Genomic DNA, 40,916 nt, shown 5'->3' with positions numbered 1-40,916 from the left:
ATCATAACTTATATCACATATTGCTTAAACGACTCAGAGACGATCCGCTTTGACTCGTTTGCTTCATAAGACCCTTAAAAAAAAAACGAACTGCAAGAATTTTGTTAAGAAGTAAATATAAAAAAAAGCCCTGTCCAAAATGAACAGAGCTTTAAAATTACTAAAAAGTAAATGTTATCAAGCTTCTTCTACAGACTCAGCAAGCAATGTAAGCTTATTATTATTCACTTCAACAAAACCACCTGAGATGTTATAGGAAGTCTCACCATCTGATTTTCGGACCAATACGTTCCCTTTCTCTAAAGTAGATACAATCGGGGCGTGATTTGCTTTTACTTCAAAGCTACCCTGTGTTCCGGGTAATTTCACGCCACTTACTTCCCCTTCGAAAAGAGAGCCGTTTGGTGTTAATATCTGCGCATTAAATGTACTCATGATAAATCAGGTTTTATGCAGCTTCTTCTTTTTCGGCTTCGGCAAGGAGTTTCTCTCCTTTTTCGATCGCTTCATCAATACTTCCAACCATGTAGAATGCATTTTCCGGAAGGTGATCAAGCTCACCGTCAAGAATCATCTTGAAGCCTTTAATAGTATCTTCCACTTTTACATACACACCCGGCTGACCGGTAAACTGCTCTGCCACGTGGAAATTCTGTGATAAGAATCGCTGTACACGTCGTGCACGACTTACAACCAACTTATCTTCATCAGAAAGCTCATCCATACCAAGAATAGCAATAATATCCTGAAGATCTTTATAGTTCTGCAGCAAGCGTGTTACACGGTTTGCAACATCATAGTGCTCTTGTCCTACTACTTTAGGGTCAAGGATAGTTGATGAAGAATCCAGAGGATCTACCGCAGGATAAATACCGATCTGTGTCAATGCACGAGAAAGTACGGTTGTAGCATCCAAGTGAGTAAAGGTTGTAGCAGGAGCAGGGTCAGTCAAGTCATCGGCAGGCACATAAACCGCCTGTACCGATGTAATAGATCCGTCTTTGGTAGAAGTAATACGTTCCTGAAGGTCACCCATTTCGGAGGCCAATGTTGGCTGATAACCTACCGCAGAAGGCATACGTCCAAGTAGTGCTGATACCTCAGAACCGGCCTGTGTAAATCGGAAAATATTGTCAATGAAAAGCAGGATATCACGTGAAACCTGATCGCGGAAATACTCGGCAACCGTTAATCCTGATAAAGCTACTCGGGCACGGGCTCCGGGAGGCTCATTCATCTGACCAAACACCAGGGTAGCCTGTGATTCTTTTAATTTCTCTTTGTCTACTTTGGAAAGGTCCCACTGACCGGCTTCCATAGATTCTTTAAATTCATCTCCATAATTGATAATACCGGATTCCAGAAATTCACGAAGCAAGTCATTTCCTTCACGAGTACGCTCACCAACACCGGCAAATACGGAAAGTCCACCGTGCTCTTTAGCAATATTATTAATCAGCTCCTGAATCAAAACCGTTTTACCAACACCGGCACCACCGAATAACCCAATTTTACCACCTTTGGCATACGGGCAAAGCAGATCAACTACCTTAATTCCTGTTTCAAGCATTTCAGTAGATGTAGCTAACTGATCAAAAGCAGGTGCGTCTCGGTGAATAGGATACGAATCTTTTCCTTCGGGAGCATCAATACCATCGATGGATTCACCTACAACGTTAAACAATCGGCCACGAATATCTTCTCCGATTGGCATTGATATAGCCTTTCCGGTATTAACAACCTCCATACCGCGAACAAGTCCATCGGTAGAGTCCATCGCGATAGTACGCACACGATCTTCTCCGAGGTGTTGAGCTACCTCAAGGGTTAGCGTTGAACCGTCTGTCATCTCAATTTCAAGAGCGTTGAGAACAGCCGGAGTTTTACTGTCTGAAAAATCAACATCAACTACAGGACCAATTACCTGTGCTATTTTTCCTTTATTCATGTGCTAAATCGCGATTTTGTTAGTTATTGCTTTGAAAATTAGCAGCCTTAATAATGCACTACTGCAAAGGCTGTCAAAGATAGGGAGATACTTAAAGAGAGGCAACGAAAAATGTAGGTAAATATTTACACCCTCGTTTTTATTGTGACCACTATCTATCATTAAGCTGGGGACTTATTCCAACCTCTCGGTCTGACGGCACATTGCAAAATTTAGGCGTAAGATACATCTTCAGCCGTCAAATCGGTTTTCGTTTTTTCTTCCTTCAGTACAAATAAATACTGCGCCAAATCCGCTTTAAATTCCAACAATAAGAATCCTTTCAAAAACCCATACTTACATTAGCAACTCCCGCCTTAAACTTTTATCTTAGTTAGCTATCAAAGCCATATAAAAAAGTGGCTTTTTATAGTTAGAACCAGTGGGTTAAGGTGATATGTGTCACCTTTTTTTATAGCCGTTAATCACAATTTTAAAACTCGACTCCTTTGGAAACTGAATTATCAGAACGCTCGGTAAGTGTTGATATCCTTATTGAATTTGATGAAAAGCAGGTACTTGATTACGATAAAGCAAATGAACTTGATACCCGTGGACGAGCACAAGTTCGTGAATATGTACAAAATATCTTGCGTAAAAGAAGTTACCTCGATTTTTTAATCGATGAATTTTCAAGTGTATCGGTAGCAGAAATGAAGCCGGGGCTTAAAAATATTTTACGGCTTGCCATCTATGACATGCTATTTATGGATAGCACTCCCGATTATGCTGCCATCAATGAGGCTGTTAATATTGCCAAGATGAAACTTGGTTCAAAAACCGGTGACTTGGTAAACGCAATTATGCGTAACATGCAAAGGGATGGGGACAATCTGCCGAAACCTGCTTTCAAGGATCGTAATAAACTGGTTGCTACAACTTTTTCGCATCCGGAATGGATGGTTGCACGATGGAGAAAACGATTTGGTGAACGGGAAGCTTTCCAGCTTATGCAGGCTAATAATTCACGCCCGCATTACTATGTCCGAGTTAATAGTCTTCGTACTAAGCCCGAAAATTTTGAACTCCGCATGGAGAAAATGGATGTTGTATTCGAACCCAGCAACTGGCTGCCCTATTATTATAAGGTAGAATCAGTTCAACCTTTTATTGAAAAAGGATTGTTAGCTAAAGGTATTTGTTTGGTGCAAGATGTAGCTGCAGGATTTGCTCCAACTATATTAGATCCACAGCCCGGTGAGAAAGTGTTTGACCTGTGCGCAGCTCCCGGAACCAAGTCTATCATGATGGCCGACCTGATGCAGGCCGAGGGTGAAATTACATCTGTTGATATTTCTTCTCAACGTTTGCAAAAACTTGCTGAGAGCGCCCTCAATTATGGAGCTGAGAACATTAAAATCAGAGGCGGAGATGTCCGGGAAGTGACGCTCGGATTGGCTGATGCCGTACTCTTAGATGCACCGTGCACAGGAACCGGAGTGCTTAGCAAAAGAGCTGACCTCCGCTGGAGACGAGATGAAGAAGGCTTAAAAAATGCTGCAGCTTTACAGGAAGAACTTTTAGAAGAAGCTGCTAATATGGTCAAACGTGGCGGTCGCTTGGTTTACAGTACCTGTTCATTAGAACCTGAGGAGAATATGGAACAGATAGAAAAGTTCCTTGCAAAAATGGACAATTTTGAACTGGAACCACTTGATATTTATCTTCCTGAGGAAGTATTGGCAGAAGACTTACTCTCCTACCAAACATACCCTCACAAACATGGCTGCGATGGCCACTTTGGTGTACTCCTAAAAAGAGTGAAGTAAGTATAAGAACTCTGAAATCAGAATACAGGACTCAAAACCCTTCATTCTGAATTCTGGGTTCTGAGTCCTAATATTCTTTCAACAGTAGTTTATTAAATTTTGTTATCCGATTACGATCTATGAGTACAGAAAAGAATCCACAAGAAATTCCTGCACAATACGACGCCTCTAAAGTTGAGGATAAATGGTATCAGCACTGGATGGAGAATAATTATTTCCATTCGGTGCCGGATAACCGAGAATCTTTCACTGTGGTTATCCCCCCTCCTAATGTTACGGGTGTGCTGCACATGGGACACATGCTCAACAACACCATTCAGGATGTCTTGGTGAGACGTGCCCGCATGCAAGGCTATAATGCCTGTTGGGTTCCCGGAACAGATCACGCCTCCATTGCTACAGAAGCAAAAGTCGTAAAACGTCTGCGTGAAAAAGGCATAAAAAAAGGAGACCTGGGTCGGGATGAATTTTTGGAACATGCCTGGGAATGGACCCACGAACATGGTGGGATTATCCTGGAGCAACTCAAAAAATTAGGTGCCAGCTGCGATTGGGATCGGACCAATTTCACGATGAATCCCGAGTATTCGGAGAGCGTGATCGATGTGTTTATTGATCTGTATGAAAAAGGAAAGATCTATCGTAGAGCTCGAATGATCAACTGGGACCCGGAAGCCAAAACGGCGCTGAGTGATGAGGAAGTTATTCATAAAGAAGTCAATTCCAAGCTCTATCACATTAAGTATAAGATCGTAGGCGAAGATGATTTTGTAACTATAGCCACTACTCGACCCGAAACGTTGCTCGGTGATACCGCGGTCTGTATAAACCCGGATGATGAGCGCTACACACACCTGCATGGCAAGAAAGTAATTGTACCATTAGTAGATCGCGAAGTTCCTATCATTCTGGATGATTATGTAGATATGGAATTTGGAACCGGTTGCCTGAAAGTGACACCGGCTCACGACGAGAATGACTATAATCTCGGCCAAAAGCACGACCTGGAAACCATCAACATGATGAATGAAGATGGTACTATAAGTGAAGAAGGTGAGCTTTACATTGGCATGGATCGTTTTGATGTTCGTAAGCAGATCGAAAAAGATTTGGATGAAGCGGATCTGCTGATTAAAGTTGAAGACTATCAAAATAAGGTGGGCTATTCGGAGCGAACCGATGCCGTGATCGAGCCGAGATTATCATTGCAGTGGTGGGTTTCCATGAAGGAATTGGCGCAACCTGCCCTCGAAAATGTGATGGACGATACGGTCGAGTTTCATCCCAAAAAATTCAAAAATACGTACCGACACTGGATGGAGAATGTGCGCGACTGGTGTATTTCCCGTCAGCTTTGGTGGGGACATCGAATTCCTGCTTGGTATAATGAAGATGACGAATTTGTAGTAGCTAAAACCGAGGATGAAGCCAAAGAAAAATTCAAAAATCAAAATTCAAAATTTGAGAATTTAAAGCAGGATGAAGACGTTTTGGATACCTGGTTTTCCTCCTGGCTGTGGCCTATTTCAGTATTTGATCCAAAATATATTGGTGAATATCAGGAACGTGAACCGAATGAAGAATTAAGCTACTACTACCCAACCAAAGATTTAGTGACTGCTCCCGACATCATGTTTTTCTGGGTAGCAAGAATGATTATTTCCGGGTATGAATACATTGGTGACCGACCGTTCGACAGCGTTTATTATACCGGTACAGTTCGGGATGAAAAAGGCCGCAGAATGAGCAAAAGTCTTGGAAACTCTCCTGATCCTGTGGAACTTATCAGTAAGTACGGTGCCGACGGAATTCGAATGGGAATGCTTTTTGCAACTCCTGCCGGAAACGACCTCCCCTTCGATGAGAAGTTATGCGAACAAGGACGAAATTTCTGTAACAAAATCTGGAACGCCTTCCGCTTCCTCACCATGAATATGGAAGACGGTGTGGATTATGAGCCAACTACTTCCATCAACAAAGATGATATTTCGGACCGATGGATGGCCGCTCGTATTCAGGAAACCATTGCAGGGGTGAATAAAGATTTCGATAATTATAAACTGAATGACGCGCTCAAAAAAGTGTATTCGCTGATCTGGGATGATTTCTGCGACTGGTACATTGAGCTGGCCAAGCCAATGGAATACGGGCAAAACATCCCGAAAGAGAAATTGAACACCGCGCTTGGTTTCTTTGAACAGCTGATGAAGCTGCTCCATCCTTTCATGCCATTTATCAGTGAAGAGATCTGGCAGCATATTCAGGAGCGCTCAACCGAAAATGCTCTTTTGGTTTCGCAATGGCCTGCGGTTGATGACACCAAACTGGATGAGGACGATCTCAAACTGTTTAACACCCTTCAGCAAATGGTTTCTTCGCTACGAAATATTCGTTCTGAAGTCCAGGTTTCTCCCAAAGAAGAACTTGATGTATTCATTCATACCAATTCCCGGGAAATAGCAGATGCTATTCTTGCTAATCGCATTGTACTGGAGAAACTGGAAAGTATTAAATCCCTGGAGATTGGCCCTGAGATAGAAAAACCTGAAGTGTATTCCTCTTCTATTGTTGATGGAAATGAAATCTACGTACCGCTGAAAGGTTTGGTTGATTTTGAGAAAGAACGTGAGCGTATTCAAAAAGAAATTGATCGGTTGGAAGGGTTTCTGAAGGGTATAAAAGGTAAACTCTCAAATAAGGGTTTTGTAAATAATGCCCCGGAAGATGTTGTCCAAAAAGAGAAGAAAAAGAAAGCCGATACCGAAGAGAGTCTCGCTAAACTGCGTGAGCAGATCAAAGATTTTGAATAATAACCACAGAGTTCACTGAGGTACACAGAGTATTATCGATTTAGATAGTTTCGCGAGACTCTGTGCCTCCGTGGTTTACAAATAATATGAAAACATTTTCACTTCCATCTGAAGAACCCAAAGGTCGGCCGGATTTCTTGGCTCAACTGAACAAACAGCAAAAGCAGGCTGTAACCCATACTGATGGTCCGCTGCTAATTGTAGCCGGTGCCGGTTCAGGAAAAACCCGTGTACTTACTTATCGTATCGCTTACCTCCTTCAGCAATATAAAGCGGCCCCGGAGCAAATTCTTGCCCTTACCTTTACGAATAAGGCCGCTCGTGAGATGAAAGAACGGATTCAGCATCTTATTGGTGATAAAGCCAAGAAACTCTGGATGGGTACTTTTCACTCCATTTTCTCTAAGATCTTAAGGTTTGAAGCAGATAAAATCGGTTATGGTTCTGACTTCACGATATATGACAACAATGATTCACAAACCGTCATAAAACAGATTCTGCAGGAACTAAATTTTGATCCCAAAGAGATCAAACCAAAAACCATCTATAACAAAATCAGTGATAACAAAAATCAGCTGATTACTGCAGATACCTACCAGGAAAAATTTATTGGCAGTACCCTCGATGATATTACCGCCCGGGTTTATAAAGTGTACAATAAGCGGCTAAAACAGAGTAATGCCATGGATTTTGATGATCTACTGGTAAAACCAATCGAACTTTTTCAACAGCACCCGGAAGTACTTGAGAAGTACCAAGACCGTTTTAAATATATTCTCATTGATGAGTATCAGGATACCAATCACGCCCAGTATAAAGTCACTAAAATGTTGGCTGCAAAGTACGAAAATATCTGTGTGGTCGGTGATGATGCTCAGAGTATATACTCTTTTCGGGGAGCTGATATTTCCAACATTCTGAACTTTAAGGAAGATTACGAAGACGCTACCCAGGTGCCACTTGAACAAAATTATCGCTCCACAAAAGCGATCCTGCAATGTGCCGATTCCATCATCAAGCAAAACACCAAACAGCTTGAAAAAACTCTTTGGACTGAACAAGATTACGGTGAACGTATCACCCTGCTGGAGAATTTTGATGAGCGGGATGAAGCCAATCGAATAGCCAGTCACATTCAGGATCTAAAGATGCGTCAGGGGTATAAGAACAATGACTTTGCCATCTTATATCGCACAAATTATCAATCACGTGTTTTTGAAGACGCATTACGGCGCAAGGACTTAACCTATCAGCTTGTTGGAGGGTTATCCTTCTATCAGCGTAAAGAAATAAAAGATGTTCTTGCCTATCTAACCCTGCTTGTTAATCCTCATGATGAGACTAATTTACTTCGGATTATTAATGAACCCAGTCGCGGTATTGGTAATAAATCCATTCAGGATATCTTGAAGCAGGCACGTGAAGAAGGTCGCTCTATGTGGAGTATTATCCAGAAAGTGGAAGAGTTGGATGTCTACAAACCGGCTAAAAAACGTGTTCGTGAATTTGTTGATATGATTGATCGTCTCCAAGACAATCTGGCGAATGGAGAAAGTTTTACCAATACTGTTAAAGGTATTTTGGAACAATCAGGATATATGAAAGCTTTGGTTGAGGAGAATTCCCATGAATCTATGATGCGACGAGATAACATCATAGAACTTCAAAATGCCATTTCTTATTTCGAAAAAGGGAAATCGAATCCATCTTTAAGTGCTTTTTTGCAAGAAATAAGCCTCATTACCGATCAAGATAAGTTTGATGAAGACAAACCGGCCATTACGTTGATGACCGTTCATGCCTCCAAAGGACTCGAATTCCCGGTCGTGTTTATTGTAGGATTGGAAGAAAACCTCTTCCCTATGGGCGCTCGCAATAATTTTGACGTCGATATAGAAGAAGAACGGCGATTATTTTACGTGGCTATAACCCGAGCAGAAGAGCGATTGTATTTTAGTCACTGCCGCAGCCGTTTTAAATTTGGGGAAGAAACCCGGCAAGCCCGTTCCCGTTTCTTAGATGAAGTTGATGCAGGAGTGGTTCAAACCGAAACAGGTGCAACTATTACCCAGAAAAAAGACCGCTTTAGTACCGAAAAATCCGGTAAATCAAGCTTTGAAGTAGAATATGACTGGAAAGAATCTCACGCAAAGAAAACTTATAAATCACCATCTGCTACCATTCAGTACGACTATGAAGACGGTGAAGATCCTTTTCAGGTCGGTACAAAAGTGATCCATAAAAAATTTGGACCCGGTAAAATCATTTCACGCTCCGGAGTAGGTACAGATGCTAAAGTTGTTGTATTTTTCAAAAACAGAGGACAAAAAAAATTAATGCTAAGGGCAGCTCCTCTCCAGTTAGTCGATTAGTCAGCTAAACATAAAAACAATGTCAATGAAGCAGGTTCTTACCATACTGCTATTTACAAGTTTGTATTCACTGAATATTATAGCCCAGCCGGTCATGTCTCCCAGAAACATGGCCCTTGGTGGCGGTGGCAGTACCTATATCACTGATTATCACGCCAATTTTTATAATCCTGCCAACCTCATGATACAGGATCGCGAGACCAGGTTTTCAATTGGCATTGGTATTCCGGCTATATTCTTTAACGGAATGCAAAATTCCGAAAACCCTAAAAAACAGCTCGATCATTTTAGGAATCATTTGGATCCCTATGATTCGGCTCCGGCTCCCTTTTCAAACAAGGAACGACTATCAATTTTGGAAGATAACTATCCCGGCAACAGAACACTCTCGATGAATAAAGGCAGGTATGATATAACACTGTTTGGGCTGAATTGGTTAAGAGATGACAAAGTCTTTTCTTTTGCTTTGAGAACCCGAACTTCCTCTTCATTTAATGTAGGGAAAGGCTGGTACACCAGTGTATTTGAGGAAAACTCAGATAACAAAAATGTGGTTGACCGTTCACTGATACATCGCTATCAAAGCCTTCATGAAATTTCGTTTGGCTATGCAGAATCTTTTCGGTTTCTGACTAATCTCACTTCCAGAATTGATAATTTTATAATTGGAATTGCGCCAAAGCTTGTTTTAGGATCTGACTATCAAAATGGAAAATGGGAAAATATTTATGAACAGAATGTTGAAAATGGCAGCATAAATAGAATTCAGAATTTCGATTACAACGCTTCGGGACAATTTGGAGAAGCTGCGACTTCTTATCTTTCCGGAACGCCTATTACCCAAGCAAATGAAGCCTTTTCAACTACTTCTTTTGATATCAACGGCATTGGTGCCGGACTTGATATCGGGATAACGTACCTAATCACCCTTGGAGATGATCTTTCAGCCGTTCAAAAAAATGAACAAACACAGCGTTCTCTTCGGTTATCTTTTTCAATGACTGATATTGGAATTATTTCATACAACAAGTCTAATATTGAACTCAAATCTCCAACCGATACTACCTTTTCTTCTTCCGTTCCAAATGAATTATCCGATCAATTATTTTCAGGCTCAAAGGGCCAGTATATTGATTTTATAGAACGCTTTGGGAAAGACAATCCTTTTTTAGTCACTCCTGCAAATGAAAGTACATTTGCCGTACTTTTACCTATGGCAATGCATGCAGGTGCTTTACTTGAAATAAATCGGATTAAACTAATGGGTGATCTCAGTATTGGACTTACTAATAATGCATTCAATACAACGAGATTAACTACTTCATTGGGAATTGAGTTAAGACCATTTTCAGTATTACCGATTCGTGGAGGTCTTCGCTTAGAAGGCCAAAGACCTGAATATGTAAGTATTGGAACTGCCATAGAAACAAAAAACTGGAACCTTTCTTTAGCAGGGCTATTTTTACCCAATTCATTTACCGAAACCCCAAAACCGGTTGGTGCCGCAGCAGCAACGCTCCAATTTCATTTTTAAAGCCTGACACTTTGCCCTACTTTACTGTCAGGCAGCGGGTGTTTCTGACGCTTTGTATACCATGATTAATGTGGCTTTGTATTTGCCTCTTTTACACAAAAAAGAAAAAATTTGCAGACTATTATATATGAAACAACGCTTTGAATTATTTCAAAATTTAGATCAGTCGGACGATAACTTTGATGACTTTGAGCAAGCCATCCCATTAATGTCGGAAGAGGAAGAAAAAAAGCTTACCGAAGCTGAAATTCCTGATTCTCTTACCATTTTACCCCTCAAAAACACCGTTTTATTTCCGGGCGTGGTTGTGCCCATCACCGTTGGACGAGACCGTTCGCTCGCTATGGTTAAAGAAGCCTATGAAGGTGATAAAATCATTGGAGTGGTTACCCAAAAGAATGAAGATATTGAAGAGCCACAATACAAAGATCTTCATAAGGTCGGAACTGTTGCTCAAATCCTGAAACTCATTAAAATGCCCGACGGCAGTAAAAGTATTGTTATTCAGGGTAAATCCAACTTTAGAGTAACCGAGTTTACCCAAAATCAGCCCTACTTTAAGGCCAATGTAGAACCTTATCCAAAGGAAATGGATATCGAAGGACTGGAACTTGACGCTTCAGTGCGAAACATTAAGGAGACCGCTTCCAAGATTATTAATATGTCTCCGAATATTCCTTCTGAGGCATCCATTGCTGTTAATAACATCAACAGCCCTACGTTCCTTCTGAACTTCATTTCTTCTAACCTGAATGTTTCTGTTTCCGATAAACAGGAATTGCTTGAGATTAAGAAATTCTCAGATAACCTTGATAAGGTTATGGAATTTCTTGAAAAGGAAATTCAGGTACTTGATATGAGTGAAAAAATCCGTACCAAGGTTAAATCGGATATCGATGATCAGCAGCGAGAGTTCTATCTCCGCCAGCAGATGAAAGCTATACAGGAAGAACTGGGGGAAGACGCCGAACAGCAGGATATTGAAAAACTGCGTGAACGTTTAGCCAAAAAGAAGCTTCCTGATGAAGCAAAAGAGACGGCTGAAAAAGAATTACAACGCCTGGAAATGACCCCAAATGCTTCTCCTAACTATGGAATTATCTATAGTTATGTGGAGTGGATTTTAGATCTTCCCTGGGAGGATTTTTCTGAAGATAAGCTGGATCTCCAATTTGCCCGAAAAGTTCTTGATGAAGATCATTATGGATTAGAGAAGGTCAAGAAAAGAATTGTTGAATACCTTGCCGTCCTTAAACTTAAACAGGATATGAAAGCGCCTATCCTCTGTTTCTACGGGCCTCCCGGCGTTGGTAAGACCAGTTTAGGGAAGTCTATTGCAAGAGCTTTAAATCGTGAATTTGAGCGGTTCAGTTTAGGTGGTATCAGAGATGAAGCCGAAGTTCGCGGTCACCGAAGAACCTATATTGGTGCACTTCCCGGCCGTATTATTCGGTCTATGAAAAAAGCCGGGAAAGGAAATCCGGTTATTATGCTGGATGAAATTGATAAAGTGGGAGCTGACTATCGCGGAGACCCTACCTCTGCCTTGCTTGAGGTATTAGATCCTGAGCAAAACGACAGCTTCACCGACAATTACCTTGAACTTGAATATGATTTATCCAAGGTGATGTTTATTGCTACAGCAAATTCACTTGATACGATTCCGGCTCCGCTCAAAGACCGAATGGAGATCATTAACATCAGCGGATATACGCTGGAAGAGAAAACACAGATCGCCAAGAAGTATTTGATTCCAAAGCAGGTCAAAGAAAATGGTTTGAAGGAAGATCAGATTTCTTTCACCGATGAGTCAATTGAGCGACTTATTGATCAATATACTCGTGAATCCGGGGTTCGAAATCTTGAGCGACAAATAGCCGGTGTTTGTCGCGGTGTTGCTGCCAAGATCGCTTCCAAAGAGATTGAAGAATTTGACGTTAAAGTGGATGACATTGAAGAATTTCTCGGTAAACGTAAATTCTTCAGTGATGCAGCCGAGAGAACAACGGTACCCGGTGTTGCAACAGGCATGGCCTGGACGCCCTACGGTGGCGATATCCTCTTTATTGAGGCGAGCGTCTCCAAAGGCTCCGGTAAGATCAATATCACCGGACAATTGGGTGATGTGATGAAGGAATCGGCGATGTTGGCCGTCTCCTATCTTAAAGCCCATTCTGATGAGATTGGGATTCCTGAAGAAGCCTTCAAATATTGGGATCTTCACGTACACGTTCCTGCAGGGGCGGTTCCGAAAGATGGTCCATCTGCCGGTGTTTCATTGATGTCGGCTATTGCGTCTATCTTCACACAGCGAAAAGTAAAAGGGACTATAGCCATGACAGGTGAAATTACCCTGCGTGGATTGGTACTGCCTGTTGGTGGAATTAAAGAGAAAGTATTGGCTGCCAAACGAGCCGGAATCAAAAAAGTATTGCTGCCTAACAAGAACGAAAAAGATGTAGCCGAAATTGAAGAAGAAGTACTCGGTGATCTCGAAGTGCAGTACTTAGAACGCATGGATCCTCTGCTGGATATTGTTCTTGATGAAAAACCTGAGATTGATCCTCAAGAGTTCTTTAAGGTCAGCGCAGCTCACAAAGCAGCAGTTTCCGGCAAAAACGGACAATCTGAAAGTGTGGAAGTGGTAAGCCGTGATACAGATGATTAGATAATCCACTTAGTAATATTAAATTTTTGAATGTAAGGCGGACAGTAAGTGTCCGCCTTTTTTATTGGAAGAGCACTGAATAATTCATACAAATTCAGGTTTATATTTCTTCTAATTCCTTAAAATTTGCACCCTTTTGATAGGAAGAGAAAGAGCAGGTTGTGGCATTGAAAGTTTTAAACTAAAAAATACTTCAACTGATACTTGTTGATCTGCAATTTGGGCTTTAAAATAAATTCTTAAACTTTCCTTGTCTATCCCCTCTTATTGCTTATTTTTGGCGCATGCAAAAAGGACGAGTTATACAATCTACCGGCAGCTGGTATCATGTGGATACCGGCGATGAAATCATTGAAAGCCGGCTCCCGGGACGTTTTCGCTTGGACGAGAAGGAAGTTACCAATCCGATAGCGGTTGGAGATTACGTTGAGGTATCAATGAATGATGATAGTACCGGTTCTATTGAGACTATTGGAGATCGTGAAAACTACATTACCCGTCAGGCTACCCATGGCAAAAGAGGAGAACAAATCCTGGTTTCCAATTTGGACCAAGCCTGTGTAGTGCAATCCATCAAAAAGCCAAAGCTCAAAGAAGGGTTTATTGATCGTTTTTTAGTGACTTGTGAGGCTTATGAAGTGAGAGCAACTATCGTGCTCAATAAAATGGACTTGGCTAAGAGCGGTGGACTTAAGAAAGCAGAAGAACTAAAACAGCTTTATGAAGATATTGGCTATACCTTCATCACCACCAGTATTGAGAATGAAGAATCTTTGGAGGGGTTAAAGCAATTACTGAAAGAGAAAACTTCCGCGTTCATTGGTCCCTCCGGAGTTGGCAAAACAAGCTTGGTCAATGCAATTGATCCGGAGTATAATTTAAAAGTTGGGGATATTTCAGATTTTTCTAACAAAGGCAAGCATACCACCACTTTTGCCCAACTCATACCTCTCTCTTTTGGTGGGTATATTGCCGATACGCCCGGTATTCGGGAATTTGGGTTGGTCAATATTGAACCCTGGGAACTATCACTCTTTTTCCCGGAAATGCTGGAGCCAAGAAAAAACTGTAAGTTTAATAATTGCACCCATAATCATGAGCCTAAATGTGGTGTAGCAGAAGCATTTGAAAATGGAGAGATAGCAGCCAGCCGGTATCAGTCTTATCTTAATATGCTTGATTCCTTGTAGGTCGATACCATAAAAAAAGGCGCCAAAATAATTGGCGCCTTAGGTCTGATTACAACAAACTATCGCTACTCAATCAAGCAGTTTCTACAAATTCCTGACCAGCTAAAACAGGATTTTCAACTTTTTTATCTGATTCTATTATTCCGTCACGAAGTCGAATTATACGTCGGGCATGATCTGCAATTTCCTGCTCGTGCGTTACTACTATTATGGTATTTCCCTGTCGGTATAGTTCTTCAAAAAGATTCATGATCTCTTCCCCGGTTTTCGTATCCAGGTTACCGGTAGGCTCATCTGCAAGTAATATTGAAGGATTATTTACCAAGGCTCTTGCAATAGCAACCCGTTGTCGCTGACCTCCTGAAAGTTCATTCGGTTTATGATCAACACGATCACCCAACCCAACTTTGGTAAGCACATCGCGTGCTCGTTCTTTGCGTTCAGCTGACTTCATACCTGAGTAGATTAAAGGTAGTTCAGCGTTAGCCAGACATGAGGTTCTGGGTAGTAAATTAAACGTTTGAAAAACAAAGCCAATTTCACGGTTCCGAACCTCAGCCAGTTCCGCATCTTCCATTTGACTTACATTGTTGTTATTCAAAATATATTCACCCGAAGTGGGAGTATCCAAACAGCCTATCATGTTCATTAAGGTAGACTTCCCGGAACCGGATGGCCCCATGATGGCGATATATTCGTTCTCTTTGATATCAAAGGTTACACCGGCAAGAGCATGAACTTCGGTTTGCCCCATCTGATATACTTTGGTAAGATCTGTTATTTGTATTACAGGCTTTTTGGACATGATGCTTAATTTAGAGTACTGAAAGTTTATTATTCACGGTTACATTATCACCGTCATTTAAGAGATTGGTAAGTGTACGATAACTGCCTATAACCACTTCGTCACCGGCAGATATTCCGGATAAAATTTGAATATGTGAATTATCACTGATTCCGGTTTCGACTTCTTTTCGGACTGCTTTTCCATTTTCAACTACAAATACCACTTTTCTAATATCTTCTTCTTGGATTGTAAGGTTATCATCCTGACTGCTGGCTAACATCACTTCAGCTGAATCATCGTCACTTTTTGTAGTATCCTGATCTTTAGCAAAATCTCGGACGGTTACTGCCTGGATTGGTACGGAAACTACATTAGAGGCCGTTTGTGTTTCTACATCTACGGTAGCTGACATTCCGGGTCTGAAATTAGGTACAAACATATCCTCTGGATCTTCAGTTACTTCATTGCGAACCATTTTCTCCGGGCTGCTATCTAAGTTATGCGGAGTTATAATTCGAACTTTAACCTGGTAATTCGTGACCTGTTCGTTTGTACCACTCCCAGTGACACGCGCAGAATTTGCAATTTCAGTAACGATACCCTCAAATCTTCGCTCGGGATAGGCATCTACTTCAATTCTGGCTGTGTCAGCTACATCAACATTTACAATATCATTCTCATTAACCTCAACTAATACTTCCATCCTGTCGAGCAGAGAAACACGCATCATCTCGGTACCGGCTGTTTGAGCATTCCCCAACACCCGCTCTCCAACTTCTACATTAAGCCCGGTAATAGTTCCGTCTTGAGGCGCCCTAATCACCGTTTGCTCTAACTCTTCTTTCGCCTGACGAAGTTGAGCTTCTGCACTTTCAACCTGGTATTCGGTTGCTTTATAACTGGCTTTTTGTGAATCATATTCCGATTTGGACTGAATATAATCCATCTCTGAGATGAGGTCTTTCTCATACAATTCTTTATCCCTTAAATATGTTGCTTCGGCCCGAATTAAGGTTGCTTTAGTTTGCTCTAACCTTGCCTTTTGGGTCAACAGAGCAGCATTTAAATTATCAATCTGGGCTTGATAGATATCGGGTTTAATACGAAGTAACAGATCGTCTTCGCGAACGAAGTCTCCTTCTTGCACAGCCAGCTCTATGATCTCTCCTGATACATCGGGACGAATAATCACCTCAACTTCCGGCTGTACCTTTCCTGAAGCTGATACAAGCTGTGTAATTGTTTTTAGCTTGGCAGTAGCTGTTTCTACTTCCTTACCAGAATCAGTATTTCCAATGACCCCGGTGAAACGAAGGGTTAACCCTACAATAATAATTAGGCCGAAAGTTCCACCTAACCAATACAGAGTGGATTTAGATGATGATTTATTTTTTCCCATTTTGCTACTACCTATTCTTAAAAATTATCTTAAAATTCTACGCTTTCACCGCTGAGCTTACCCAGGTAATAATCCAATAATTTCTCTTGGAAAATCAGGTTAAACTGTGCTTGTGTGTAGTTTGATTGTGCCTCAACATAACTTGCTTGTGCCTGGCTAAGCTCTATTAGTGTACTTGAACCGGCATTATAGCGTGCTTGTTGAGTTTCATACGCTCTTTCACTGGCAATTAGTGATTTCTCAGAAGTTTCTAGCTGCTTGATGTAAGATGTATAATCATTATAAGCTTGAGTCACTTCCTGGATAACCTGTAACTTTGAGTTATCGAGATTCAATTCTGCATTCTTCAGTTGTACTTTAGAGGATTGAATTGAAGTCATACGGTTCCAATTTTGGAAAATTGGTACGCTTACTGAAAATCCTAATGATTTGTTTACTTGTATATCAAAAAACTGATCATTGAATGGAGCAGTACCTGTTTCACCCGGTAAGGAATATCGGTCACTGTAGCTTGAAGAAATTGAGGCACTGGCTGATACTGAAGGATATAAATTCGCTTTTGTAATCATAAGCTGATATTCCAAGCTTCTAATATTTGCCATTGCACTTTTTAAATCAGCTCTGTTCAATAATGCCTGATCAATTAGTTCACTTAATGAATAGTTTTGGGCAAACTCCTGATCAACATTTGATTCAATATCAGGCACTACAAATTCATATTCTCCCATAGGATCTATTTGAAGCTGTCGAATGAGCAGTAATTTACTGAACTTCAATGCATTTTCTTGTTGGGTAAGCAGTAACTCATTGTTAGCAACTGTTGCTTCCTGGTTATATTGATCTACTGTGGGTCGTGAACCTACTTCAACCTGGGCTCGCACCTGTTCAAGTTGTTGGCGTGAACTCTCCAAATTTTCTCTCCTGATTTCCAATAATTCCATATCTACAAGCATCTGCAAATAATTGGAGGCGGTATTAAAAATAACCTGTTCTTTGGCCCGTCTTAAATTTTCCTCTTCAGAAATTTTTGATTGTTCACTTGAACGTAATGATCGTATGTTTTCAAAACCATTAAAAATTGGAATATTTGCACTTAAACTTCCTCCCACAGATTGAGATACAACGTTACTGAAGGAAACTTCTTCCTGCACAAACTGCTGACCTGATCTTCGTGACCCACTTAGGCTACTATTCACAGATGGTAAAAAGTCTGCATATTCACTGTTAATTCTGTATTCGGCCAAAGCAAGATTATTTTGTGCTTGTTTAAGCTGATAATTGTTTTCTAAAGCAATTTCGACTGCTTCCTGAAGACTAATAGTTCGAGTCTCCTGAGCCATTAAATTCCCGGCTGAAAAAACCAGTGCAATAAGAAGTGTAGATGAGGTAAATCTTTTCATAATTGAGATTCAATATTTTGTATTAACGGATTGGTACACGATAGTGGACGAAAATAGTTACAATAAAGTTGCTCTATTTTCGATTTTTATATTCTTTAACAGGAATGAGCTAAATATTTGTAAAATCAATCAGTAGAGGGCTTATCCTTTTCTCTCATAGAAGAAATTTGCTGATCAAGATAATCCATCAACAAACTCAATCCTTTTTTTGCGAGCATACGTTTAAGCTCCCTCGATATTCCGAAATTGGAACCACTGTTATTAGATGATACTCGGGAAGAATCCTTTCGGTCTCTGCCTAATAAAAACCCAATTATTACTGAGGCCCCCACAGCAGGCAAAGGATGCTTCCTGATTATATTTTTTGGATCCATATTGGTTGATACCCCTTCTTTGACCTCATCAATAGATTTATCAATTCCACCCTGAATTTTTACAAGCTCTTCTTCAAGCTCCTTCTTCTTTTTTTCCAAATTTGATAGTTTTGCTTCAGACATGATTAATTCACTTCTTTTTTTGAATTTTCTGTAGATGGGAGTTCTTTTAGCTCATCGCCATTTTCTTCGAAGGAGTTCAATAAGTCAGCAAGTATTTGATCCTGAATGCGCCTTACCATCGATTTTGGCTTTATTACGATCAAAATTAAACCGACAAGAATGAAAGGTGAGGAAACAATAGCATAACCGGCCCATTCGTCTCCTATGACTTCACCGATATATATTGCAAGAGCTGTTAAACCGAAGACCAAACCAAGCCCGAAAATAGCATATCCAAAAAGCTGTTGTACCGATTTACCGATCCAATAGGTTATCCGGTCGCTTACATTTAAAACCGTAAGTTCTATTTTAGTTTCTATATAGTCCTGAAGTTCACGACTTACCTGCTTGATGCATTTACCTAAATCGTCCATTGGGTTTAGTCTTCTGAGGTGAAAATTTTTGCGGCAATGAACCCTACTGCCAGCCCAATTGCTACTGACTTTATGGGATTACGACGAATGGTATTTTCAGATCGCTGTTTAAGTTCTTCTACACGCTTCTGAAGTTCTTCATCTTCAAGCATTACCCGGCCACGTTCTATAGCTACATCAAGTCGTTCGTTTAAATTTTGGATAACTTCTTCGTTCATAATGCCCTGTTTTTTTCTTTAATATAAGAAATTGCAATGGATGCATAAATCATTCCATTGCAAAAAGTTATTCATAGCGTAAACTTTCTATCGGATCGAGTTTAGAAGCTTTATATGCCGGGTATACTCCAAACAACAACCCTATAATAAACATCCCAAAAAATCCTCCAAGAACAGACCAAAGCGGAATGACTGCTTCCGTTTCTATCCATAATGCCATCAAGTTTCCAACACCTATGCCGATAATCATTCCAATAATACCTCCAATCTGACAAATAAAGACAGCTTCCATCAAAAATTGGCTCACAATAGCTTTCCTGGTAGCTCCTACCGCTTTTCGTATCCCAATTTCCCTGGTTCGTTCTGATACTGAAACCAGCATGATATTCATGACTCCAATACCGGCACCCAATAAAGTGATGAAGCCAATAGCAAAACCGCCTATATATAAAGCAACTGTAAAAGTATCAAAGGTGCTGCTCAATGTTTCATTGGTTGAAATTTCAAAGTCATTTGAGTCCCCGGGATTTACTTTTCTGATGACTCGCATTATTCCGGTGATTTCTTCTACTGTTTGCGTAATAAAATCGATTTCAGGGGCTCTTACCTGAATATTTATATTCCGGTTTCCTCCATAAACGTTTAAAGCAGTTGTGTAAGGTATGATTACAATATTATCGAAAGACTGCCCAAATATTTGTCCTTTAGCTTCCAATGTTCCAATAACGGTATAGGGTTTCCCATCAAACCTGATTTCTTTACCAATCGGAAATTGATTTTTAAAAAGTACATTTTGCACGTCCTTACCGAGAATTACGACATTTCTACCATACTGAACATCATCACCGGTAAAGTTGCGCCCGTCTTCTAACTCAAACGCATTATTATTTAGGTAATTCTCATTACTTCCAACGATTCGTACATTTGGCTCAGTCTCGAAATCATTAAATGAAATTTCAGCTATTCCAAATGATTCATCTGGACTCATTCCCCGCCCAATTCTCATTTGCTCTTCGAGTCTCTCTGCCGTTTCGAAATTGATATATTTTCGATTGCGGATGTCATCACTAAACGCCCCCATTTGCACAGACGGTGTTCTTGAGACATTGATAACATCACTTCCCATAATGCTCATGGTATTTTTAAAATAATTATCCAGTACCGCTACCGCCGTTGTTGAGACAATGACTGAAAAAACACCTATTACTAAAGCCAGCAAGGTTAAAAACGAACGTAGTTTATTGGCTTTAAGGGCGTCGTAAGCCTGACTTGTAGTTTCTTTTATATGCATATTATTCGAACCTCAATGATTCAATAGGATCTGATTTAGCTGCCCGGTATGCAGGAATAAATCCGAAAAGTACACCTACGATAGTGCAGATACTGAAACCCACTATCACAACACTTACATTCATGACGGCCACAAAAGCCTGATTGATCAGGATTGTAAGTCCTCCTGCCAAAGCTACTCCTATAACCCCACCCAGCAAGCAGATGGCTATTGATTCTAACAAAAATTGAGTTAAAATTTCCCAGGATTTTGCCCCGACTGCCTTTCTAATTCCAATTTCCTTCGTTCGCTCCCTCACCGAAACAAACATAATATTCATCACACCAATACCACCTATTAACAAAGAAAGCCCGCTCAGAATAAATCCCACGGAATAGATACCGGCTTTCATCCCTTCCAGTTGCTGCTTAAAAGCTTGTGGTTTATTCAGGGCAAAGTCATTGTCTTCTGTGGCATCCAGCTGCCTTATCCTCCTCATAATTCCTTCCAGCTCGTACTCTCCTTCACGCAAGGCTGCCTGATCAGCAAATTGCACTCCAATCTGAAGTCCCGATCGTAACCCGTAAATCTGTTCATAGGCTGAAATGGGTATCAATATGCGGTTGTCAGTATCCTCTAATCCCATAAACTTACCCTGTTTCTCTAACACGCCTACCACTGTAAATCTCTGCCCCCCAAGTCTAACTTGTTTACCAAGAGGATTTTCAATTTCAAATAAAGATTCATAAAGCGTATTTCCGATCACTGCTACTTTTGAGCCGGATTGAATTTCTTGTTGAATAAACATCCTGCCTTGGGCAATATTCAATCCCTGTATAGAAAGGTAATTTGAGGTTGCTCCGGTCAGTCCTACACTTTCCGCTGTCTTTTCTTTGTATCGTACGTTGGTATTTCTATTAGCAGAGGCGGCAACAGTGCTGGCATAACGGCTATAATCGTTGATTCTTTCCACATAGCCCATTTCCATTTCCTTGCGATTCCGATACTCCCACCATTTATATTCTCCCCCCATTCCCCAAGGCCATTTTTCAACATACACAACATTCTGTCCCATCATGGCCATGCTTTTTTCAAAGGTGATGTCCATGCCGGTAGTTACAGAGTCTACAATAGTTACCATAGTTATTCCTATGATTATACAGAGAGCCGTAAGTATAGATCTGACTTTGTTTGTTTTAAGAGCACTGAGGGCAATTTTGAATCCCTCTACAAAACTATTAATTATTCTCATGATATCTTTTGGGTGTGATCGTCTCAAAGGATACGGGATTAATTTTTTTTTCGTTACAACAATTCTGTAAAATTTTTTGAAATGATGTTTTTATTGGAAAGACTAAATATTCCTTACTTTTATCTAAAAATAAATTCTTATGAAATTAGACGTTCTTGTTTTTGCTTCTCACCCGGATGATGCCGAATTAGGTTGTGGTGGAACTATCGCTGCATTAACTGATCAAGGGAAAAAAGTTGGTATTATTGATCTAACAAAAGGAGAAATGGGAACTCGCGGCAATGCTGAAACCCGAGCTAAAGAGGTAGATAAAGCCTCTAAAATATTAAACCTTTCCTATCGGAAAATGCTGGATTTGGGAGATTCCATCCTTGAAAATTCAAGGGAAAACCAACTTAAAATAATTGAGCAGGTTCGGCTTACTCGTCCCCATATATGCTTAGTCGGTGCCCCCTTCGACAGGCACCCCGATCACCCAAAAGGAACAAACCTTACGCTGGATGCCCTGTTCTATTCCGGACTAAAAAAAATTGAAACAATTGAGGAAAACGGCGAAAAACAAGAACCACACCGCCCCGCCCATATCTTACACTACATGCAAGACCGTCCCATAGATTTCGACTTTGTATTTGATATATCAGACCACTGGAAAACTAAAAAAGAAGCCATTTTAGCTTTCAATACTCAGTTTAATGTGAGTAGTAATGAAAGGGAATCGGAGACTTACATCTCCTCTAAAAATTACTTTAAGCAACTTGAATCAAGGGCTCGCTATTTAGGACATCTTTCAGGATTCACATATGGAGAGGCTTTTAAATACTACCTACCCCCTGCACCTCTCAAAAATTTCAACATATTTTTTGAGACTTCTCCCAAAAGATAGTTTGGTTTTATATTATTTCAGACCTATCTCCATACTCCATTTTGATGTTACTTTAAGTTTCTTCATTTTGGCGGACTTAAAATTTTTGACTCACAATTTTCTATATACCCTCATTGAATAAAACTTATAGCTATGGACTTTTCTAAAACTAAAAAAGGCACTGCTTCAGTTTGGGCAGGAGAAACGGATTCATTTTATAAAGGAAGCTCAACCGTTCCTATCGTCAATACTGTAACCTTTGAATACGATGATCTCGATGAATGGTATGAAGTGGCGAAAGGTAATCGGGAAGGTCATATCTACAGCCGTAATACCAACCCAACCGTGCGTGTTTTAGAACATAAAATAGCGGCATTAGAAGGTGCTGAGGATGCTATTTCTTTTTCAACCGGAATGGCTGCTATCAGTAACACCCTGCTTAGTCTGTTAAAACCAGGTGATCGAGTAGTTTCCGTTAAAGATTCATACGGAGGAACCAGTAAAATTTTCTTGGAGTATTTGCCGAAATTCGACATTGATGTAACCTTATGCGAAACCGATAACCATGAAGAGCTCGAAGCAGAAATCAATAAGGGTTGTGATCTTGTATATCTTGAAAGTCCTACGAACCCAACGCTTAAAGTCATTGACCTCCAACGAATTACAAAATCTGCAAAAGCAGTTGGTGCAATAGTCGTATCAGATAATACCTTTGCTTCTCCCATCAATCAAAACCCCATTGCTCTTGGAATTGATTTAGTTATTCACAGTGCAACTAAATTTTTGGCAGGTCATTCTGATGTAATGTGTGGTTTGCTTTGTGGAAAGAAAGAACTAATTAAGCAGGTTTTTGCATACAGAGAAATTAACGGGGCCAGTTTACACCCAGATGCCGCATATAACGTTATTCGTGGAATGAAAACCCTGGAGCTTAGAATTAATCGACAGAATGAAAGTGCCTTAGAAATTGCCCGTTTTTTAGACAACCATCCTAAAGTAGCATCTGTTTTTTATCCCGGTTTGGAGAGCAATAAAGGACATGATATTGCAAAACAACAAATGAAGGGTTTTGGAGGAATATTAAGCTTTGAACTTAAAGGAGGCTATGAAAGTGTCAAGAATCTACTGCATAACATGAAATTCGTGCATCTGGCTGCAAGTTTAGGCTCTGTGAGCACTCTTGCCGGACCGCCACGTACAACAAGCCATGTAGAACTCAGTGAAGAACAACGAAAACAATTGGGTATCTCCGAAAGCTTAATCCGGTATTCAGTGGGTATTGAAAATGTGGGAGATCTCATCGCTGATCTGAAGGAAGGTTTTGAACATGTTTAAAAATTCAATTCTCTAATAAAGAAAGTTCATTTTCTTCAAAACAAGCATGAATTTCATTTTTAAGGAATTCATGGACCGCCTTATTCCCGGCAATAATTCGTTCCCCAAAATACCAATTATCCCCTCCCTGCCAATCGGTTACAATACCTCCGGCTTCTTTAATGATCAATGCTCCGGCAGCCACATCCCAAATACTTAGACCATATTCATAAAATCCCTCAAACCGTCCGCAGGCAACATTGCACAAATCCCAGGCTGCTGTTCCCGGGCGACGCACACCATGTGTTTTATGCATCATTGCTCTAAACAACTTCAGGTAGTTATCCACCAGATCAAAATCTTTGTACGGGAATCCGGTGCCAATGAGCGAAGATGAGGGGTCTTCATTGCCTGAGACCTGAATAGGCTCCCCATTAAGAAAAGCTCCCTCCCCTGAAACAGCCGTGAATTCCTCCTGATTGGCCACCTCTAATACCAAGCCAACTTTAGGTTCTCGATTTTCCCACAGTGCAATTGATACACAATAAACCGGGAAACCATGAGCAAAATTTGTGGTTCCGTCAATCGGGTCAATGATCCAAATTCTACCTTCTGCAAGTTCATTAGTGCCACTGGATTCTTCAGCCAAAATTTTATCATCCGGAAAAGAGACATTAATGATTTCGATGATCTTTTTTTCGGCAGCTACATCTGCATCAGTTACTAAATCATTTTTTCCTTTCAGTTTAACATTTAAGGAATGCTTTTTTGCGTATTCGTTTATGATTTCTGAAGCTTTAGAAGCTGCTTTTTTTGCTACTTTAAGTTCTTTGGTAAAATCACTCATTAAAATTTTTTACTTTTTTCAATCAATTAAATTTTTAAGCAGATTGCCACCCCGCTCTTTAAGGTAGTCTTCTACAATCTTTTTAATCACATTTTGATCGGGGCGAACATTTGGTTTCTGAAATGTACCTGTAATTAGCAAAGGCACCGCTATTGTGCCATTTTCTTGCTGAAGAGCATTGGTTGCACGATCACCTATCACACTTGCGATGCCACTTTTAAATTGGCCGGGCAGGGCAATCCGGGCTTTATAATTAATTGAATCAGTAACCATGTGATGTGTCCCGTCCATTTCAAGCCCAATATTACCGCTCGTAAGATTTAGCTTCTGAAAAGTCAGTATTTCATCTTTGATACTGAAGTCAGATTGCCATTCATCAAGGGCAACATTTTCAAGTTCTTCAATCTTTAATACCTTGGCAACTTCAAGCTGAATTGGGTGTCCATTGAGTCGGGCTTTGGTCATACCAAAAGACCCTTCAGCATCATTAGAAGAGATTTCAGGAGATAGCGCAGAATTTAAGTTCGAGCTGTATTCTACATTAGCGCTGAAAGTCCCATCTATGTATTCATGGATGGTACTCTCAGGTCCCAAAAATCCGGTATCCCGAAAAAACGACTCCGCTATTAATTGATCCAGATTTCCGCTAAAGGTGATCTTAGTATTGGTCGGTTCCGGTATCTCCCAGTTCATTGATCCTGTAGCTGTGCCTTCAAACATGGTTGCCTTAGCTTCATCCAATCTTAAATTGACAGGACTCATTTCGCCGTTACCTGAAACGTTCGTCAGGTTAATACCAAAAATCACCAATCGATCTATCTGGGCAGAGACTGATGCATTCATTTCCGGAAGCTCAATAGGGAAAGGTTCGTTGGGATCCGTTTCTTCGTCCCAGTCAATCATTTCATCTATGGTAAGCAATTTGCTGGAGTACATACCGGTGACGGTTGGGATTTCTCCGGCCTCAAGATCTTCCTTAAGAAAACCAAGGTAGTATTCCATACCTCCTTCCAGCTGAATATCTGATGAACCAAAATTCATGGTAAAATCACTTAACTGCATACTCTCAGGGGAAATAGATAACTGTCCGGATAAATCGCTTACCGGTAGCAACAATGAATCTCCAATGGCACTGACATCACTTACATTCAGGTTTCCATTTAGTTTTACTTGAAGTGGATCTCTGGCCGGACCTGCAGCCGATATATTCATTTCAGCATCACCGGTCAGTTCCTGAATCCAGGGTTCGAGCGAGTAATAGGATCCGATATCCCCTAATTTAGCATTGCCCCTCATATTTACATCAAAAACAGGATCATCAGATAAATAATCCTGTACGCTGCCACTCATCGTAAGACTGTTATTTCCGGTCTTAAATTCAGCTTCATTAATTTCTATTAATGCCCCTGCCACAGTTCCTGAAAAATTCATATCCCTGATAGGTTCTCCAAGTGAGTAATGTGCTAAATACCCATCCGTTAAATTAACCGTGCTGCTTTTTAAAATATTTTCGATATCCAGTGGCTCTATTGCTCCTCTTAGATTGATTTGAGAACTCAACTGACCTCTGAGTTCAAGCGAGTCTTCATCAATAGGATAAAACTCTTTAATGGTGGAGAGGTCAAATTCTACATCACCTGTAACATCCACACTTCCCTCTGCCGGATTTAACGGGTTATATACTGTCCCGCGGAAATCGAGCGTATTTTGAGCCACCTGCACCCTTAGTTGACTAATATCCATTCGGTTTGATTCAGCAACGATATCGACTTGAATATTCTCTATAGCTCGTTCTACTCCTATATATTTGATCAAGCCATTATTCAGAACAATAGAACCTTCAAGTACTGCATTTTCCGAGGAATCAACAGCTCCTTTTGCATTCACATCCACGTTTAAGACGCCGGAAAGCTGTTCTATATCATATTCGGTAATTGGATAAAACCCTTCTATGGTAGCAAGGTCTATATCTCCGTTTAACAACAAGTCGTAGCTGATATCTTCTGTGATAGGATTTAAAACACTACCTGAAATATTGACGGTATTATCAGCGGCTCTTGCTTCAAAATTTTGAATAGATATTTGGTCGTTGTTGGCAACAAAGGAAAGCTGAATATCTTCAATTGCATTGGGTAGATCAGGGTTTTTTAGATATCCATCCTCAACTGAAATATAAAAATTAAATTCAGGAGTTAGTTGATCAGAAAATGCTCCGCTAATAGTCCCTTCTATATTTAATCCTCCGCGGGTTTCAAGTCCGGCAAGGGCATCATCATACTCAGGAGGAAGCAGTTTAAGCAATTCACCAAAATCGTTCGATGAACTTGACATTTAAAGGTTTAATCCAATCTCCTCATTGCTCCATGAATTAATATTTCCCTTTACATTCAATGCCAACCCCCGGATAGAAAGACTACCACTTTCAATATTTAATGCTTCATTCGTCATATCCAAAGTGGACGACTGATTGAGTGAAATGGACATATTGTCGAGGTAATTAGTCCCTTCATAATTCACCGATAATGATCCTATTTCTGTATTTAGATTGGTCTCAATTAAATCGGCATAAGTCACAGCCAATTGGCTGTTTAATTCACTTGCTGTAATCTCAGTATTTGTGGTAAGGTCCCGATATTCAACACTTCCATTGTTGACGATCATCTGGGGGACTTCTAAAGAGAAACTACTTTGTGACTGTTCGGTAGATTCAGAATCATCGCTTGCCAACAAAAAGTCTATATTCGTGGTGCTGTCTTCTAAAACGGTATAGTAAACCTTAGGAGTATTGAGAGTGAGTTCCGACAGGTAAATATTCCCTACAATCAGTGGAAGCACTTTTATGGAAACCAAAAACTCTTCAAGTTCGGCAACTGTGTTTCCATCTTGATCAGGAACTTTAAATCCTTCCATACTTACCCTAACATTTGGAAAAGCTCTGAAAAAACTCAGCGACATGTTTTCAACTTGAATTTCAGTCCCCAAAGTTTGGGTAGCAGCAGGAACAGCCATCTCCCTTAAACGCTCATCATTGAAATAAATACTCAGTGATACCATCACCAAAATACAGAAGGCTAAAATACCAGCAATAATCTTCAGAAATGTTTTCATATCAATAAGTTAATATATTCTTATAAATCAAATCTAATATTCGATATTTGTTTTGATACCGGTTACGAATAACACTTGGACCCTGTCAGTAATTCATTGTTTCTTATTATTTCAATAAAGCAATAACGGGCCAAAATTGAGGGAACTATTTCTTTAATGTCATGCAAAAAATGGAGATATTCTCCATGCAATTAATCACCTCAACAATTCATACTCATGATTATCCCTATCGCTAGCGACCATGCCGGATATCCTGCTAAAGAAGTTACCAAGAAAATACTGGAAAAGTTCGGCCACAAACCCCTTGATTTCGGTACTGACTCAGAAGATTCTGTCGATTATGCTGACTTTGCCGTAAAAGTAGCTGAAAGAGTAAATAATGGTGAAAATGAAATAGGAATTTTGATATGCGGAAGCGGTCAGGGAGTGTGCATGACGGCCAATAAGTACCCTAAAGTGCGTGCCGGGCTAGTTTATTCCAAGCATTCTGCTGAAATGACCAGGCTTCATAATGATGCTAATATTTTGTGCCTCCCCGGTCGTGAACTCAATAATGAACAGATTGAAGAGATTTTGAGTATCTGGTTGAACACAGACTTTGAAGGTGGCCGCCATGAACGCCGTATTAACAAAATTGAATCATTAACTCAACAATAAGCACAGCCGATGAAATCGCTTCAGGATCAAGATCCCAAACTTTTCGAACTGCTTGAAGAAGAAACCGATCGTCAAAACTATAACCTGGAGTTAATTGCTTCCGAGAATTTTGCTTCCAAAGCCACTATTGCAGCCATGGGAAGTGTTTTGACAAATAAATATGCGGAAGGTTATCCCGGTAAAAGATATTATGGAGGGTGTGAAGTTGTTGATAAAGTTGAAGACCTTGCAAGGGATCGCGCCAAGAAATTGTATGGAGCTGACTGGGTAAATGTACAACCCCATTCCGGGGCTACGGCCAATGCTGCTGTCTATCTGGCCTGCATGAAACCCGGTGAAACTCTTTTGGGCTTTGACCTCTCCCATGGCGGACATCTTACCCATGGTTCACCCGTAAACTTCTCAGGAATAAATTATAACGCAGAATTTTATGGGGTCGATAAAGAAACAGGTCGCTTGGATATGAATAAGATTCGTGAGCGAGCCAAAGAAGTTAAGCCAACCATGATTTCAATTGGAGCTTCAGCCTATCCACGGGATTATGACTATGAAGCCTTTAGAAACATAGCCGATGAATTTGGCGCTTTGCTGTGGATGGACATGGCTCACACTGCCGGACTTATAGCAACAGGCCATTTAAATGATCCACTTCCCCATGCCCATGTAGTTACTACCACAACCCACAAAACACTACGTGGCCCACGAGGCGGAATGATCTTGGTTGGTAAAGACACGGAGAATACGATAGGTGTAACTGCCCGAAAATCCGGTAGGACTAAAAATTGGGGTGAAGTTTTTGATTCTGCTGTTTTCCCAGGAACACAAGGTGGTCCGCTTATGCATGTAATTGCAGCCAAGGCAGTCGCCTTCGGAGAAGCGTTACAAGAAGACTTTAAAGAGTACCAGTCTCAAACGCAGAAGAATGCCAAGGCCATGGCTGACAAACTTATAGAGTTAGGATATAATCTTGTAAGTAACGGCACCGATAATCATCTTCTCCTCATTGATCTCCGAAATAAAGGACTGAATGGAAAGGTTGCTGAAGACGCTTTAGGCAAAGCTGCCATCACCGTAAATAAAAACATGGTCCCCTTCGATACAGAAAGTCCTTTCGTGACTTCTGGTATTAGAATTGGATCTCCGGCAATGACAACAAGAGGGCTCAAAGAAGAAGAGTTTAAGCAAATTGCTGTTCTTATTGACAGGGTTCTTCAGAAACCGGAAGATGAGCAAAATCACAAGAAAGTAGAACAAGAAGTGCGCGATCTGTGTGATCGTTTCCCACTTTATGATTTTGTAACAGCTTAACCCGGAGATAAAAGCTTGGAAGAACGGCAAATAATGGAAAGCAATCCGCCCGAGGCCAAAAAACCGGCCGACAGAACGGATACTATGTCTTTTCTGGAGCATCTTGAAGAATTGCGCTGGAGAATCATTAAGGGAATGATTGGCGTTGTGATTGGAGTAGCCATTGCTTTTATATTTTCCGATTTCTTTATCGAAGATGTTATGCTGGGCCCTACCCGGGGTGATTTTTTCATGTATGATCTTTTACGGGTTGATGCAGTTAATTTTGAGCTTCAAAGCCGTCGATTGCCCGGTCAGTTTTTTACTTTTTGGGGCACATTATTCGTGATGGGATTTATAATCGGTTCCCCCTACTTCATATTCCAGATGTGGTCTTTTGTGGAGCCCGCCCTTGAGCGTAGAGAAAAGAAGAAAAGTTATTTCACTTCATTTTTTATAACCATGTTCTTTTTTGTGGGAGTCACTTTCGGCTACCTCATCTTGGTTCCTTTTGCCCTACAATTTTTTGCCCAATTTCAGATCTCAGATATCATACGAAACGATTTTGATATAAATGAATATTTTGGCTCGGTAGCCATGTGGGTGATTGCTTGCGGCGTCATTTTTCAGATACCGGTTGTGAGTTATTCGCTGTCAAAAATTGGGTTATTAACGCCTGAGTTTTTGAAGAAATACCGTCGCCATGCTTTAGTTTTATGCCTGATTATGTCGGCAATGCTTACTCCCCCTGACCCTATTTCTCAAATATTGATCGCTTTACCCTTAACCATTTTATATGAACTTTCTATTTGGGTTAGCCGATACGCCAACCGTAAACGCAAGAAAGAACTTAATGAAGCAATAACCGGAGTATCTAATACAGAATAAATCCCTGTATAATAAATGCAGACTATTATGGTTTTAACTTCACTAAGCTTTATCTTTTGCTACATCAATTACCCAAACATCTAAGTTCTTCACAAAGAAAATTTTAAAAGACGGAAATTCCATCATTCAAATGAACTCAACCAAATTATTATTTACGCTGCTTCTTTTTTCTTCCCTGCTATTGTCATCGTGTGATGAGGACAATCCCTTTGAAGTTGATTATTCAAGTGCTCCTGATCCTTTTGATATTGAAAATGCAGAAAGAGTTGAAACTGAAACCGGGTTAACGTACTACATCATTGAAGAAGGTACCGGAGCTTTTGAAGTTGAAAGAAGAGATGCGGTGCAAGTTTTTTATACCGGCCGAATATTAGAAACTGGTGAAATATTTGATAGCTCTTATCGAAACGGAAACCCCAGTCCAACAACTTTTTCCTCTTTAGATAACCTCATTGACGGCTTTATGGAAGGGTTAATTGGAATGAAAGAAAGCGGTAAGCGGGTGTTAATCATTCCTCCTGAAATTGGTTATGGTGATAACCCAAACTCAAGCCTCAGCGATGATACATTGCGGTTTGATATTGAACTTGATACCATACTTGGCAATTAGGGAATATATTCTCTTTTTACATTTGGGGATATAGCGGTAGTTATTTCATACGGTATAGTCCCCATTTTTTTTGCCCATTCCTTAGCTGATAAATCTCCATTTCGCAAAATCGTTACCTCTTCCCCTTCACTAAATTGCCGGTCTTTTAGATAAATGGTGATATAATCCATACTGATGGTTCCTACCTGCTGAAATCTTTCCCCGGCAATCTCTACCTCAAACTTACCACTGAGGTTCCTGAAAATTCCATCAGAATAACCTACAGGAATAACTCCTATCCAGCCAGTTTGTTTAGCCTGCCATCGGCTTCCGTACCCAACATAATCTCCTGCTTCAATTTTTTTAACCTGAACCAATCTTGATTTCCATTCCACTGCCGGCTTTAGATCTTCAATTTCTACTGAGCCCGGGGCATAGCCGTACAAGCAAACACCGGGACGAACCGCGTCAAAAAGTACTCCCTTATTTTGATAATAAAATATAGCCCCACTGTTGGCGGTATGAGTTAATAAATCTTCCGGAAATTCAGCTCTGATATCCTTAAAAACCTCCAGTTGTTGAAATACCCGATCATGCCTTTCTTCATCAGAATTAGCAAAGTGGGTATATATCCCGGTGTAATTTAGTTTTGTGTTCTCTATTTTACGCTTTGCTTCAGCAACCTGATGAGGTAAAATTCCCAACCTGAACATACCGGTATCAAAATGAAGATGAGCCTTCGTACCAACTTTTAAACGGTCAAAAACACTTAAATCAGAAATGCTGGCTGTAATATCATAATCTTTATAAAGTGATTCTTTTCCTGCCGGAGGAATTTCAAATACAAGGATAGGGTTTTTAATTCCCTCTTCTCTCAACTGAACCGCTTCTTCAATTCTAGCCGTACAAAACCACTCAACCTCATCTTTCAGGTAGTTAGCAACTGGCAGTAACCCATGTCCATAGGCTTTATCTTTAACCACGGCCATATTCTGCACCTTGTTCCCTGTTCGTAAATTAACGGCCTCCAGGTTTTTGCCAATATTTGAAAGATGAACGTATAAGGTGGATCTCAATGAACTTCCTCAGCTAAATGAAAAGAATTTCTTTTTGTTTTTTTTCAGTATCACTTGGGCCGCGTTATGTCCGGCAGCACCAAAAACGCCTCCCCCGGGGTGGCAAGAAGCACTCGATAAATATAAATTTTTAATCGGAGTTTCGTATTGACTCATTTCCGGTATGGGCCTAAACATAAACATTTGGTCGAAACTCATTTCTACATGCATCACATTTCCTTTCAACAGGCCATGTTTACGTTCAATATCTAAAGGAGATTGAATATACCAATCTATGAGTTTGTCTTTCATATTTGGGGCGTAATCGGTTACCACATCATAAATTTTTTGAGCTTCTCGTTCCCGAATATCATCCCAATGCATTCCATTTGCCAGTTCATACGGATGCCATTGAGCCCAGGCAAACAAGGTGTGATTGCCATCTTTAGCCACTTCAGGATCAATTTTTGAAAAAGTCATACAAAGCACCGCCGGTTTTTCAGGGGGTAACTTTTTGGTGTAATCTCCAATAGCATTATTCATGTATTGAACGGACGGTGCCAACAACTGAATCCCATTATGAATATTAGGATCGTTCGGAGCAGCAGTATATTCCGGCAGTTCTTCAACCGCACAGCGAATTACCATGCCGAAGCCATTACCTACATTTATATTTTCCACCTTTGTAAACATGGAATCATCCAAATGTTCCCGTCCCACCATTTTCATCATGGTTGTTTGAACATGCGCATTTGAAACAATGGTTTTAGCCTTGAATTCTTCCCCATTCACCGTTTGTACACCGATTGCATTTCCACTTTCAATAAGAATTTTTTTCACCGGATGATCAGCCTTTACTTCTCCGCCATGTGCTTCAATCATGTTCTTCATGGCTTGGGTTAGCATGCCGCTGCCTCCTTTTGGATGCTTAGCCCCACTTTCATGCAACATGGATTGCCAACCGGCAAAATCGCCCGTAGCGGAATGATCGGGTAAAGGGCCTGATTGCGCTGCAAACCAAAGAATTGCAGCTTTCATGTAGGGAGAATAAAAAGCATCATCCACCACTTTACCGTAGCTGGAGAGAATTTTTTGAAGTCCTGCTTGTTGCTCTCCTTTTTTGAACATAGAACCATCCCGGATTTGAGCTTTGGTCATTTCTGCAAAAATGTTCCCTGCGGATGGCTTGGTCATAAAAGCTTTTAGCACGCTCTTATTAATTTTGCCCCAAAATTCTACAAACTCTTTATAGTTCTCTACATCCTCCGGAGCTTCTTTAGAAATGGACTCCAGAGTCCGCTCCAAATCTTTCCAAAAATGAATAACCCCTTTTCCTGTTGGCACCGGGTACGACATGATAGGATCCATATCAATATACTCAAGCCCATATTTTTCCAGTTCCAGATCTTCAATGATTCCAGTCTGATGGATCATAATATGTACCGAAGATCCAACATCCATTTTAAAACCATGCGGATTTTCCTCCGACTTAAACATGGTCTCGGTCCTCACCGCACCTCCAATGGTAGTATCTCGCTCAAGCACCAAAACCTGATATCCATTTTTAGCGAGATAACAAGCTGTGACTAACCCATTATGCCCAGACCCAATTACAATTGCATCATAGTTTGACATGTAAAATTTCCTTTTTTTAATGGAATGAATATGAACTTTTACTAAGTTGAATTAACAGAAACTAACTTAACATTCATTCCGAGTATTATTAACAAAAGTACCGCAAATTAATATCAAACATGACCTTTTTTAAATCTTTTCTTGCTTCTTGTTTAGGAATTTTCACCTCCTTTACATTGCTTGTAATAGCTTTCTTTATAATCCTTGCTGCCAACTCATCTGAACCGCTGCCAGAGGTGGATACTAACACTGTACTCACCATCGAAATGTCAGGGAATATTCCGGAAAGAGTAACCCCAAGTCCGTTTGAAAGTTATTTTAATCCCGGGGCTGCTCACAAACTATCATTGGTTACACTGAAAGAGAATCTCCAAAAAGCAGCTGCTGATGATCGCGTAAGTGGCGTTTGGGTCAAAACAAACATGCTATCTACCTCCTGGGCAAACCTCGAACAAGCTTATGATTATTTAAAAGAATACAAAGAAAGCGGGAAATTCCTTTATTTCAGTACCGATGATATTGGAATGAATGAGCAATCCTACTATTTAGCCACCGTAGCCGATAGTATTTTCAGTCCCCCCAACACCAACTTTGAGTTTGATGGATTCTTGTCTCAATTCACTTTTTATAGCGATATGTTAGATAAGATTGGGATTGAGCCTGAAATCTTCAGAGTGGGTAAATATAAATCTGCCGTAGAGCCTTATCTTGAAACTTCAGCCTCTCCTGAAAGTCGCGAACAAGCCCGGGAAATATTAAATACAGCCACTACTACTTTTGTTGAAGCTGTATCACAAAAAACGGGAAAAACCCCGGAAGCAGTTAATGAATTGCTAAGCAGTCCTCCGGTAAACCGACTGCAGTTTGCCTTGGATAATGGATTAATTGATGCCTTTGCTTTTGACAACGAAGTGGAAATCATCCTCAAAGAACGAACCGGTATAGATACGAACAGCGATTTAAATACCATCTCATTTTCAACCTATGGAAAAATTCCGGCTGTAAATGCTGGTATTGAAATGCCTTCAAGTTTTGATCGTATCGCTGTTATTTATGCCAATGGGTTAATTATGCCTGATCTCGGTTCAGAATCTCCATTTGGTACATCCGGAATGATTACAGCCGATGATCTTCAGGAGCAGCTGGATGAAGCTCTTAATAACTCAAGCGTGAAGGGTATTGTGGTTCACATCAACAGTCCCGGTGGTTCCGCTACAACCTCAGATCTAATATGGAATAGCATTAAAACAGCTTCAGAAGAAAAGCCTGTAGTTGCATCCATGGGATCTGTTGCTGCCTCCGGCGGATATTATATCGCTATGGGTGCAGATACGGTTGTGGCTAATCCCAATACCATCACCGGTTCCATTGGCATCTTTAACCTTTTGTTCAATGCTCAGGAGCTAACTCAAAATAAAATAGGGTTAGATTTTGAGAACGTTAAAACCCATCCCTATGCTGACCTGTTAGATCTCACCACTACTTTTACTCCTGCTGAAGAGCAAATCATCCAGCAGAATGTGGAACAAGGATATGAAGTATTTCTAAACCGTGTAGCCGAAGCTCGGGGAATGAGCAGAGATGAGGTTCATGAACTTGCCCAAGGACGAGTATGGACCGGCTTGGCGGCTCAAGAAGCCGGCTTAGTTGATGAAATAGGATCAGTAGATGATGCCATCCGAATAGCCGCAGAAATGGCCGGAATGGAAGAATATCGGGTCGAAAACTATCCCGTGCAGAAAGGATTATTTGAAGTTTTAATGGGCAGTGCCGAAACAAAAATGTATGCTTACCTGGATAGCTGGATTCCTTATTCTAAATCTGAAGATGTTAGCAATATCCGGATGTTACTGAAACAACCGGCCGGACAAAACTGGATGATTCTTCCTACTGAAATCAAGATTAATTAAGCTTTATGAAAATAGGCCGTTTTGAAATAGAACAACTCAGTGAAGGTGTTTTTGAAGTTTTTGAGGATGGTATCATCCACAAATCAGATTCTAAAGACATTAAACATCCAAAACTTCCTTCAGGAGTGAAATCTACATCCTCGCATATCGGAATAAACCCTCTACTCATCAGAGATGGCAAACATAATGTTCTGATTGATACCGGTCTTGGTTGGGGACTTGATCATAAAAGTAAGTATGAAAACACCTCAAACCTGTTGACCAACTTAGATATATTTGGGCTCACCCCTGCCGATATAACTCATGTAGTGCTCAGCCATCTTCATTTTGATCACGCTGCCGGTTCAACTTTTGTGGACAATAATTCAGCAACCCAGCCAACAATGTCTTATGCCAATTACTTCCTGCAAAAAAAGGAATGGTATTTTGCCCTGGAACAAATGCAGAATCCCACAAAAACCAGAGGTGCAGGTTATAACCTCGATGAATTATATAAATTAGCCGCTGAAGATAAGCTCGCACTTATTACAGATGAGTTATTTAACCTATTGCCCGGCATTGATCTGATACGAACAGGAGGTCATACTCCCGGACACCAAATTGTCAAGATTCAGGATAACGGTGAAACAGCTTATTTTCTTGGTGACCTTGTTCCCTCTGAATATCACTTAAACCATTATGCTATGCGGCAGATGGATATTGACCCGGTTCAAACCAAAAAGGCCAAAACGCTTATTCTGCGTCAAGCCCTGGAACAGGAAGCGGTTCTTTTATTTTATCATTCTATTCATGCAAAATCGGGCAAGTTGCAGCAGGACAAAGACAAAAAATTCATCCTTAAGGAAATCCAATAAAGTACCCTGCCATCACATGAATTGACTATATATTTTTCAACTTTTGATGAATACCATTCTTCTCTTTCTATAGTTTCAAAAGGAATCATCAAAGACTACTTTTTTACCCCACATGAAGAAATACCTGTCGCTACTTGTAATTTTATTAGTACCGTTCATTTCTTTTTCTCAAACGCTTACCGTAAAAGATGCAGAATCCTTACAACCCATTCCGGTAGTCACTATCCACAGTGAGTCGATGGATGTGTATGCAGTCACCAATCAGCAAGGGAAAGCCAATGTTGATGAATTTAGTGGTGCCGATGACATCGAAATTCGGATTTTGGGATATCAAACTTTAGTAAAGAGCTATTCCGAACTGGAAGAAGCCGGGTTTGAAGTGCTTTTAAAACCAAAGGCACTCGATATGAATGAATTTGTAGTATCTGCGACCCGTTGGCGCCAATCATCTGAAAATGTTCCCTCAAAAATTTCATCTATTACTCCGGAAGTTGTACGACTACAAAATCCTCAAACAGCTGCAGATCTTTTAAGTTTATCAGGTGAGGTTTTTATTCAGAAAAGTCAGCAAGGCGGTGGAAGTCCTATGATAAGGGGTTTTGCCACCAACAGATTGCTGTATGCCATTGACGGTGTTCGGATGAATACGGCTATTTTTCGGGGAGGAAATATTCAGAATGTAATATCCCTGGATCCCTATGCTATCGAAAATACGGAAGTGCTTTTTGGTTCCGGCTCCGTGATTTATGGAAGTGATGCTATCGGTGGCGTGATGAGTTTTCAAACCCTTACTCCGCAGCTTTCTACGGATGGAGAAACAGTGGTGGATGGTAATGCTTCTTTCCGGTACTCTTCAGCAAACTCCGAGAATACCGGTCATTTTCATGTGAACGTAGGACTCGATAAATGGGCATTTGTGAGCAGTATCAGTGCCAACGACTACAATCACCTTCGTCAAGGCAGCAATGGCCCTGAGGACTATATTAAACGTTATCACGTGGAATCTCAGCTTCAGGATGATGAAATAGCTTTACAAAATGATCCGCAAATGCAGATTCCGACAGCCTATTCTCAGATCAATGCCATGCAGAAAATTCGGTTTAAGCCAAGCGCCGAATGGGAATTCAACTACGGACTTCATTATTCTGAGACCAGTCCCTACGGGCGCTATGACCGCCACAACAGAATGAGAAACGGATTGCCCCGGTATGCCAAGTGGAATTATGGGCCCCAAAAGTGGATGATGAATCACCTAAAAACAAACTACACCGGTAACACTGCCCTTTTTGATAATCTGAGTTTAAGCCTGGCTCAACAGTACTTTGAAGAAAGCCGGATCAGTCGCGATTTCAATGCCCCCGATCGTGAGGTGCGAACCGAAAAAGTTGATGCTTACTCTGTTAACCTGGACTTCCTTAAAATGACCGGTGAAAAGAATACGCTCTATTATGGCTTTGAATACGTAAGTAACGTCGTGAACTCAGAAGGCGTGATTGAAAATATTGACACGAATACGAGTCAGGCCGGACCTTCGAGGTATCCGGATGCCACCTGGCAGTCTATTGCTGCATACGTAAATGATGAATACCAGCTATTAGAAAATCTCACTATTCACAGCGGACTTCGATACAACCGCGTATTAATAGACGCCGATTTTGAAACCCGTTTCTACCCTTTCCCTTTTGAAGAGGCCAATGTAAATAACGGTTCATTGACCGGGTCTATAGGTGCCGTTTTTAAACCCGCCGATGATTGGATCATCAATACAAACTTTTCAACAGCCTTTCGAGCTCCTAATGTAGACGATATCGGGAAAATATTTGACTCGGAGCCTGGATCTGTAGTAGTTCCTAACCCGGATTTGAAACCTGAGTACGCCTATAACTTCGATCTTGGAATTGCTCATACCATCAGTGATGCCTTTCGCATAGATCTTACCGGTTATTACACGCTGCTTGATGACGCTTTAGTTCGGAGAGATTTCACCTTGAATGGAGCAGATAGCCTAATCTACGATGGAGTGAACAGCCAAATTCAGGCGCTTCAAAATGCGGCTACGGCTAATGTTTACGGTATACAGGCAGGGATTAATATTGACATCAATAATGCAGTTACCTTCAGCTCAGATTTCAATTATCAAAAAGGGGAAGAAGAATTGGATGATGGGACCACCAGTCCTTCCCGACACGCAGCTCCGTGGTTTGGGGTTACCCGGCTTATTTACGATCAGGAAGACCTGAACCTAGAACTGAACGCACAGTACCAGGGCGAACGAGAACATGAGGATCTATCGGTAAGTGAAAGAGGTAAAACCGAGATTTATGCTTTGGATGAAAATGGGAATACCTACTCCCCTGCCTGGTACACCCTGAATTTCAAAGCTTTATACACACTGAATGAAACCTATACCGTTTCGGCAGGATTAGAGAATATTACTGATCAAAGATATCGCCCGTACAGTTCCGGGGTTTCCGGTCCGGGCAGGAATTTTATACTTTCCCTATCGGTTCAAATTTAATATCGAAATGGAATGAAACTTCATCTCTTTTACGCCCTGCTTCTTTCTATAGTGGTTATCGCTTGTGGCCAAAAGACGAACGAAAAAACCGAGAATACAGATAACACAGAACTCCCCAATTGGACTGACAGTCATACTTCAAGGAATTCCCTGGATTGGTCCGGATCGTACCAAGCTGTGATTCCCTGTGCCTCATGTCCGGGTATAGAAACCACCATCCTGCTTTCTGATGAGGGGACTTATCAACTCACCATGAAGTATTTAGGTGAAGATGAGCCTAACACGATTACCTCTAATGGTAGTTTTAGCTGGAATGAAGCCGGCAATACCATCACTTTAGAAGATGAAGATCCTCCAAATCAGTATTTTGTAGGCGAAAATTACCTGGCTAAACTGGATATGGATGGGAATCGTATTTCGGGGGAATTGGCTGAGGATTATATTTTGCGGAAAGAGTAAATCGGAGTCGAGGTATTTCGAGTAACCATTAACAAACTACTTCCCATCGTAACCATCTTGGCTCTTTCTTCACTTGGACCGGGTGGTTCGGATAGGCAATCCAACGAAGGCGTTGGAAACGAGGTTAAGCAGCAAATTCCTCAGGACTCATAGCAATGTCAGGAAATTCACGAAGTATCTTTTTGTCAAATGTTACCAAAGGTACATTTAGATCGTCAGCTAGCGCTACAAATTCACAATCGTATGCCGAACATGAAGAGTCTGAAACAAGACTCATAACCTGTGTTGAGTTTACTTCGAATTCATTGGCATCCATCAATTGTTCCGCTTCTTCTATTGCCTGAAATACATCCGTTAATACTAAAATATCTTTCCGAAGATAGATCGATAATACATTTCTAAATTCAGATCGCCAAAGAAGTGGAGCAACCCACTCATTATCTTTCTTAAGCACCTTATAAACCCATTCATCCATATTGTTTGGCGCCCATAAGCTGGCAATTACATTGGTATCAACAACAATCATGGACGTCCTTGGTCAATTGCTTGCTGAATTTCTTCCATTGAAAGAGTGCCTTTCGCTTTCTGTTTAAGCTTTTGGGCACGAGCAATTATTTGATCAGGGTCTCGACGATTGCTTTTGACTAACTTTTTTAAATAAACGATCACTTCACTGTTAATGCTTCGGTGATGCAGCTCGGCCTGTTGCTTAATTTTTGCATACACGTCGTCAGGTATATCCCGAATTGTGATGTTGGTAGACATAAAGATGATTTTAATTTAGTTTCATAATAAAACTAATAAGAAGTGCTAATTATTGCAACAAAAGCAGTATAACGACATTGCGAAAAGTAAGGGTAGCTTGTGACTGATGGAGTTTACTACAATCGATTCTTTAATTCGAGGTGAAACACCCGAGTAACCATCATCAACTACTTTCCATCGTAACCATCTTGGCTTTTTCTCCACTTGGACCGGGTGGTCCAGATGGGCATTCCCAACGAGGGCGTTGGGAACGAGGTTAACCGATCGTTCCAATGAAGTCTCCTACACTGATTGTGTCTCCTTCATTAATCGATATTGAATAAGGCTCCAAATGGGCAAGAAAAACAAATCTATCAGTTTCAAATTCAATAACCACGTGATTCCCGGCCGGATTTAGACTATCAGATGGGGCAAGTGTAATTTCTGAATTTGGTATGGTATCAACCAATGCTACAACGATACCATCTACTGGGGAATACACAGGTTCTCCAAAAGAAAATACATCCTCTAATTCACTACCATCGTTTGTGTAAAATCTTCCTCTTTCATTGACTTTCACTATATCTATGGCATACTGCTGTGCTTTAATAGCATTATGATAG

34 protein-coding genes are annotated in these 40,916 nt (G+C 40.7%); 16 read left to right on the top strand and 18 right to left on the bottom strand.

Going from position 1 to position 40,916, the window contains the following annotated elements; genetic code table 11:
- Window positions 1–177: 177 nt before the first annotated feature.
- A complete protein-coding gene (atpC, locus tag RI561_RS10320) occupies window positions 178–435 on the bottom strand; it encodes an ATP synthase F1 subunit epsilon (protein WP_395080156.1) in 258 nt (85 codons plus the stop codon).
- A gap of 13 nt (window positions 436–448) precedes the next feature.
- Window positions 449–1,948, bottom strand: a complete 1,500-nt coding sequence (gene atpD / locus RI561_RS10315) for a F0F1 ATP synthase subunit beta (RefSeq protein WP_395080155.1) — start codon at window positions 1,946–1,948, stop codon at window positions 449–451.
- A 488-nt stretch (window positions 1,949–2,436) separates the two neighbouring features.
- Here atpD and rsmB point away from each other — a divergent pair, with 488 nt between their 5' ends.
- From rsmB to rsgA, 6 genes are all read left to right on the top strand, one after another.
- Window positions 2,437–3,756: a 16S rRNA (cytosine(967)-C(5))-methyltransferase RsmB gene (gene rsmB, locus RI561_RS10310; RefSeq protein WP_395080154.1), complete on the top strand. Its 1,320-nt coding sequence runs from the start codon at window positions 2,437–2,439 to the stop codon at window positions 3,754–3,756.
- A gap of 119 nt (window positions 3,757–3,875) precedes the next feature.
- On the top strand, window positions 3,876–6,566 hold the full coding sequence (locus RI561_RS10305) for a valine--tRNA ligase (RefSeq protein ID WP_395080153.1): 2,691 nt from the start codon (window positions 3,876–3,878) through the stop codon (window positions 6,564–6,566).
- 86 nt (window positions 6,567–6,652) lie between these two features.
- Window positions 6,653–8,938, top strand: a complete 2,286-nt coding sequence (locus tag RI561_RS10300) for an ATP-dependent helicase (RefSeq protein ID WP_395080152.1) — start codon at window positions 6,653–6,655, stop codon at window positions 8,936–8,938.
- Window positions 8,939–8,963: 25 nt separating this feature from the next.
- Window positions 8,964–10,472, top strand: coding sequence for a DUF5723 family protein (locus tag RI561_RS10295; RefSeq protein ID WP_395080151.1), 1,509 nt, complete (start codon window positions 8,964–8,966; stop codon window positions 10,470–10,472).
- A 127-nt stretch (window positions 10,473–10,599) separates the two neighbouring features.
- Window positions 10,600–13,140, top strand: a complete 2,541-nt coding sequence (lon, locus tag RI561_RS10290) for an endopeptidase La (RefSeq protein ID WP_395080150.1) — start codon at window positions 10,600–10,602, stop codon at window positions 13,138–13,140.
- 284 nt (window positions 13,141–13,424) lie between these two features.
- Entirely contained in the window at window positions 13,425–14,330 is a 906-nt protein-coding gene (gene rsgA, locus RI561_RS10285; protein ID WP_395080149.1) for a ribosome small subunit-dependent GTPase A, read from the top strand.
- Window positions 14,331–14,403: 73 nt separating this feature from the next.
- Here the strand turns inward: rsgA and RI561_RS10280 are convergent, their stop codons facing one another.
- The 8 genes from RI561_RS10280 to RI561_RS10245 form a co-directional block, all read right to left on the bottom strand.
- Window positions 14,404–15,135 (bottom strand): ABC transporter ATP-binding protein, encoded by a 732-nt coding sequence (locus RI561_RS10280; RefSeq protein ID WP_395080148.1) that lies wholly within the window; start codon window positions 15,133–15,135, stop codon window positions 14,404–14,406.
- A 10-nt stretch (window positions 15,136–15,145) separates the two neighbouring features.
- Entirely contained in the window at window positions 15,146–16,516 is a 1,371-nt protein-coding gene (locus RI561_RS10275) for an efflux RND transporter periplasmic adaptor subunit (protein ID WP_395080147.1), read from the bottom strand.
- A gap of 29 nt (window positions 16,517–16,545) precedes the next feature.
- On the bottom strand, window positions 16,546–17,916 hold the full coding sequence (locus tag RI561_RS10270) for a TolC family protein (protein WP_395080146.1): 1,371 nt from the start codon (window positions 17,914–17,916) through the stop codon (window positions 16,546–16,548).
- 125 nt (window positions 17,917–18,041) lie between these two features.
- Complete coding sequence (locus tag RI561_RS10265) at window positions 18,042–18,413, bottom strand: hypothetical protein (RefSeq protein WP_395080145.1); 372 nt, start codon at window positions 18,411–18,413, stop codon at window positions 18,042–18,044.
- Between the two features lie 2 nt (window positions 18,414–18,415).
- The gene (locus tag RI561_RS10260) at window positions 18,416–18,826 is read right to left on the bottom strand and encodes a hypothetical protein (RefSeq protein ID WP_395080144.1); all 411 of its coding nucleotides are present in this window, start codon (window positions 18,824–18,826) and stop codon (window positions 18,416–18,418) included.
- Window positions 18,827–18,831: 5 nt separating this feature from the next.
- On the bottom strand, window positions 18,832–19,044 hold the full coding sequence (locus RI561_RS10255) for a hypothetical protein (RefSeq protein WP_395080143.1): 213 nt from the start codon (window positions 19,042–19,044) through the stop codon (window positions 18,832–18,834).
- A 67-nt stretch (window positions 19,045–19,111) separates the two neighbouring features.
- Entirely contained in the window at window positions 19,112–20,335 is a 1,224-nt protein-coding gene (locus RI561_RS10250) for an ABC transporter permease (RefSeq protein WP_395080142.1), read from the bottom strand.
- Between the two features lies 1 nt (window position 20,336).
- Window positions 20,337–21,566: an ABC transporter permease gene (locus RI561_RS10245; protein WP_395080141.1), complete on the bottom strand. Its 1,230-nt coding sequence runs from the start codon at window positions 21,564–21,566 to the stop codon at window positions 20,337–20,339.
- Window positions 21,567–21,705: 139 nt separating this feature from the next.
- Between RI561_RS10245 and bshB1 the strand changes: the two genes are divergently transcribed.
- Both bshB1 and RI561_RS10235 read left to right on the top strand, forming a co-directional pair.
- Window positions 21,706–22,449, top strand: a complete 744-nt coding sequence (bshB1, locus tag RI561_RS10240) for a bacillithiol biosynthesis deacetylase BshB1 (RefSeq protein ID WP_395080140.1) — start codon at window positions 21,706–21,708, stop codon at window positions 22,447–22,449.
- Window positions 22,450–22,581: 132 nt separating this feature from the next.
- Window positions 22,582–23,763 carry a cystathionine gamma-synthase family protein gene (locus RI561_RS10235; protein WP_395080139.1) on the top strand — a complete coding sequence of 394 codons (1,182 nt, stop codon included), beginning with the start codon at window positions 22,582–22,584 and terminating at the stop codon, window positions 23,761–23,763.
- A gap of 4 nt (window positions 23,764–23,767) precedes the next feature.
- Here RI561_RS10235 and RI561_RS10230 read toward each other — a convergent pair whose 3' ends face one another.
- Genes RI561_RS10230 through RI561_RS10220 form a run of 3 tightly spaced genes read right to left on the bottom strand, consistent with a single transcriptional unit; the run spans window position 23,768 to window position 27,697 of the window.
- Window positions 23,768–24,589, bottom strand: coding sequence for an inositol monophosphatase family protein (locus tag RI561_RS10230; protein WP_395080138.1), 822 nt, complete (start codon window positions 24,587–24,589; stop codon window positions 23,768–23,770).
- A gap of 18 nt (window positions 24,590–24,607) precedes the next feature.
- Complete coding sequence (locus tag RI561_RS10225; protein WP_395080137.1) at window positions 24,608–26,920, bottom strand: AsmA-like C-terminal region-containing protein; 2,313 nt, start codon at window positions 26,918–26,920, stop codon at window positions 24,608–24,610.
- Entirely contained in the window at window positions 26,921–27,697 is a 777-nt protein-coding gene (locus RI561_RS10220) for an AsmA family protein (RefSeq protein WP_395080136.1), read from the bottom strand. It lies immediately after the preceding gene.
- A gap of 216 nt (window positions 27,698–27,913) precedes the next feature.
- Here RI561_RS10220 and rpiB point away from each other — a divergent pair, with 216 nt between their 5' ends.
- From rpiB to RI561_RS10200, 4 genes are all read left to right on the top strand, one after another.
- Window positions 27,914–28,354 carry a ribose 5-phosphate isomerase B gene (rpiB, locus tag RI561_RS10215; RefSeq protein ID WP_395080135.1) on the top strand — a complete coding sequence of 147 codons (441 nt, stop codon included), beginning with the start codon at window positions 27,914–27,916 and terminating at the stop codon, window positions 28,352–28,354.
- 9 nt (window positions 28,355–28,363) lie between these two features.
- Window positions 28,364–29,662, top strand: coding sequence for a serine hydroxymethyltransferase (gene glyA / locus RI561_RS10210; protein ID WP_395080134.1), 1,299 nt, complete (start codon window positions 28,364–28,366; stop codon window positions 29,660–29,662).
- Between the two features lie 15 nt (window positions 29,663–29,677).
- Window positions 29,678–30,529 (top strand): twin-arginine translocase subunit TatC, encoded by an 852-nt coding sequence (gene tatC / locus RI561_RS10205; RefSeq protein WP_395080133.1) that lies wholly within the window; start codon window positions 29,678–29,680, stop codon window positions 30,527–30,529.
- A gap of 130 nt (window positions 30,530–30,659) precedes the next feature.
- Complete coding sequence (locus RI561_RS10200; RefSeq protein WP_395080132.1) at window positions 30,660–31,139, top strand: FKBP-type peptidyl-prolyl cis-trans isomerase; 480 nt, start codon at window positions 30,660–30,662, stop codon at window positions 31,137–31,139.
- On the opposite strand, the gene alr is transcribed toward RI561_RS10200, so the two are convergent.
- Entirely contained in the window at window positions 31,136–32,194 is a 1,059-nt protein-coding gene (gene alr, locus RI561_RS10195; protein WP_395080131.1) for an alanine racemase, read from the bottom strand. The genes RI561_RS10200 and alr overlap by 4 nt on opposite strands.
- A 9-nt stretch (window positions 32,195–32,203) precedes the next feature.
- The gene (locus RI561_RS10190) at window positions 32,204–33,808 is read right to left on the bottom strand and encodes a phytoene desaturase family protein (RefSeq protein WP_395080130.1); all 1,605 of its coding nucleotides are present in this window, start codon (window positions 33,806–33,808) and stop codon (window positions 32,204–32,206) included.
- A gap of 119 nt (window positions 33,809–33,927) precedes the next feature.
- Here RI561_RS10190 and sppA point away from each other — a divergent pair, with 119 nt between their 5' ends.
- The 4 genes from sppA to RI561_RS10170 all read left to right on the top strand — a co-directional run bounded on the left by sppA (window position 33,928) and on the right by RI561_RS10170 (window position 39,549).
- Entirely contained in the window at window positions 33,928–35,718 is a 1,791-nt protein-coding gene (sppA, locus tag RI561_RS10185) for a signal peptide peptidase SppA (protein ID WP_395080129.1), read from the top strand.
- A gap of 5 nt (window positions 35,719–35,723) precedes the next feature.
- Window positions 35,724–36,572, top strand: a complete 849-nt coding sequence (locus RI561_RS10180) for an MBL fold metallo-hydrolase (protein WP_395080128.1) — start codon at window positions 35,724–35,726, stop codon at window positions 36,570–36,572.
- Between the two features lie 112 nt (window positions 36,573–36,684).
- A complete protein-coding gene (locus RI561_RS10175; RefSeq protein ID WP_395080127.1) occupies window positions 36,685–39,090 on the top strand; it encodes a TonB-dependent receptor domain-containing protein in 2,406 nt (801 codons plus the stop codon).
- 12 nt (window positions 39,091–39,102) lie between these two features.
- Window positions 39,103–39,549, top strand: coding sequence for a copper resistance protein NlpE (locus RI561_RS10170; protein WP_395080126.1), 447 nt, complete (start codon window positions 39,103–39,105; stop codon window positions 39,547–39,549).
- 124 nt (window positions 39,550–39,673) lie between these two features.
- Here RI561_RS10170 and RI561_RS10165 read toward each other — a convergent pair whose 3' ends face one another.
- The 3 genes from RI561_RS10165 to RI561_RS10155 all read right to left on the bottom strand — a co-directional run.
- Complete coding sequence (locus RI561_RS10165) at window positions 39,674–40,075, bottom strand: type II toxin-antitoxin system VapC family toxin (protein ID WP_395080125.1); 402 nt, start codon at window positions 40,073–40,075, stop codon at window positions 39,674–39,676.
- Entirely contained in the window at window positions 40,072–40,314 is a 243-nt protein-coding gene (locus RI561_RS10160) for an Arc family DNA-binding protein (RefSeq protein WP_395080124.1), read from the bottom strand. Before RI561_RS10160 ends, RI561_RS10165 begins: the two co-directional genes overlap by 4 nt.
- A gap of 256 nt (window positions 40,315–40,570) precedes the next feature.
- The coding region (locus tag RI561_RS10155; protein ID WP_395080123.1) for a M23 family metallopeptidase at window positions 40,571–40,916 on the bottom strand (346 nt) is incomplete at its 5' end.

Origin of the sequence: Gracilimonas sp., assembly GCF_031581265.1 — a bacterium.
Lineage (GTDB): Bacteria > Bacteroidota > Rhodothermia > Balneolales > Balneolaceae > Gracilimonas.
This window is presented reverse-complemented; position numbering and strand designations above follow the sequence as displayed.

What these genes read in the sequence shown, in the direction of transcription:
- atpC (WP_395080156.1), bottom strand. Translation starts at nt 435, where the DNA reads ATGAGTACATTTAATGCGCAGATATTAACACCAAACGGCTCTCTTTTC.
- atpD (WP_395080155.1), bottom strand. Translation starts at nt 1,948, where the DNA reads ATGAATAAAGGAAAAATAGCACAGGTAATTGGTCCTGTAGTTGATGTT.
- RI561_RS10305 (WP_395080153.1), top strand. Translation starts at nt 3,876, where the DNA reads ATGAGTACAGAAAAGAATCCACAAGAAATTCCTGCACAATACGACGCC.
- RI561_RS10300 (WP_395080152.1), top strand. Translation starts at nt 6,653, where the DNA reads ATGAAAACATTTTCACTTCCATCTGAAGAACCCAAAGGTCGGCCGGAT.
- RI561_RS10295 (WP_395080151.1), top strand. Translation starts at nt 8,964, where the DNA reads ATGAAGCAGGTTCTTACCATACTGCTATTTACAAGTTTGTATTCACTG.
- lon (WP_395080150.1), top strand. Translation starts at nt 10,600, where the DNA reads ATGAAACAACGCTTTGAATTATTTCAAAATTTAGATCAGTCGGACGAT.
- rsgA (WP_395080149.1), top strand. Translation starts at nt 13,425, where the DNA reads ATGCAAAAAGGACGAGTTATACAATCTACCGGCAGCTGGTATCATGTG.
- RI561_RS10280 (WP_395080148.1), bottom strand. Translation starts at nt 15,135, where the DNA reads ATGTCCAAAAAGCCTGTAATACAAATAACAGATCTTACCAAAGTATAT.
- RI561_RS10275 (WP_395080147.1), bottom strand. Translation starts at nt 16,516, where the DNA reads ATGGGAAAAAATAAATCATCATCTAAATCCACTCTGTATTGGTTAGGT.
- RI561_RS10270 (WP_395080146.1), bottom strand. Translation starts at nt 17,916, where the DNA reads ATGAAAAGATTTACCTCATCTACACTTCTTATTGCACTGGTTTTTTCA.
- RI561_RS10265 (WP_395080145.1), bottom strand. Translation starts at nt 18,413, where the DNA reads ATGTCTGAAGCAAAACTATCAAATTTGGAAAAAAAGAAGAAGGAGCTT.
- RI561_RS10260 (WP_395080144.1), bottom strand. Translation starts at nt 18,826, where the DNA reads ATGGACGATTTAGGTAAATGCATCAAGCAGGTAAGTCGTGAACTTCAG.
- RI561_RS10255 (WP_395080143.1), bottom strand. Translation starts at nt 19,044, where the DNA reads ATGAACGAAGAAGTTATCCAAAATTTAAACGAACGACTTGATGTAGCT.
- RI561_RS10250 (WP_395080142.1), bottom strand. Translation starts at nt 20,335, where the DNA reads ATGCATATAAAAGAAACTACAAGTCAGGCTTACGACGCCCTTAAAGCC.
- RI561_RS10245 (WP_395080141.1), bottom strand. Translation starts at nt 21,566, where the DNA reads ATGAGAATAATTAATAGTTTTGTAGAGGGATTCAAAATTGCCCTCAGT.
- bshB1 (WP_395080140.1), top strand. Translation starts at nt 21,706, where the DNA reads ATGAAATTAGACGTTCTTGTTTTTGCTTCTCACCCGGATGATGCCGAA.
- RI561_RS10235 (WP_395080139.1), top strand. Translation starts at nt 22,582, where the DNA reads ATGGACTTTTCTAAAACTAAAAAAGGCACTGCTTCAGTTTGGGCAGGA.
- RI561_RS10230 (WP_395080138.1), bottom strand. Translation starts at nt 24,589, where the DNA reads ATGAGTGATTTTACCAAAGAACTTAAAGTAGCAAAAAAAGCAGCTTCT.
- RI561_RS10225 (WP_395080137.1), bottom strand. Translation starts at nt 26,920, where the DNA reads ATGTCAAGTTCATCGAACGATTTTGGTGAATTGCTTAAACTGCTTCCT.
- RI561_RS10220 (WP_395080136.1), bottom strand. Translation starts at nt 27,697, where the DNA reads ATGAAAACATTTCTGAAGATTATTGCTGGTATTTTAGCCTTCTGTATT.
- rpiB (WP_395080135.1), top strand. Translation starts at nt 27,914, where the DNA reads ATGATTATCCCTATCGCTAGCGACCATGCCGGATATCCTGCTAAAGAA.
- glyA (WP_395080134.1), top strand. Translation starts at nt 28,364, where the DNA reads ATGAAATCGCTTCAGGATCAAGATCCCAAACTTTTCGAACTGCTTGAA.
- RI561_RS10200 (WP_395080132.1), top strand. Translation starts at nt 30,660, where the DNA reads ATGAACTCAACCAAATTATTATTTACGCTGCTTCTTTTTTCTTCCCTG.
- RI561_RS10190 (WP_395080130.1), bottom strand. Translation starts at nt 33,808, where the DNA reads ATGTCAAACTATGATGCAATTGTAATTGGGTCTGGGCATAATGGGTTA.
- sppA (WP_395080129.1), top strand. Translation starts at nt 33,928, where the DNA reads ATGACCTTTTTTAAATCTTTTCTTGCTTCTTGTTTAGGAATTTTCACC.
- RI561_RS10180 (WP_395080128.1), top strand. Translation starts at nt 35,724, where the DNA reads ATGAAAATAGGCCGTTTTGAAATAGAACAACTCAGTGAAGGTGTTTTT.
- RI561_RS10175 (WP_395080127.1), top strand. Translation starts at nt 36,685, where the DNA reads ATGAAGAAATACCTGTCGCTACTTGTAATTTTATTAGTACCGTTCATT.
- RI561_RS10170 (WP_395080126.1), top strand. Translation starts at nt 39,103, where the DNA reads ATGAAACTTCATCTCTTTTACGCCCTGCTTCTTTCTATAGTGGTTATC.
- RI561_RS10165 (WP_395080125.1), bottom strand. Translation starts at nt 40,075, where the DNA reads ATGATTGTTGTTGATACCAATGTAATTGCCAGCTTATGGGCGCCAAAC.
- RI561_RS10160 (WP_395080124.1), bottom strand. Translation starts at nt 40,314, where the DNA reads ATGTCTACCAACATCACAATTCGGGATATACCTGACGACGTGTATGCA.